This window comes from Streptomyces sp. NPDC002232, assembly GCF_042890295.1.
Taxonomy (GTDB): domain Bacteria; phylum Actinomycetota; class Actinomycetes; order Streptomycetales; family Streptomycetaceae; genus Streptomyces.
The window spans coordinates 1,124,774-1,182,444 of the sequence record NZ_JBIARV010000004.1 but is presented as its reverse complement, the minus strand read 5'-3'; the positions used below and the strand labels follow the sequence as shown (position 1 = coordinate 1,182,444).

Genomic DNA, 57,671 nt, shown 5'->3' with positions numbered 1-57,671 from the left:
CCTCACACCCTGCACCACCTCCGCCAGGCGGGCGTACAGTCTCACCCACGGTCTTCCGCTCTGGTGTGCTGTCGCGGCCGCCCCTTTTGACGCGGCGGGCGGCGGAGCTTTCCGCGCGCCGGCCGCATGCCGGTGGGCACGGATCGAGGTGGAGTCAACCGAGACCTCCCAGTCGATCCCACCGGCGGCATCGGTCTGGGCTTGCAGCTGCTGGAGTAGCCGTTCCAGGTTCCGTCAGCGGACCAGCGCCGGTGGCGCTCGTAGACGGTTTTCCACGGCCCGTAGCGTTCAGGCAGGTCACGCCCCTGCACCCCCGTTCGCACCCGGTGCAGGATGCCGTTGAGCACCTGACGATGATCGCGCCACCGGCCGCCGCGGCTGTTGCCCGTGGGCAGAAGCGGCTCCAAACGTCGTGGCTCCGCCTCTGTCAGATCCCCGGACCAGTCACGCAAGAGCCAACGAACCAGTAGACGATATGGGTACGGTCAGCACCTGCGATGCCACCACGCCAACTCCGGGTCTTTCATCGGCTCGTGATGCGTTCGCTCGAGGAGCACCGCGTCCAGACGCTCGACCTGCACCCGAAGTTCGCCGGCGGCGCTTGGCGGAAGCATGAACAGAGCAGCTTGCAGCTTGTCCCGGGCCCAACCCTCACCGCAGCAGAGGCAGGTGAACTCTGCCTCCCATCGTCTCCACCTGCGCCGCGTGCCGTAGACGCGCACGGACCACAAGCTCAGCGCCATCGCCACGATGCCCGGCGACAATCGCTCCCGTTCGAGCACACGGACAGCTGCATCGCCGCTCCCGACAGACCTGGGACATCGCGATACCGCACCCACGGTCTACCCCAGCCGCGTTCCCGCAGTCGAAGTGAAACTGGTGTTCTACGAGGCACGGCCCCTTCGGAGATGAGTCACGGGCCATAGGGGGTGTCCGTAAAGTCATGGCAGCCAGGCCGCCGGCAGGCGTGGTGACCATGGCTTGGTAGTGGCGGGCTGACCGGGGCCGTGCTCCGGCCGACTCGCGCCGTTTGTCACTGATGGTTGCTAGTCAGCGCTCGTCCCGTGCCGACTGCGGAAGCACCCAGGGGCATCCCAGCCCCTGATTCAGAACCCCGCCCGAACCTGCCGGTGGGTGCACCCGGACCCGGTCCGGGCGCACCCATCCGTGCATGTACTGCCCCCGTGGCGCCCGACTACGCCGACGCTACGAACCCTGCGCCGGGGCGAACCCGCTCCCTTGCTCGGCGAACACCCTGATCGCGGCGCCCATGAACTCCACCAGCCCCGGGTGATAGGAATCGTGGAAGGTCCTCATGGCCTCGTCCTCGGCGTAGAACAGCGACATGCCGACGTAGGCCTGCCTGGAGGGGATGTAGAACCGGCAGACGATGTCGAAGTGCCTGCCCACAAGCTCCTGGACCTGCTGGTCCCCGGGCAGGGGGCCGCCGCCGAGGAGAGTTGTTATCTCCCGGTACAGGACGTCCCAGTCATGGTGGACCCGCTCCCTGTCCACATTCTTCCAGTCGTCGGTTTCGGCAAGGCTCTTCGCCTGTTCCTCGGCCAATGCCCGGCGACACTCATCCTCGTAACTGTTTCCCACGCCACCACTCCCCATCGTTTCCTCACCTCTCCGGTAGACCCCTGGGAGGCCGCCCGGCACATGACATCGACCGGTCGCCGATGATCAACCGCAAAACTCGCCTGAAACATGACACGAAGTCACCTATCCGGCAATTCGTTTCTTCCGGCCTCTCCAGCGCCCCTCATCGATCAACCGGCAGCGGAAGCTCAGCTCGAACAGCGGGCGGCCGGAACGGGGCGCTCAGCGGCTCGACCCGGATTCCCGCGAACCTCGTGGACGACGCGAGTGGCCGCACACTGCCCGTCTGCGGAGGTATACGAGATCGGAAGAGTTTTCCCTCCCGCACCCGATCAGTCGGCCGCGACCGTGCGCGGACCTCAGGGCACATGGTGACCTGCGCTGGTGACGACGAGTGAGACGTTCTGCCCACCGAAGCCGAAGGAGTTGCTGAGTACAGCCTCTTGGGGCAAGTCTCGTCGGTCTGTGACGACATCGAGGTCGATGTCGGGATCGACACCGGCCGTGGTGAGGTTGCGGGTCGGCGGGATGACACCGTGTTTCGCGCTGAGGACGGCGATGATCGCTTCGATTGCGCCGGCAGCGCCAAAGAGATGGCCGAGCGCCGCCTTGGGGGCGGTCACGGCGGCGCGGCCGAAGACTGCCCCGATCGCGTGTGCCTCGGCGATGTCGCCGACCGGGGTCCCGGTGGCGTGGGCGTTGATGTGGCTGATCTGCTCGGGAGCCAAGCCGGCTTGCGCGAGGGCCTTCCGCATGGCGGAGATCTGACCGGAGCCGTCGGCAGCGGGTGCCGTGATGTGGTGGGCGTCGGCGGCGATGCCGGCGCCCGCGAGTGTTGCGTGGACGCGTGCGCCTCGGGCGCTGGCGTGCTCGGCGCTTTCGAGCACCACGACGGCCGCGCCTTCGCTGAGGATGAAACCGCTTCGGTCCGCAGCGAACGGCCGGGAGGCTGAGGCGGGTTCGGCCGCGTGTCGCGACAACGCTTGCGCCTGGGTGAAGCCGGCGACGGTGATCGGGATGATCGCGGCCTCGGTCCCACCCGCGATGACTACGTCCGCCTCGCCGGAGCGGATGAGCCTGGCCCCCAGCGCGATCGCCTCTGCGCCGGAGGAGCATGCCGAGACGGGTGTGTAGACGCCGGCCCGCGCGCCGTATTCGATACTGATCAGCGCTGCCGCTGCGTTGGGCATGAGCATCGGGACCGTGCGTGGCGAGACGCGGCGTATGCCGGTCGCCTCCAGGACGTCGTCTTGCTCGAGCAGCGTGCCGACGCCACCGATGCCCGTGCCGATCGCTGATGCGAGCCGGTCCGGATCCACCGTGGGGGCGCCGGCATCGGACCAGGCTTCAGCCGCCGCGGCGAGGGCCGCCTGTTGCGAGCGGTCGAGCCGTCTGGCCTGCACCGGCGGCAGCAGTGTGGCGGGGTCCATCGCCATGATGCCCGCGGCGATGTCGGGAAGGCCGGTGCCCTCGTGGCCTGGCAGGGCGCCGCCGCGGATGCCGGACTCGCCGGCGAGCAGGGCGTCCCAGGTGGACCGTACATCTCCCCCGAGTGGCGTGATCGCGCCGAGTCCGGTCACGACGACTTCAGTCTGATGCATGCGCCAGGTCCTTTCTTGTATGCGATACAAGCGAATGAAGCATTGTTGTATCACATACAATTAGGGTGTGGAGAAGAAGCGAACCGAAGCACCATCACCGTCGACCAGGTCCCGGGACCGCGGGCGCGCGACGAGGCGCCGCCTGATCGAGGCGACTGCACGGCTCTGCCGCGAGCGGCCCGGCGCCGAGCTCAGCGTCGCGGAAATCGCCGACGCGGCAGACGCCTTCCCCAACCAAGTCACCTACTACTTCGGCTCCAAGGACGCCCTGCTCGTGCACGCCGCCTTCCTCGGCCTGCTGCACGATGCCCGACGCATCGAGCGCATCGGCCGCCAAGCCCCCGACGCGGCGGCCTTCCGACGCAACACCGCCCGCGCAGTGCTGGCAATGCCCTCGCTCCCCTCGGTCGCGCGAGCACTCGCCGCCGGAATCTCCAAACCAGAACTCGCCCCCGTGGTCGACCGGCACCTCCAGCTGCTGTTCCGGCAATCCGAACGCTTCGTAAGCCAGATCCTCGACAGTCGCGGCTGGCAGACCCGTCGACCACTCGGCGTGGAGACCAGAACGTTCTGGAGCACCGCCCTCGGCGCAGTGCTCCTCGTCCGCGCCGGCGCACACGGCACCGTCACCGACCTCGATCTCGCCGGAGCACTCACCATCCACGAGCAACCCGAGCACGGCTGAACACCGCCCCCGGCCGCAATCACGGACTCGTCGGAGGGTGTCCCAGGTACGGGGCGCCCTTGGTCTCCAGGCACGGCTGCGCCCCGGCGCGGCAGGTGAGCCGTGCCGGAGCAGACAGCTGCTGAATCAGCTCCGTAGCTCCTACCGGTACACGACGAGGTAGGAGTAGAGCCAGGTCACGGGCAGGCACCTGTAGCCACGTGCGTAGCCGTAGGCCACGTAGAGCTGGCCGTAGGCGGGGCACTGCCAGACGTACATCGCTCCGACGTTGATCACCTGGGTGGTCCGGTACTGTGTGGCCTGAACGGACGCGGGCGCCGACACGGCTTCGGTGACGCCGGCCATGCCAAGCGTCATGGTCGCCACAAGCGCCATCACACCGGCGGCCTTACCGAAACTTCGTCTCATCTGGTCTCCTCCAATCTCGAAACGTCTTCCCGTCGAGGTCAAACGTCGCGACGGCCTACCAGGTGGGTCCGGAGTGGGGGCGCTCCTCCGCGCGCCGACGGGCCTCCTCCTCCGCGAACCGGGCCTGGCGGTCGGCCTCCTGCTTGGCCTGGAACTCCGCGTGCTCCTGCTCGGAGCGCCTGCGGGCCTCCTCGATGATGCGCAGCTCGTCGTCGCTCAGCGGCATGATGTCGTCCTCTCTGCCGTGATGGCCTTTCGGCCCCGATGCCTTGAGTTTTCGCTGGTCGGGGATTGTTGCGCAGCCCGGATCCCGCAACGAAACAATCCCGCCTGGGCAGTGCCCGTCGACGCGAAACCCTCTTGCCCGCCCTGCCCAGCGCCGCTTGAGTGCGTGAGCGGCACGTCGAAGCGCGGGGTGGCGCGCTGCAGGAGACGGGAGGCGGGGCGTGGGGCGTCAGGAGAAACCACTCGACCCAGAGCAGGGGCCGGTGGCGCGACTAGCTCACGAACTACGCCAGCTACGCCGGGAGGCGGGTGGGCCCACGTACGCCGCGTTGGCTCGCCGGGCCGGGTACTCGGTGGCGACGCTTTCACGGGCGGCCGGGGGCGAGCAATTGCCCTCCTTGCCCGTCGTGCGGGCCTATGCGACCGCCTGCGGCGCGGACCCCGAGGAGTGGGAGCGCCGCTGGCACGCCGTGTCCGAGAAACTAGCGGAAGCGAAACAGGCGGACGGCGCTCCCTATCGAGGCCTGGCGCGGTTCGAGCCTGGTGATGACGAAATCTTCTTCGGGCGGGACGCGCTGAGCACCGAGCTGCTTGCCCTGACCCGGAATCGTCGTGTGGTCGCCGTGATCGGCCCTTCTGGCAGCGGCAAGTCGTCCCTGCTGCGCGCAGGCCTGATCCCCCGCCTAACGCGCGCATTCCAGTCTGAGGAGCCCGATGCAGAGGCACGTCCGGCGGCCGTCCGCGTCCTGACCCCCGGATCGCATCCGCTCGGGCGTCACCGGTCCGCTTTCATTCCCTCGGTCGGCGACGGTGACACCTGGGTCATCGTCGACCAGTTCGAAGAGCTCTTCACTCTATGCTTCGATCCGGTCGAGCGAAATGAGTTCATCGCCGCAATCCTCTCTGCTCGGGGACCAGACAGCCGCCTCCGCATCGTCCTGGGGGTCCGCGCGGATTTCTCCAGCCGCTGTCTTGAGCACCCCGGGCTCGCCGTGGTTATCCGGAGCGCGAGTCTGACCGTGACCCGCATGAACGCCGATGAGCTGCGTGATGCCATCGTCAAACCAGCACGGCTTCACGGTCTGGTCGTCGAGCGTGAGTTGACTTCCCGGCTCATCGCCGATGTGGCGGAGAGCACCGTCGCACTACCGCTGCTGTCACATGCTCTCCTGGAAACGTGGAATCGACGGCGCAGCCGCACGCTCACCCTGGACTCCTACGAACACGCCGGCGGTCTGCAAGGAGCGATCGCGCAGAGCGCCGAGACTCTCTACGCCCGGCTCGACACCGTCCAGGCAGACATCGCACGAAGAATCATGCTGCGACTGATCACCCCGGGAGTCGACGGCGCCCCCGATACGCGTCGCTCCACCGCCCGAGGAGAACTCGAAGCCCTGAGCGGAGGCCGGGAGGCAGACAAGGTCCTGGAATCGCTGACCCGTTCCCGGCTGATCACACTGGACGGCGCCACCGTCACCCTGACCCACGAAGCCCTGATAAACGCTTGGCCGCGGCTGAACGGCTGGATCGGGCAGAATCGCGAAAAGCTGGGCTATCAGAGATGGCTGACCGAGGCCGCCACCGCATGGGACGCAGTCGGGCGGGAGCCCGGCGTACGCATCTCACCCGTTCGCCTCTCCCAATACGTCGCACTCTTCTCACGTACCGACCGCGACGAACTCACCCCCCTCGAATCGGACTTTCTCGCCGCAGGCATGGCCACGCACCGCCGCACCGTCCGGAACCGCCGTGCGACACACGCCATGAGCTACCTTCTGGTAGCCATGACGCTGCTCACTGCGGCCATGATGTGGAGACAACGACGGCTCCTCCAAGAACCACGGAAGTGACCACCTTGCCTGGACGACTTCTATCTCTACTCCTGCCTCCCGCAGGATGCGAGCCGGGTCGTGCAGCGCGATGTGCAGGGCGATCGTGGGATGGAAGCAGGGGAGTTCTACTTAGCAGAAATCGACGGTGTGCCCGTGAGCGGTCCACTCTCCGCAGTCGTCACCATCGCAACGTCAGGCCAACCGGGGGCACTCGCGCGATGAGTCCTTGCGCATCGCCCGGATCGGTCGAGCGAGGTTGGGACGAGCCGTGGTACCGCGTTCGCACCGACGCCTTCAAAGCATCGTTCCTGCCTAGCCCGGATGAGGACCTGGACTCGGTGTGCAACGTCGACGTCTTCGTGGACCCGACGGACGGCTTCCGTTGGACCGGGACCGTGTTCACGGTCGCGGAGGTCGAACGTTTGATGGGGACCTGGGCAGGAAGCGGCGAGGCTCTCGGCGGCCGCTATTTCTGAGTCTCGGACGGCCTGATCGTCAGGGATCCCGGCATCGACAGCATGATCCACGTGATCGCCGGACTGATCGAGAGCGATGCGTTCACCGCGATCTTCCAGCGACTCGAAGACGATGTGCCTCGCAAGTCGCGTACATGTACGCGAGGGCGAAGATCCACCCAACCGGGTGCCCGGAACGGGGCTGCCGGGAACGACGAAAACCCCCGCCGTCACGGCGGGGTTTCGGGCGGTCGGCGTCGGGTGCGGGGGCGGGCCCGAGCTGCGGCGGACGCCCCATCCGGGGCCGGAGCCACGCTGGCGGCTCAAGGACCCTGAGTTGACCGTCACTTCCCCGGCCGTCTTGACCTTGCGGAGACCTGGCGGGCGCTTAGCGTGAAAGCGGCCGACGGACCTGCCGCTCCGGCGCACCGACGGAACGGCGCCGGGCCTGCGCGCTCAGGTACTCGACGTCGTTGCGTCGCGGTCGCAAGTTGAGGTGGACCCGGTCCCCCAGCCCGCCGTCCTGCACCTGCCCGTCGGGTGTGGCGGTCTGCCGGTCTGGCGGGCCGTGCCCGTTGAGCATGCCGACGAGGGCCGGGTCCCGGCACTGAACGTCCCAGCCGACCTCGATGACGCCCCCCGGGCCGCCATGGCACTGCACGTCCAGCGGCTGGTGTTCGCCTACCGGCCGCGGAGCGTGCGTCTGCACGTCGCCCGTCCGGCCACCCAGGCCTCGCTCAGCGTCCTCGCCCGGGGCCACCGGCTGTGCGGAGGCCCTCGGCACCCCGCTGACGCTCACCGCCGACCCGTGGCGTCCCCGCATGGCGACGGCTGGGGCAAGGCATGAGACGGCCGGTGTGGAGCGCGAGGGCGGTGCAGCCGCGTGACGGGCGACGACTGCGAGGTGCTGTTCACGCAGGTGCCCGGCGGGCAGGTGTACAGCGCTCCGGGCGGAGCCGGCGTGGACCGGCAGACCACGGGGCCCGACGGGACCGCGCCCCTCCAGGCCACCGGAGAGTCGACACCGAAAGCGTCACCTGTCTGCGCCAGGCCCTCTCGGACGCGATCGCCGGCGGCGCCACCTGCGTGCGGGCCGACTGGCCTCGATCACGTTCGGCGACGTCACCCTGGTCGACAGTCTCCTGCACGCCCAGGAGGGCCCCGTCCGACTGGTCTTGGCCGGTCCCCTGCCGCCCCACGTGCGCCACCTTCTGGAGCTCACCGGCACCACGGGCCTGTTTCACGTCGAGGCTGAAGCGGGAAGGGTTCACCGCGCGGGCGGGCAGGAGCGGGTGTACCACTCGTGCGGGGACTCGCTGCCGTCCCAGCCAGGAACTGCGCGGGCCGGCTCGATGGCGAACGCGCCGTCCGATACGCCGGGGTGAACGGCTTCGAGGTGCCGGCGAACAGCGGCGTGGACAGGCTCCAGTGAGGCGTCCAGGGCGGCGGCCGGGCCGGAGGCCCAGCACACGCGGCACGGACCTGGAGGAAAGCGGCGTCATCGAGCGTGGTCCTGCACGGCTGATCAACGACCATCCGGCGGGGTGGTCTCGACGGACCGGCCGTGACGCCCTCGGGACTCAGGCGGCCGGGTCCAGCTCCTGCCTCGGAGCAACCGTGCCGGCGGGCAGGAGCAGAGTATCCGCGCCGGTCAGCGTCAGCACCCTCATCGGTGCTTCTCCCACACCCGTGAGTTCGAGCCGGTTGCCGTCAGCGATCAGGCGGCGGCGCAGGGCCAGAAGAAGGTTGAGTCCGGAGGAATCCATGAAGGTCACCCCGGTCATGTCGAGTCGCAGCGACGATCCGTCGGCCAGGGCGAGGCATGTGGCGTCTTCCAGTGCGGGGCAGGACGTGAGATCCAGCTCTCCGGCCACGGTGATGACCGTGCACTGGGAGTCTTCGTGGGTGGTGAGGTTGAGATCGCTCATGGTTCGCCCCTCTCTTCAGGGGTCGAGCCCAACGCACCCCGATGGGGGGTGCCAGGAGCGTGACGTGGGGTCACGCACAGACCAGTAAGACCACCCGAACCGCATCCCGACCCTCCGCAGAGAGCCTGCGCGGGCGGTTCGGGGTCTCCTACCAGACCAGGCTGGTGTCCTGCGACCCTCCCACACCAACCCGCACAAGGCCAGACTGCTTTGAGCCCTCGGGCATCAGAGCGGCGAGCGGCCCGTGCGGAACGATGCATGCCCCCTGTCGATGACCGCCGTGATCATAGAGCGCACGCGCCGGCGGGGGCCGCACCGTTCACCGTCGTTCAGCCGCTCAGGCACGTGGAGTGCGCCAGGCGGGATCCGGCAGGCTTCTCCGTCGGGCCGAGGGCCTCGGCGAGGCGGGACAGCGGGACTGCGTCGCCCTGATGTACCCGGCGGCGATCGGCGCGAGTCCGGCGACGATCGCCCCCCAGGCTCTCGGCCGCCCTCAGCACCACGACCGGCTCTCATCGTCGGCCAACGGCGTCCAGGCGTTCACGCAAGGTCAGCAGCAGACCTGCGACGTCGTCCGGCGCGGGAGCGCGCGCGGCGACGCCGTCCGTGCGCGCCTCCCACTCCTCCTCCCCCGCGCAGACGTCGTACACATCGCTGCCGACGCTTCGGACCTCTTCCCAGTCAAGCGGGACGGTGCACTCGCCGCGCCACCCGCACGCACACCGGGCGCGGCTCGGCGCCGTCCGCCAGGAGTACCCCGGCCTCGCCCTCGTGCGTCCTCGAAGCCCTGACGCCGCCAACTCATGCAGCATCCCCTCGACGTCTGCGGAGGCGGCGCCCCTTCGGGGCCGCCTCTCCACGGTGGGACAGCGGAGCGGGCCTCAGCAGCGGAGTCGGCATATTCGATCAGCGCATTGGGAGCACGCGCGCCGCCGCGCGCCCCCGACCAGACCTGTGCTCGGTCGCACGTCGGGGTGGTGCCGGATGGCAGTCAGTCCACGCGTATCGCGAGCATGCACGCGTCGTCGTCCGGGCCGGCCTGCTCGGGGTCCGCCAGGAGCATGTCGATCAGCTCGCGGGGTGCCAGTTCGGAGGAATGGCCCATGGCGATCGCGAGACGCTCGATGCCCTTCGTCACGTCCTCGCCCCGGTGCTCCACCATGCCGTCCGTGTACAGCAGGAGTGTGTCGCCCTGTCTGAGCGGAGTGCGGGAGGTGTCGTACCCGTAGCCGGGAAGGGCGCCGAGCAGCGGGCCCCGCTGCCCCGCGTCGAGAGGCTCCGCCAGGCCGTCGCGCAGCAGGAGCGGCGCCGGGTGCCCGGCGTCCGCCCAGTGCAGGGTGCGGTCCTCGTCGATGTGACCGGCGACCACCGTGGCGGTCTGCCCGGCGGGATCGCTGCAGACGAGTTCGTTCAGCCAGGTCGTGATCTCCCCGGCGGTCGCGCCGGTCTGGGCCAGCCCGGCCAGGGCGTGGCGCTGCTGCGCCATGCGCGCCACCGCGTCGAGTCCGTGCCCGGCGGCGTCACCGATGGCGACCAGCACCCGGCCGTCGGGGAGCAGCCTGCACTTGTACCAGTCGCCTCCGACGGCGGCGTCGGGCTCGGCAGGCCGGTAGGAGGCGGCCACGGTGAGCCCGACGGCGGCCAAGGCCTCCGAGAGCGTCGGCAACAGGGCCTCGCGAAGGGCGTCCGCGACGCGGCGTTCGGCCTGGGCCTCGCGGCGGAGCCGATCCGACTCGCGCTCCGTCTCCGCCAGCCGCCGTCGGCTCCGCATCTGCGGCGTGAGGTCCCGGGCGACCAGGTTCACGGCCCAGGCGCGGCCGTCGGTGCCGGCGACGGGGCGACCGAGGAGGTCAAGGGTGCGGACCTCGCCCAGGACCAGGAACCGGATGCGGGTCCAGGCGGGTTCCTCGCCGGCCAGGACCGAGGTGATGAACTCGGAGAACGCGGTGAGGTCGTCCGCGACCAGGGCGTCGCAGAGCTGCTCCAGCGGCCAGGGCATGCCGATCTCCGCGTGGAAGATCCGGCTGAGCCCCTCCGACCAGGTCACCTTGCCGGAGAGGAGGTCCCAGTTGCCCCAACCGAGCGAGGCCAGGTACTGCGCGTCGATCGTCAGCAGCTCGGTCTGGCTCCGTACGGGCCGCCAGGTGGCGAGCAGCTGCTCCCCGCAGAGCGCGGCCGAGTAGAGCAAGGGGGTCCGGTGCAGCCTGCCGAGCCGCTGCTCGGTGTAGTCGACCACGCGGCCCTCCAGCGTGCCGCCGTTCTCGACGAGGTCGGCGAGCGCGGACAGGAGGCCGCTCTGTGCCGCTCCGGGGCGGGCCTCCAGGAATCGCTGCCCCACCTGGCGGTCCGGAGCCTCCAGCCATTCGGCGGACCGCGTCCGGTTGCCCGCGACGATGCGGAAATCTCGTACGGCCCCGCTGTCGTCGAGGAGCGGCTCCAGCAGGGCGGCCGATGCGGGGATGGCGTCGAGCGCGGAGCACAGGCCGGTGGCGTCCCGGTCGTGCGTGCCGCACAGGCAGGGAGCGGTGCTCTCGGCGACCGGGACCTCGGCCAGGGCGTGTACCGGGGCGGTGACGTCCGTGCCCGGCGGGGCGGGCACGGGCCGCTCCGCGGTCCGGCGCACCACGGCGCGCAGGGAGGTGACCTCCCGCCCGATCATGGTCTTGAGGTCGTCGACGTTGTGGGGCAGCGGAACACTCATGATCGCCTCCCTCACCGGGGTGGGGGCCCCGGTCGCGGGCTCGGCCGTCGCGCCCGCGTGCCACGGTGCGCCGCTGCCCGCTGCGGGTCGGTTCATGCGGGGACGTACTCGTCGGGCAGCCTCCCGGCAGCTCGGCGCCCGCGTCCCGGGGCAGGCCGGGGCGGCGAGTGCGAGGCGGAGGGAGCCCACGCCACGCGCGCATGCGCGTGTGAGATCGTGCACCGCTGCGCGGCTTGAACCAGAGATGCCGGATACGTCGGTGACGTGCCGAACCGCTTCCGGTGGCGCCGGGAGGCGGGCCGAGTGGTGCGCCGCGGCGGGTCGCGTGAAAGGCTGCCTGCGCGGCCTCGGTCTCCCTCCGCTTGTGCGGAACCGCGGCGCATCGAGGCGGATGTCCGCTGCGTACGACTTCAAACACCTCTGCGGGCTCGCGGAGGCCGGGCAAGGAGCAGCCCGCAGGCGCCGTGGCGGGTCAGTGGCCGAGCGCGTTCTTCAGCTGCTGCTTGGTCATCGTCGATCGGCCGTCGATACCGCGCTCCTTCGCTTCCTCGTACAGCTCGTCCTTCGTACGTTCGGCGGAACCGCCTGACTTCTGTCCGCCGCGCTGGGAGGCGGACTTCCCTTGAGTCGAGCTGCGACTGGAGGTCTTCGTCTCGCCGGACCGGGCCCGTTCCTTGTTCACGGTCCGGGAGGCCATCTCCTCCGCCCTGCCCTCTGACATGCCTCGCTTCTCGCCGGACTCCTTGATGTGCTCGTACTGCCGCTCGCGCTTCGGGCTGGATCCTCGGGGCATGGCGAAACCCTTTCTCGACGGTGTCGTAGGGCTATCGTGCGTGGGGCCGCGGTACCCCGCATCCGCACCGGCGCTCGGCTCGTGCCCCGGTGGAGCCGCATGCTGACTGCGCCATCGGGCAGCAGTCTTGCCCGGCACGGTAGCGGCGTCGGGCGGCCGGGGAGCCGCTCAGCAAGAGCGCCACGTCGTGCGGTCGCCCTCGTCTGCCCGCTGTCTGTTCCTCAACCCGACTGACCTCTCACCTCTCTCGGAGGCCTTGCCAGAGCCCGGCGGGGCCCCGCTCGCATCAGCGCCTCGCCTCATATCTGAACAGGAGTTCGGGCTCGGAAGCCTAGGGGGTGGGCGCCCTGGCGGTGAGCAGCGGGAGGGGGCGGTCCGGCGTCAGGGGGAGGGCTCGGATGCGGACGCCGCATGCGTGGTGGACGGCGTTGGCGATCGCCGCCGCCGTACCGACGATGCCGACCTCTCCGATGCCAGGTCCAGTGCCCGGGCCAAGGCGGCCGTGACAGCGGCGGCGTGTATCGGCAGGTGTTGTTCGGCCCAGGTTCCGGCGAGGCTGTGGAAGTCCCGCAAGTCCGCCTGGGCACCGGTGACGAGCGCGCGCACCTGGTCCACAGGCAGGTCGATCACCGGGCTGCCGGCCTTCGCGTGGGCGTCGAGAGTCAGCCGGACGGTGTCACCGGCACGTTCGGCCGCTGAAGACGGGTCGTGACCGAAGTATCAGCAGCCGGTGCCGTCGAGCGCCTCGAACCCCTCGCGCTGCCAGCCCATCGCACATCCCCTCCTCGCAGGTGGAGGCGGCGCCCCTTCGAGCCCACCGAGCCCACGATGGGACAGTGCAGCAGCCCCTCGCAGCAGAGTCGGCATATTCCAAAAGCACATTGGGAGCGTGCGAGACACCGCGCGCCCCGACGAGACCTGCGCTCGGTCACACGTCGGGGTGGTGGCGGACGTACGGTCCAGACGCCCTGCCGATGAGCGGGTTGGGCTGCCTCTGGGGCGACTCGTGATCTGGCCAGGCAGGGTCAGGTCCAGGACACTGTGACCGAATGCGGTGACCTCGGCGCCGCGCAGGGCGGGGTCGTTCTCCACCTCGAACCGCACGGCGTCCGTCAGCTGGAAGACAGTTCGTCGACCACGGACTCAGGACTCCTTGACCTTGACCAGTATCAAGGTGATCGGCCCGTCCACATCCGGCTGTAGGTACACCTTCTGCGAACTCACCGTCCAGAGCTGGATGTCGCTCATCCCGTCGGGTTCGGGTTCCAGATATGCAAAGTTCGAGGGGGCGGGATCCCAGGTGCCGCCGAAGTCGTCGAGGGGGGCGGCGCCCCCGTCGATCTCCACATCGCCCTGGGAGAAGCCGACGGCGGAGAACCGACCGCCCGCGTCCAAGCGGATCTCCGCACCCGTGTCGTCATTGCGGTACACCCCGGGCAGGTGATCTGGATCGACATGAACCGGACCCAGACCTATACACCCCGATACGAGAACCGTCACCAGGGCGACAAGCCCAGCGGCGAAGCCACCCTTCCGCATCCCTCGTGCCCTCTTCATGTCGACCTGCGTGTCCACGCACTTCTCCCCCGGATTCGGCAGCGGGTTCGCCGCCCCACAACCCATTTGAACACGCTCAAAAAACCCGTGGGTACTTGGCCCCCGGTACGGCGAGCGGGACGGCACGCTCGCCTCGCCGCACGCACGCACACCGGCCCCGCAGCGCCGTCGCACCGGCACATCGAGCCGTCGCACACCCACCAGTCGCTCGACTCGTGGACGTAGGAGCAGCTACCCAGGTCGGCCCTGTTCTCGTCCAGCTACGACGAACGACCATGAAGCGCTGGGTGAAGCTCAGGCCGGGGTCGTCGCAAGGGGCGACGGTACAGCGGTTGGTGGTAGCGCCGGTCCCGCTTCGAGGTCGGCTCATCGGGCTTCCTCCATCTTGGCGTCCCGTCGACTGGGCCGAGAACCACCACGACATCGCGCTGGTCGATCAGGACGGCACCCAACTCGCGAAGCTGAGGATCAGTGACGACAGCGCCGGCTTCAACGCCTTGCTGGAGCTGCTGACCCGCCACGGCGACAGTCCGCAGGAGCCCATACCGGTGGCGATCGAGATTCCGCGCGGCCTGCGGGCCACCGGGCGGAGGGTCTACGCGATCAATCAGCTGGCCGCCGCGCGTTACCGGGACCGCAGCAGCGTCGCCCGTGCCAAGTCGGACGCGGCCGACGCCCGTGTCCTGGCCAACATCCTCCGCACCGACATGGCCACCCACCGGCCGCTGCCCTCTGACAGCGAACTCGTCCAGGCCGTCGCCGTCCTGGCCCGCGCTCATCAGGACGCGGTCTGGGACAAGACCCAGATGGTCAACAGACTCCGCTCCCACCTGCGCGAGTACTACCCGGCCGCTCTCCAGGCGTTTCACGGCTCCGGCACGCTGGGCCTCGACTCCAAGCACGCCCGCGCGGTCCTGGCCGCAGCACCTACCCCTGCGGCAGCGGCCCGGCTCACCCGCAGCCAACTGCGTGCTCTGCTCAATCGCGCCGGCCGGCTACGGCGAGGGACCGACGCCGAGATCGAACAGCTCCGGGAGATCTTCCACAGGGAGTGCTGCACCAGCTGCCGCAGGTCGAGCAGGCCATGGGCAAGCAAGCCCAGGCCCTGATCCAGCAGCTCGAAGCCACCTGCCGAAGCGTCGACGACCTCGCGACGGCCACCGAGGATGCGTTTCTCTCCCACCCCGACTCAGAGATCATCACCAGCTTCCCAGGCCTGTCGGTGATGTCCGGAGCCCGCGTCCTCGCCGAAGTCGGTGACGACCGGGAGAGATTCGCCGACGCCCGGGCCTTGAAGGCATACGCAGGCGCCGCCCCGGTGACCCGGGCCTCAGGGCCGCAGCCGCGTCGTGGTCGCCAGGGCCGTCAAGAATTAGAGGCTGGCTTCCGCCTGCTACATGTGGGCCTTCGCAGCCCTTCGCTCGCACGATCCCCGCAAGCACTACGACAGCCGACGTTCCACCGGCGAACGCCACACCGCCGCCCTGCGGAACCTGTTCAACAAGCTCCTCGGCTGCCTCTACCACTGCCTGCAGAACCGCACGCTCTACGACTCCGAACGGGCCTTCGCTGCAACTGTCGCGCTCGCTGCCTAGAGCTTCGGGCCCACGGAGATGTCGACTGTGGCCGCGTTCCAGCCGGGTTCGTCGACGGCGACACGGAGCCGCCGCCTGCCCGCTTCACCGATGAGGCTCACGAAGCGCGTCACACCCATGACATCACCGATGACCAGGCGTCCGTCAGCCAATGAGACCGGCCCCTCGAAGACGGTCGTGAAGGAAGGATCCGGCCCTGGCCCCTCGTCGAGCGGCTCGGTGAAGAGCCGGACCTTGATGAGTTGCACCTGAGCCTGAACCCGGACCGCCACATGAGTGTCGCACCCGACCGCGGCCTCGCCTTCCAGCTCCAACACTGGCAGCCAGTCGGTCGACCCCAGCGCCAGAACTGGATGATTCACCCGAAACTCAACGCCGGCGACCTGCATGTTCGGTCCTCTCTGGTGTCCGCCTTATGACGCGCGGCGATGTTATCGGGCGGCTCCGACATGCCAGGCGGATTACCTCCGACCGCTGGGACTGGACGTGACGCCGCCACCCATCGAATTGACCCCCAGCGACATGAGATGTCTTCGTGGCCAGCCCGCCGCGGGACCGGCCGGTGGCATGGCCGTCCGGCTCGCCGGCTGGGGCCCCTTTTTGCGAGCTCCAGCCGCGTGCTGATGGGCTCGCACGATCGTGGAGTCCACCGAGACGACCCAGTTCAGCTCCTCGTCGGCTTCCGCCTGTGCCACAAGCACGGTGAACACCCGCTCCCACGTGCCATCGGCGGACCACATCCGCAGCCGGTTGCAGACGCCGCGCCAGTTGCCGTTCTTCTCCGGCAGCTGCACCCACTGTGCCCCGGTCTGAAACTTCCAGGCGATGGCGTCGATCACCTCTCGGTGGTCCCGCCACCGGCCACCCCGCTTCGGTGTCCGGTCCGGAAGCAGCGGCTCGATCCGCGCCCACTGCGCGTCAGTCAACGGCACACCCGGACAACGAGCAGACGATCCGGAGGGAGCGACTACACGCAGCTGGTGCCATCGGCCTTGCCGACACCTGTCCACCAGGACACCACCCGCGCAGCTATCGCTTCCGGCTCTGACGGAAGAGGGGTGAGACCGAAGTGATCTTCCAGCTCATGCCGCAGGAACTCACCGACCTCCGCCTGGTCGCTGCCGCCCCGAAGCCGCTGCAGAAGAGGGGCGAGCATGCAGTCGTACTCGTCCTGCACATCGTCAGCGACGCCGATCGGATCCCACTCATTGAGCAGATGCCGAAGGCCGTTCTCGGTGCTGTCGGTTCCAGATCGCATCGCTCCAGAGTGCCACCTGAGAACCGCCGCCATCACTCACCCCCACCTTGATCCAAACGAAACTGCCTAGGCGGTGAGCAGCGGGAGGAGGCGGTCCGGCGTCAGGGGGAGCGCTCGGATGCGGGCGCCGCATGCGTGGTGGACGGCGTTGGCGATCGCCGCCGCCGTACCGACGATGCCGATCTCTCCGATGCCCTTGCTGCCCATCGGGTTGAGGTGAGGATCGTGCTCGTCCACCCAGTGTGCCTCGATGTCCGGCACGTCGGCGCAGACAGGGACGTGGTAGGAGGCCAGGTCGTGTTCGCGGAAGTCGCCGAAGGCGAGGTCCATGGTGCTGTGTTCGGTGAGCGCCATCCCGAGCCCCATCGTCATGCCGCCGATGAACTGGGAACGGGCGGTGCGCGGGTTGAGGACCTGGCCCACGGCATAGACGCCGAGGAGCCGGGTCACCCGGACCTCGCCGGTGATGGTGTCGACGCGGGCCTCCGCGAAATGGGCGCCGAAGGCGTGGCGCGCGTACGGGGACGTCCGCCCCGCTTCCTCATCCGTGTCCGCCGCGACCGTGAGGCCCTCGGGCGGCAGCGGACGACCGGGGTCGGCGGCCAGGGTCGCTCGCAGCGCGGCACAGGCCTTGTGTACGGCCCAGCCCCAGGACGCGGTCCCGGAGGAGCCGCCGGCGACGGAGGCGTCGGGCAGTCGGCTGTTGCCGAGTTCGATGTCCACAGAGTCGAGCGGGGTGCCGAGGGCGTCGGCGGCGATCTGGGTGAGGACGGTCCGCGCGCCGGTGCCGATGTCGGTGGCGTTGACGCGGATGACGAAGCGCCCGTCCGGGGCGGCGTGGGCGGAGGCGCGGGACGGGCTCAGGAGTACGGGGTAGGTGGCGGCCGCGACCCCCGTTCCGGTCAGCACGTTCCCCTCCCGCCGGACGCCGGGGCGCGGGTCCCGGTCCGCCCAGCGGAACCGGCGTGCGCCGTCCCTCAGGCAGGCGGCGAGGCCCCGGCTGCTGAACGGTTTGCCGCTGTCGGGCTCGCTGTCGGGTTCGTTGCGCAGCCGGAGCTTCACCGGGTCGACGCCGGTCGCCTCGGCGAGTTCGTCCATGGCCGCTTCGAGGGCGTACATCCCGGATGCCTCGCCGGGGGCGCGCATCCACGACGGGGTGGGCACGTCCAGGGCGACCACCCGGTGGGTGGTACGGCTGTGGGGAGAGGTGTACATGGTGCGGGCCGGGACGGCGGCCTGCTCCACGAACTCCTTCACCGTGGACGTCTGGGTGACCACGTCGTGGGCGAGGGCCGCGATCGTTCCGTCGGCGGCGGCGCCGATGCGGACGCGCTGGATGGTGGGCGCGCGGTGCCCCACGGCGGCGGGCAGGTGGCGGCGGGGCAGGACGAGCCGGACGGGCCGGCCGGTGTACCGGGCGGCCATCGCCGCGAGGACGACCGGCGGCCTGGGGGTGCCCTTGGAACCAAAGCCGCCGCCCACGTAGGCGGAGACGACGGTGACCTTCTGCCGGGGCAGCTGGAACAGGCGGGAAAGGACGTCCCGTACGGTCGTCGCGCCCTGGCTGGAGTCGTACACAGTCAGGCCGTCGTCGTCCCACCAGGCTGTGGAGGCGTGGGGCTCCATCGGATGGTTGTGCAGCGCGCCCATGGTGTAGGTGGCGTCGATGCGGACCGGGGACGCGGCGAAGGTGGTGTCGAAGTCACCGCGCTCGCGGACGGCCGGATGGCCGCCGTTGGCCTTTTCGGGCGTGTACAGACGCGGGTGGTCGGCGGTCAGCCGGACATCGTGCTCGCTCGGCGCATAATCGATCCGCAGTGCGTCAGCGCCGGCGCGGGCGTTCTCGGGCGTGTCCGCGACCACGACGGCGACGTACCAGCCCCGGTGGGGGACCCGGTCCTCCTGGAGCAGCGCGAGCGTCGGGTCGTCGGCGTCGCCGAGGCGCGGGGCGTTCTCGTGGGTCAGGACGGCGTGCACGCCGGGGCGCTGCAGGATCTCGTCGGCGTGGACGGCGGTGACCTGCCCGCGGGCGACTGCGGCGGGCACCGGGCAGGCGTGGAGGCAGCCGGCCGGTGTCCGGTCGACGGCATAGCGGGCCTCGCCCGTCACTTTCTGGCGGGCGTCACGCCTGACGGGCCCCGCAGGCTGCGCGGTCGGGGACTCATTGCGGGTCATGATGTGGTGCCTCCTCCTGTCGGCGTACGGCCTGGGTGTGCGCGGTGGACGTTCGGCGGGCAGGCGAGGCCGGGCAGGGCGTCAGGCGGGGTGGCCGAGGGGGCGGGCGTGTGGCGGTGGTCACGGGGCGGCCGCGGCGGCGCGGGACGCGAGGTCACCCAGCAGGCTCACAGCGAGGTTGCGGGCCAGCCGCACCTTGAAGCCGTTGTCGCGGAGGGGCTCGGCGGCGGCGAGTTCTGCGTCGGCTGCCCGCTGGAAGGTGTCGGTGGTGGCCGGCGCGCCTCGTAGTACCTCCTCGGCCGCGCGCGCCCGCCAGGGCTTGTGGGCGAGACCGCCGAAAGCGAGGGCGGCGTACCCCACCTGCCCGTCCTCCACCGTGAGGACGAGGGCTGCGGAGACGAGTGCGAAGGCGTAGGAGGTGCGGTCGCGGGCTTTGCGGTAGGTGCTGAGCGCGCCGGCCGGTGGCGCGGGGAGCGTCACGCCCGTGATGAGTTCGCCGGGCGCGGCGACGGTGTCCAGGTCCGGGCGGTCGTCGGGCAGCCGGTGGAACGCTTCGACGGGCACCGTCCGTTCGCCGTCTGCCCCGCGCAGCCGGACCTCCGCGTCGAGGGCGGCGAGGGCGACGGCCATGTCCGAGGGGTGTGTGGCGACACAGTGGGTGGAGTGGCCGAGGACCGCGAGGTCCCGGTGGATGCCCTCACGGGCGGGGCAGCCGGAACCGGGCAGACGCTTGTTGCACGGCGTGGATGTGTCCTGGAAGTAGGGGCAGCGGGTGCGCTGAAGGAGATTGCCTCCGGTGGTGGCCGCATTGCGGAGCTGGGGCGAGGCGCCTGCCAGGAGGGCCTGGGACAAGACGGGGTAGCGCGTGCGCACGTCGGGGTGGGCGGCGACGTCGCTGTTGCGCGCGGTCGCCCCGATCAGCAGTCCGCCGTCGGGGGTCTGCGCGACGCCGTCGAGGGGCAAGGCGCCGAGGTCGACGAGCAGCGGGGGGTCGGTGACGCCCAGTTTCATCAGGTCCACGAGGTTGGTACCGCCCGCCAGGAATCGGGCGTCGGGGTGGGCCGCGAGGTACGCGATGGCCTCTTCGGTGCGTTCAGGGCGCACGTATGCGAAGGGCTTCACCGTGCGGCCTCCTCGATCGCGGCCACGATGTTCGGGTAGGCGCCGCAGCGGCAGATGTTTCCGCTCATGCGTTCCCGGATCTCGTCCGGCGTAAGGGCGACCGGCTCGCCCGGCCGTTGTGCCACCGGGGTCACGTGCGATGGTTCGCCGCGTGCCGCCTCGTCCAACAGGGCGACGGCGGAGCAGATCTGGCCCGGTGTGCAGTAGCCGCACTGCAGGGCGTCCCGGGCGACGAACGCTTCCTGGACCGGATGGAGGCGTTCGCCGTCTGTGAAGCCCTCGACGGTGGTGACGGAGCGGCCCGCGCACATGACGGCGAACATGAGACAGCTGTTCACGCGTCGGTCGTCGAGGAGGACGGTGCAGGCGCCGCACTGCCCGTGGTCGCAGCCCTTTTTGGTGCCTGTGAGGTCGAGGTGGTCCCGCAGCGCGTCCAGCAGGGTCGTGCGGTGGTCCAGGGTGAGCGAGCGGTCCGTTCCGTTGATGCGCAGCGCCACGGTGGACGTGTGCTCCGGCAGGTTCTGGTCCACCGGTCTTCCTCCTCAGCACGGGGTCTTTGCCGACGCGCGCCCGAGCGTCCGCCGCGCGGTACGGGCCCGACCGGCCGGGTCGCTGCTCGGCACGCCCGCAGGCCTGTCCGGACGCGGTCGTGTCCGTCGGAGTGTCAGTCCGTACGCGCCTGCGTCGACGCTATGCGACGACCGCCCTTCCCGCCTCCGGCGAACCGAGCGCTTGCCCCTGAAGCGTTTCGCAGCCGGTCACATTCGGTCACGTCGGGACGTACTAGGATGGTGCGCTCTGCACAGTCGGTGTGGCGCGCGTGCCGGGTCAGGTAAGGGGTGTTCCTCCGGTCGCGTTGAGGACCTCCCCTGTGATGTAGGAGGCCTGCTCAGCGGCGAGAGAGGCGAAGGCCGGTGCCATCTCGGCCGGCTGGGCGGGGCGGCCCAGCGGCGACTGCTCGCCGAATTTCGTCGGATCGGGCATCGTCGCCGGGATCAGCGGAGCCAGGCCCCGACGCCTCAGCGAAGTTCTGGCGCGATCGAACACCATCCCTCCTCACTCGGATTCGTGCATCCGAGCAGTGCCGGCATGCCCACGGCTCGGGTGATCGATGATCCCTCGACCGCTGGTCCAGTAGTTGCAGTTCGGCGCGATCCTCCAGCCCGGGGTGAGCCCCGGCCGCCGGGAGCGGCGAAGCCGGCTGCATCGAGATTGCGGGGAGAGGCGGAGTGACGGCCGACTGCTCAGTGCCGGCGGCTGTTGTGGACGATCGGCATGGTGCTGCTCGGTGGCTCGCGCGTACCGGCCGTTCCCGCTCGTTCGCCGGCTTGCGGGAAGGTCGGCGGCCGTATGTCGTAACGGGTGATGGGTGCAGCCATGAGAAGTCCGCTTGTGGGAGCTCTGCCGACTCCTGGGGGGCGTGGGCGTCGCCGGGTCGGGGAATCCGCTGGCGACAGCCGCGCCGCTTTGGGAGAGGTTTCATGGACTCAGGCAGGAAGACACCCGACCACCGGGTGAGGGCACACGAACGCCTCCCGCGCCACGAACGCCGCGGCGAGCCCCGGCTGCCCGCGGTCCTCGCCACACTGACCGCGATCCTGCTCTACCTCGCGTTGCCGGAACGGCTCCTGTTCGTACCCCGCTTCATCCTGCCGGCGCTGGAGGTGCTGCTACTCATCCCGCTGATCGCGATCAACCCGCGTCGCATGACCCGGCAGAACCGCTTCTCCCGGATCGTGTCGCTGACCCTGGTCGCCCTGATCGGCATCAGCAACCTGGTCTCGCTCGGCCTGCTCGTGCACGCCCTCGTCACCGCCAGAGCCCAGCAGGGCGGCCCCCTGCTGCTCGCCGCGCTCCAGGTCTGGGCCACCGGCATCATCGTATTCGGCCTGGCTTTCTGGGAGCTCGACCGAGGAGGCCCCGTGGTCCGCACCCAGGCCGAACGCTCCGAACTGCCACTGGCGGACTTCCGGTTCTCCCAGGACGAGAACGTCGACACCATCGAGGAGGTCGCCGACGGGTCCTCCCACACCAGCGACTGGGTCCCCACTCTCATGGACTACCTGTACGTCTCGGTCACCAACTCCACCGCCTTCAGCCCCACCGACACCATGCCGCTCTCCACCCGGGCCAAAGCCCTGATGGCCGTCGAGAGCATCGCCGCCCTCATCACCTCCCTCCTCGTCATCGCCCACGCGGTCGGCGCCCTCGACAAGTAACACGACACAACGGCCCAGCCCACGAGTAGGGGGCGCCTACCGAGCGACGGCGGCACCCGGGCGGCTTCGCGACCGGCGCAGTGGCCCCGCACCGACATCGGACGGAGCCTCCTCCCCTGGCCTGCACCGAGACTCGGACACGCTCAACGTCACCGGCATCGAGGTCGCCCTGGAGAGGGCTTGAGCGAGCCGGGCCACTCGTGTCCGAGCAGGTCCCGGACCACGTCCCGGGGAACCCCACCCTGATCCACTCCGTCGCCGCGGTGGCACGGAGCATGTGCGGCCGGGTAACGATGTCGGGCGCCCGGCACCGTCGGCGCAGACCCGGGCCGGCTGCGGGCATGGCCCATGGCCCATTCCCGGATTTTCCTGCTCAGCCGCTCTGAGTTGCCGACGCCTTCCCGCCTTGCCATGGTTTTGGGGTGGGGGCAGATCGCTGACTCGGGGTACGGGAGCCGGTCTGATGAACAACAACCGCAGCGACGACCAGGCCCGGCACGACCGGCCCTGGAGCAGACCGGGGCGGGGCAGGTACGCCCTCACCCGCCTCTCCGGCATGCTGCGGCCGGACATCTCCGTGTACCGCCCGGAACCCGGCAAGGTGCACGTCGAGAACGACCTCCCCGTCGTCACCCGCGACGGGACCGTGCTGCGCGTCAACGTCCACCGGCCCCCGGACGCCGCCCCCGTACCGGTGATCCTCTTCGCGCACCCGTACGGGAAGGACGACCTGCCCGCGCTCACGGCCTCCGGCCGTCCCAAGCTGTCGTTCCGCTACCGGATCATGCGCCAGACCGGCCCCCTGGTCTTCTCCTCCCTCACGACCTGGGAAGGACCTGACCCGGTGTGGTGGGTCGGACAGGGCTACGCCGTGGTGAACTGCGACCTACGAGGAGCGGGCACCTCGCAGGGCACCGGAGCGCTGCTGTCGGCCCAGGAGGGCCAAGACGTCCACGACCTGATCGAGTGGGCCGGAGCCCAGCCGTGGAGCAGCGGCGCGGTGGGGATGCTGGGGGTGTCCTACCTCGCGCTCACCCAGTGGCGGGCCGCGTCCACCCGGCCGCCGTCGTTGAAGGCGATCGCGCCGTGGGAAGGGTTCACCGACGCGTACCGGGGGCTGGCACGCCCCGGCGGCGTCCAGGAGAACGGATTCCTCAGAATCTGGGACCTCGGCCTGAAGAAAGTTCGGCAGGCCTACTCGTTCCGCCGGGAGAGCGCCCGCCGGCCGGTCATCGACGACTGGTACCGGTCCCTGGATCCCGACCTGTCCGCGATCGAGGTCCCCACGCTGGTCTGCGGCAGCTTCTCCGACAACAACCTCCACAGCCGCGGATCGTTCAACGGCTTCGAACGGATCGGCTCCACCGAGCGGCACCTCTACACCCACCGCGGCGGCAAATGGGCCGTCTTCTACGACCAAGAGGCTCGGACGGCCCAGCTACGTTTCTTCGAACGCCATCTGAAGGGGCGGGACGTGGCGGCGCTGCCCCGCGTGCGGCTGGAGATCCGCGACCGCGCCGACCACGTCGTGGAGGTGCGCGAGGAGCAGTCCTGGCCGTTGGAGCGTACTGAGTGGACGCCCCGGTACCTCACCGACCGCGGCCTTGCCGCCGCCCCGCCCACCGCGCCGGGATCATTCACGTTCGGCGTCCGGCGAAGCGGTGTCCGCTTCGGCTGGACCCTCACGAGGGACACCGAACTCACCGGCCCCATGGCGCTGCGCCTGTACGTCGAACTCCACGACACCGATGACATGGACCTCGTCGTGGGCGTCGAGAAGTGGAGCGGAGGCAGGTTCGTCCCCTTCGAAGGGTCCTACGGCTACGGCCGCGACCGCGTCGCCACCGGATGGCAGAACCTCGCGCTGCGCGCACTCGACACCGACCGCTCCCGCCCCTTCGAGCCCGTACCCGCCTGCCTGGTACGCGAGCCCGTCACCGCCGGAGACATCGTCCCCGTCGACATCGCGCTCGGAGCCTCTTCGACCCTCTTCCGCGCGGGAGACCAGCTCCGGCTCGTCGTGGCCGGCCGGTGGGTCCGCACGCAACCCGTTCACCGGACAGTTCCCCGCCTCCTACCGGACCCGCACCCAGGGCCGCTGCACCCTGTACTGGGGCCCCGACCAGCCCGCCCACCTCCTCCTTCCTCACATCCCGGCTGCGGAGGCCTGATGGCGCCCGGCCGAACCACCCGCGCGCCGCAGGGCGCCCCACCGCCGTCCGCAATCAGGCTGCATCAGGCCGCTGAACAGCCAACCCAGCCAAGCCCGTTCGAACGGTCCGACACTTCTCGTCCTACCGGGTCGTGCCCGCCCGCCTCTCCTCCGCGTCCGGCGTCGTGGGGGTGAAGGTCCACAGGCGGTGGTCCCAGCCGATGTCCTTGACGCCGAGGAGCGTCAGGCCCGCGCGCTCCGCCAGGGTCGTGAGGTGTGCCTCGTCGCGGACGCCGGAGCCGAACGCGCACTTGAGGCGCAGGTGGTGCAGGAGTGCCTCCGTGTCCTCCGGATCGTGGGTCGCGACCTGTTCCACCAGGAGCAGCGTGCCGTCGGGTGCCAGGGCGGAGGCTGCCTCGGCCAGGGTGTGTTCCGCGTCCTCGTCGGCCTGCCATTCCAGCTCGCGCGACATCAGGAGCGTGCGCGTGCCGGCCGGTACGGGGCCGGAGCCGGGGATCAGGTCGATCCTGGGCAGCAGGTCCTCGTCGATGATCGCCGTACGCAGGACACGCAGCACCGAGGGCAGCGCGATGATCCGCGCCCGCAGCCTCGGGAACTCCTTCACCAGGGTCTCCACGACCGTGGCCGCCCCGTGGCCCGTCGCGGTCAGTTCGGTCACGGCCGCCCAGTCGTGCGCGCGGAGCACCCCGGGGGCGATCCAGCGGGCCTCGTCCTCGATCGCGGCGCGGGCCGTGTCGGCGAGCCTGGACTCCCTCGCCATCTCCTCGGTCAGCGTGCGGCCGGCGTGCGTACGGTAGCCCGCCCGTCCCGTGCGGACGGTGTGCAGGAGTCCCGAGAGGGAGGCGTCGAGCGCGGCCTCGGCGCCCTCGAGGTGGTACTCGTCCGCCGAATGGTCGTCCTCCACCAGCTCCTCGCTGATACGGGTGAGGCTGTAGTGGCCCTCACCGTCGGTGGCCAGCAGCTCGATGCCCACGAGGTAGTCCAGCAGGACCGTGAGCGTGACGGGATCGGCGCCGGCGCTGCGCGCCAGCTCCGCCGCATGCCGGACGCCACGGTCGACCAGGTCGAAGACCCCGAGGGTCACGGCCGTCCGGATGGCGTACGGAGGGGCCAGATCGGTCAGGGCGTGCAGGCGCTCGTGGGCGTCGTCCTCGTCCTCCTCCACCACGGCGGAGACGTTGCCGGTCCGCACTTCCTCGGCGGGGACGGGGGGCGCCGTGCGGCGCCAGTACCCCGTGATGTGGGTCTGCTCGCGGGGCACCTGCCGCTCGTTGACGAGCAGACGGCGGATCCCCTTGAGAATGACGGCCTCGCCCGCGACCCACGCGAAGACGGTACCGGGCAGCCATTCGGCAGCCCGGACGGCCCGCTCCAGAAGGTCGGTGCTGCCGGCCGGGGCGCCGTTCCGGGAGAGCCAGACGATCTCGGCGTCCGCGTCGGTCGGCAGCTCCTGGCGGTGGCAGTCCTCTCCGATCTCGACGAAGACACGCGCCTTTGTACCCTTGGGCATCTCCGCCAGCCAGCGGCCGATCGCGGGCAGCGCGGTCTCGTCACCGACCACCAGGATCCAGTCGGCGCCCGCGGGGTGGCTGTGGGACATCTTCGGGCCCGCGATCCACGCGCTGTCACCCGGCACCACGTTCTCGGCCCACGTCGAGGCGACACCGCCGTCGTGGCGCACGAAGTCGAAGTCGATCTCACCGCCCTCCGGGTCGTACCGAACCGGCGTGTAGTCCTTCGCCACCGGCCGCTCGTCCTCGGGCCAGTCCAGACTGCTCACCTGCTGCCGGGGCAGGACGAGGCGCCCGCTCTCGTCCGCGAGGAAGAACTTCACGTGGTCGTCGAAGCCCTCCGTGCGCAGGGCCGGCAGCTCCAGGCCGTCTTTGACGAAAGCGCCGAGCTGCGGGCCGCCGAGGGTCAGGCGGCGCATGCCGGAAGTGACGTTCTGCGCGCGGAGCACGGTCAGCTCGCGCAGCACGATGGGGAAGGTGACGACCGAACGGGGGCTGCGGGTGGGCATGAGGGGTGCTCCTTCGTGCGCGGTGCCGGGAGGGGGGAGGGCGGGCCCGCGCGGGGCGGACGGGAGGGTGGGCCTGATGAGCCGGGTGGGATGGGTAGCGGGGGGACGGTGGGTTCGGTGGGCCCGTGGGCGGGACCGGCCCCGGTGGGCGGGACCGGCGGTCCGTACGCGCGGTTCTGTCGTGCGTACGGACCGCTCAGCTTCGCCCGCCCCGCCCGTGCGGGTGTGTTCGGTGCTTCCCCGCGGGAGCGGGCGTCATTTGCCGGCGACGGCCTCGGCCAGGAGGGGCGTCAGCTTTTCCACGACCCAGGGGGCGCTGAGGGCGTCCGGGTAGGCGACCGCCGAGGAGAGGGTGTTCTCCGAGGGGATGACCGTGTAGTGCTTGCCCTTGACGACCTGGAGGGACTGGAAGAGCTTGTTGCTCTCCAGCTCCTTGGCGCCCAGCAGGCCGTTGTCGCCGAAGGGGTACGTCATGAGCAGGACGTCGGCCTCCAGCTCGTCGAGGTTCTCCAGGCTGACAGCGTTCTTGTCGGCCTTGTAGTTCTTCGCCTTGTCCGTCTTGCGGAAGCCGAGCTGTTCGAAGACGCCCGGGTCCTGGTCGGCGTAGGACATGAAGGTGATCTGCTCGGGGTGGACGACCGCGTACGTGTACGACTTGCCCTTGAACTCGGGGTGGGCGGCGGCCGCGTCGGCGGTCGCCTTCTCGTTGGCGGTGATGACCTTCTGCGCCTCGGCGCTCATACCGAGCGCCTTGGCGGCGGTCTTCAGGCGCTCCTGCCAGGTGAGGGTGTCGGCCTGTGCCTTGTCGGTGAAGGTGACGACCGGGGCGATCGGCGCGAGCTTGGCGTAGTCGGTGTCCATCGACCAGGTGTTCATGCCGAGGATGACGTCCGGCGCCTCGGCGGCGATGGCCTCGTAGTCGGTGCCGTCGGTGTCGTCGTACTGCTTGAGCTTGCCGGCGCCGAGCTTGGTGAGAGCGCGCTGCTTGTACTCGGGGACGGGGCCGCCGTCCTCGGCGTCGGGGGTGATGACCGGGACGATGCCGAGGGCGAGGGCGATGTCGGTGTCGCCGTCGGAGACGGTGGCGACCTTGAGCGGCTTCTTCTCGACCTTCGTCGTGCCCCACGCGTTGGGGAGGCTGACCGGGAAGACGGCGTCGGCGGACGCGCCCGCGGCGGGCTTGTCACCACCGGTCTTGGCCTCGTCCTTGCCGCCGCAGCCGGCGAGGAGGGCGGCGCACGCGACGGCGGCGAGGAGGGTGCGGGCGGCGGAGGGCCGTGCGAGCGGTCTTGCGGGGCGGTTCATGAGTGGGTCTCCTGCGAGTGGTGATGGCGGCCGAGGGGGAAGATCTGTGGCCTGGCGGTGACGGGATGGGGGGCGACGACGCACCTGAGGCCGAAGACCTCGGCCACGGTCCGTTCGTCGAGGACCTCTTCGGGCGTGCCCTGCCGGATGACGCGTCCGTCGCGCAGGGCGACGATCGTCGAGGCGTACAGGGCCGCCTGGTTGAGGTCGTGGGAGACGAGCACGATGGTCTTGCCCATCCGTTCGTTGAGGTCCGCGAGGAGGTCCATGACCTCGATCTGGTGGGCGACGTCCAGGTAGGTGGTGGGCTCGTCGAGCAGCAGGGTCGGGGTGTCCTGGGCGAGGGCGAGGGCGATCCAGACCCGTTGGCGCTGTCCGCCGGAGAGCTCGTCGACGGGGCGGTCGACGAGTTCGGCGGTGCCGGTCGCCCGGAGCGCCTCGGCGATGAGCACGTCCTCGCGGGCGTCGCGGCGCCGCCCGAAGCGGTGGTGGGGGTGCCGCCCGCGCCAGACCAGGTCGCCGACCGTGATGCTCTCCGGGGCGACCGGTGACTGCGGAAGGACGCCGAGTCTGCGCGCGACCTCCCGGGTCGGCAGGCGGTGGATGTCGGCGCCTTCGAGGAGGACCGATCCCGCGGCCAGGGGCAGCAGGCGGGCAATGGCTTTGAGGAGGGTGGACTTGCCGCAGGCGTTCGGGCCGACGAGGACGGTGATGCGGCCCTTCTCGATCCGCAGGGACAGGTCCTCGATGACCGGCGCCCTGCCGTATCCGGCGCTGATGCCGCGGGCTTCCAGCTGGTGGGGCGCGGTCGCGGGCCGACTCCCGGTCTGTGGTGTCACTGCGTGGGTCACGAGGCTCCCTGCCTGCGTCGAAGAATCAGCCAGACGAAGTAGGGGGCGCCGAGCAGCGCGGTGAGGACACCCGTGGGCACCGGACTGATCAGCGGTGCGTGCTGGGCCAGGACGTCGGCGCCGAGGACCATGACGGCTCCGACGGCGGGGGCGACGAGGGTGGAGCGTCCGGTGCCGACCAGGCGTACGGCGATCGGGCCGCTGACCAGGGAGACGAAGCCGATCGGGCCGACCACGCTGGTGGCGAGGGCCGCGGCGGCCGCGCCCAGGAGCAGGACCCCGATGCGGGAGGCCGTCACCCGGGCGCCGAGAGCGGCGGCGAAGCCGTCGCCGAGGGTGAGGACGGCGAGGGAACGGCCGAGGAACAGCGCGGCCGTCGCGCAGGCGCCGAAGCCGACGGCGAGGGTGGTGACGCCGTCCCAGTCCGCGGCGCTGGTGCTGCCGACCGTCCACCGCATGGCGATGGCGATGCTCTGCTGGTCCGCCACGGTGAACAGGTAGTTGGTGTAGGCGGTGCAGACCGCGCTGAGACCGATGCCGACGAGGACGAGGCGGTACGTGTCCACCCCGCCGCGCCAGCTCAGCAGGTGCACGGCGGCGACCAGGACGAACGAGCCGAGGACGGCGGCGGCCGGGACGCCGAGGGTGAACGCGGCGGGCGCGTACAGGAGCGCGGTCGCGGCGCCGGCGCCCGCGCCGGCGGAGATGCCGACGATGTCGGGGGTGGCGAGCGGGTTGCGGATCAGCCGTTGGTACAGCGAACCGGCGAGCCCGAAGAGAGCTCCGGCGAGCAGCGCGGAGAGCGCCCTCGGCATCCGCAGCCGGAAGATCATGTAGTCGGCCAGTCCGTCACGCAGGCCGAACGCGGCGGGCAGGACGTCGGCCGGATCGATCCGGCCGATCCCGCCGAGCAGGACGGAGGCCGTGGTCAGCCCGAGCACGGCGACGGCGAGAGCCGAGGCGGTGAGGAGGGTGCGGCGGTCGCGGGACCGGCGGCCGGCCCGCAGACGGGCGACGACGGCGCGGGTGTCCGGCGCGTCCGGCCGGGCCGGACGGGTGTCGAGTGCGGTCATCACATCCGCACCAGGTCGCGGCGGCGCGCCAGCCACACGAAGAACGGGGTGCCCACGACAGCGGTCATCAGACCGACCTGGACCTCCCCGTGGTCCAGGACCAGCCGGCCCGCCGTGTCCGAGACGGTGAGCAGGACGGCGCCCGCCGCCATGGACACGGGCAACGACCAGCGGTGGTCAGGACCGACGAGAAGTCGCGCGACATGCGCGGCCACCAGTCCCACGAAGGCGACCGGACCTACGGCCGCGGTGGCGGCGGCGCACAGCAGGACGGCGACCGCCGCGGCGGTGAGCCGGGCGCGCTCGACGCGGACGCCGAGGGCGCGGGCGGTCTCGTCGCCGAGCCCGAGGATGTTCAGGGTGCGGCCCAGGGGCAGGGCGAGGAGCAGTCCGACGATCACGAAGGGCATGACCTGGCTGAGTACCTCCGCGCGGCCCGTGAGCTGCCCGACCGACCAGAAGCGGAGGTGGGCGTAGACCTCCTTGTCACGGACGACGAGGAGGGTGATGAGGGAGGACATGACGGCGGCGAGGGCCACACCCGCGAGGACGAGGCCGACGGCGGAGCTCCCCGCGTCGGTACGGGTGCCCACCAGATAGACGACGGCGGCGGCGGCCGTCGAGCCGAGCAGCGCGAGCCAGAAGTAGCCGGCCGGATCCGTGACGCCGAGGAACACGATGCCGAGGACGACGAACATCGACGCGCCCTGCTCGACACCCAGGATCCCCGGGTCCGCGAGGGGGTTGGCGGTGAGGGCCTGCATCACCAGGCCGGCGGCGCCCAGCGCCCCACCCACGGCGAGGCCGAGGAAGGTCCTGGGAATCCGCTCGGTCCACAGCACGTGAGTGTCGAACGCCTGCTCCCCCGGGTGGAGAAGGATGCGGACGACGTCCATGGGCGCGATGTCCCGGGCGCCGAGCCCGATGCCCGCGACCAGGGTGACGACCAGCGCCGCGACGGCGAGTACGGCCACGGCCGTTCCCCGTGCGGTGCGGGTGTGGAACCGTGGTGTGTCCAGGGGCGGTTCCGGCACCGGTGCGGTCGCCACCGGTGGAGTCGCTTGCGTCATCATTTGTCCTTGTTCTCCCAACCCGTACAGCAACTTAGGTTACCCTTGCCTAACCTTCGGGGATCCAACCCGGAGGTCGACCGATCACATCGAGGGGTCAGGGTCCGACCGGCCCTCGATCCGCCGGGGGGGTGGCCTCATGGCCGACGGCACGACGCGCACCGCGAACGAGGACCTGATCACGGCGACCGGGCATCCGGAGCACGTGCACGACTTCCATCAGCTGCTCTACGCGCCCCTGGGACGGATCACCGTCACCACGCCGGACGGCGCGCACGAGCTCACCTCGCCCCAGGCCCTGTGGATCCCGGCCGGCATCCCGCACAGCGCCCGCTTCGACCCCGAATCCCTCGTCCTGGCCGAGCCGTTCGAGGCCGCGGAGCACCGCCTGCCGTTCACCCGGGCCACTCCGGTCCGCCTCGACGACACCACCCGTCGGCACCTGCTCGCCCGGTATCGCGGCGCCGGTGGCGAGGCCGAGGACGCCGCCCTGTTCACCGCGCTGACCTGCGCTCCGGCCCGCCGGGACGCGCGGCTGCCGCTGCCCCAGCCGACCAGCGAGGCGGCGCGCGCGGTCGCCGTGGGCCTGTTGCGCAGACCCGACGACCAGCGCACCGCGGAGGAGTGGGCGGAGAGCCTGTACGTCAGCTCGACGAGCCTGCGCCGGACCTTCCGCACGGAGACCGGAATCTCCTTCTCCGAGTGGCGGACGAGGGCCCGCCTCAACCGCTCGCTCGAACCGCTCGGCCGTGGGCACCAGGTCGGGACGGTCGCCGCCAGGGTCGGATTCACGAGCACGAACGGCTACATACTGGCGTTCCGGCGGCACTTCGGGTGCACGCCCGGCGCCTGGGCCAAGGAGGTCACGGGGCCTTCGCCGAGGACGAGCACGCCGGGCCCGGGACTCGCTCCGGCACCGGAACAGGCCCCCCGAAGGCGACTTGACAGTCCTCGCACCCTGGGTGATTTTAGGTAAGCCTTACCTAAGAGCCCGGCTCTCGGGCGTCCCACCGAACCCCCTGCCCCTCCGCTCCCCCACGGGGTGCCGCACGCGGAGGGCGGCTCCGGCGCGAGGAGACACGATGACGACGAACCCCTTCGAGGACGACGACGCCCGGTATTACGTGCTCGTCAACTCCGAGAACCAGCACTCGCTCTGGCCGGCATTCGCCGCGATTCCGGACGGCTGGACCGTGGCGCACGGCGAGGACTCCCGGCAAGGGTGTGCCGCCTACACCGAGGAGCACTGGACGGACCTGCGCCCGGCCAGCCTGATCGCTCGCGGCTGACCCGCCCGCCCCGGCCCGGTCCAGCGGGCCGGGCGCAACCCCCCACCCCCGAATCGCCGGGCCGGGCGCACCCCGAACCGCCGGGCCGGGCGCACCCCCGGCCCGGCCCTCGACAAGCCCGGCCCTCGATCGGCCCGGCCCGCCGGCGACGGCGCCCCCGGAGTCACGGCGTGCCGCGGCCCCCGATCGCCGGACTTCCCCGCACCCCGACGCGAGAGCCACTCCGCGCCCGCCCAGGCCCCCCACGACCTGCACGCCTGCCACACGGCGGGTCGATTCGGCGTACAAACACGCGCCCAGGGGGCGCCTAGCGACCCGGACTTCCGGCGCGGCGACCTGCCACACCCACACACACCGCTCCCCCGACCCGCGTCTCGACGGACACCCCCGCGGGACGAGGGCCGGCGCTTGACTGAACGATATTTAGTTAGGTAAGCCTTACCTCACTAAATTGATCTACGACCAGAAGAAGAGGACCCCTCCATGGCCGACACGGCCGGACAGCAGACCTTCGCGCTGGAGCGGCTCGCCCGCGACGTCGCCGACGTGCTCTACGTCGAGGCCGAGGAGGTCGACCCGGACGAGAGCCTGCTCGACCAGGGCCTCGACTCGATCCGGCTGATGAGCCTGGTGGAGAAGTGGCGCGCCGAGGGCGCCGAGGCCGGTTTCGTCGACCTGGCCGAGCGCCCCACCCTCCGCGCCTGGGCCGCCCTCCTCGCGCAGCCCTCGGGAGCGTCCCGTGCGCGTGGGTGAACTCCTCGTCGACATCGGCCCGTTGCGGACCAGCCGGGACTTCCGGGCGATCTTCGTCGCCCGGATCGTGTCCCTGTTCGGTCTGGGCATGGCCACCGTCGCCCTGTCCAAGCAGGTCTACGACCTGACGGGGTCCACCTTCGGTGTCGCCGCCTCCAGCATGATCATGAGCGTCACCGTCCTGGTGGGCTCCCTGTGGGGCGGCTGGGCCGCCGACCGCATGGACCGGCGGAAGCTGATCCTGTGGGCCCGCGCCTCCGCCGCCCTCGCCTTCGCCGGCCTCGCGGTCAACGCCTTCACGCCCGAACCCCAGCTGTGGGCGGTCTACCTGTGCGTCGCGTGGGACGGACTCGCCACCGGAGTGAGCGTCACCGCCCTCATGGCCGTCGCCCCCACCCTGGTCCGCCCCGACCAACTCCCCGCCGCCGGCGCGCTGATCTCCCTGACCGGCGAGATCGGCTCGGTCGCCGCCCCGTTCCTGGGCGGCGTGCTGCTCGCCCTGTCCGGCCCCGGCCCCGTCTTCGCCTTCACCGCCGTCACCACCGCCGTCACCACCCTGCTGCTGCTCCGGCTGCGTCCGCTGCCTCCGGTGGCGGAGGACGACGAGGACGGCGCCGAGGACTCCGGATCGCCGCTCGCGGCCTTCCGGTTCGCCGTGCGGCATCGCGTGGTCGGCGCCCTGCTCGCCCTCGGCGGGATCAACGCCCTCTTCAACATGCCGGTGGTGCTCTTCCCCGAGATGGTCGACAAGCGGTTCGGCGGCGGCGAGGTCATGCTCGGCCTGCTCTACACCGCCCCGGCCGTCGGCGCCATCCTCGTCTCCGCCACCAGCGGCTGGATCACACGCGCCGCCCGCCCCGGACGCCTGCTGCTCACCGCCGCGTTCACGGGTGGCCTGTCCATCATCGGTTTCGGGCTCAGCGGCAGCGCCGCCGTCGCCTTCGCCATGCTCGCGGTGGGCGGTGCCGCCGGCACGGTCTACGAGATCCTCGAGTACGCCCTCGTCCAGCACCACACCCCGGACCGGCTGCGCGGCCGGATGGTCAGCGTCCTCACCGCGCAGGGCACCACCGGCGACGTGGTCGGCGACGTCGAGGTCGCCCTCGTGGCGAAGTGGTTCAGCCCGGTCGGCGCCGCCGTCGTGAACGGCGTGGTGTGCGCGGCCGCCGCCGTGGTCGTGGCCGTCACCGTGCCCGGCCTGCGCCGCGCGACCCTCCCCCGCGAGGAGGAGGAGTCCGGCGGCGAAGGGCCGCCCGTCGACGACCTCGTCACGGTGACGCCCGCCGGTGCGGGCCCGACCACCGCCAAGCTGCGGGCTGCCGAGGGCAGTTCCCCGGCCACCGCCCAACAGCTGACCGCCGACGGCGGTTCCCCGACCGGCGGCTGACACCGACCGGGCCGGGCGCCGCCGGTGCCACCGTCCCGGCACCGCCGCGGCGCCCGCCCTCCCCCACCCCCCTCTCCGTCCCGTCCCGCCGCCGGCTCCGAGCCGCCGCGGGTGACCCACTGGAGCAAGATCCATGACCGAGCGCGCTCTGCGACGCCTCGCCCTGACCGGGGCCCAGACCGGAGTCTGGTACGGCCAGCGGCTCGACCCCGACTCGCCGGTGTACAACGTCGGGCAGTACGTCGCCGTCGCCGGCGCGCTCGACCCGGACCTCTTCGCGACGGCCCTGCGCCGGGTCGTCGGGGAGTGCGAGGCACTCACCGTCCGCTTCGAGGAGGACGCGGACGGACAGCCGTGCCAGATCCTCGCGGACGCGCCACCGAGCGGTCCCGTCGTCGAGGTCGTGGACCACCTCGGGGCTCCGGACCCGGAAGCCGCGGCGCTCGCCGCGATGCGCGCGGACATGGCGACGCCCGCCGACCCGGCCGACGCCCCGCTGTTCGGCTTCGCGCTGCACCGGGTGGCCCCGGACCGGACGCTCTGGTACCAGCGCGTCCACCACATCGCGCTCGACGCCTACGGCTTCTCGCTCCTGTCCCGGCGCACCGCCGAGGTCTACTCGGCGCTCGCCCGCGGCGAGGAGCCCGCGCCCTCGCCATTCGGTCCGCTGTCCGCCGTCGTCGACGAGGAGGCCGCCTACCGGGACGACGAGCGGCACGCCGCCGACCGTGCCTACTGGCGGGACCGGCTCGCCGGTCGCGGGGACCACGAGCCGCTGGCCGGCGCGTCGTTCCCGGCGGCTCCCGGCTTCCTGCGCGCCGAGGGCGTGCTCGGGCCCGAGGCCACCGCGGGGGTGCTGCATCTCGCCCGCGCCGCGAAGGCCACCTGGGCGGACGTCGTGACGGCCGCCTTCGCCGCATTCCTGTACCGCTCGACCGGCGACCGCGACGTCCTGCTGTCCCTGCCCGCGATGGCCCGTCTGGGCTCGGCCTCCCTCTCCGTCCCGGCGATGGTGGTCAACGTGCTGCCGCTGCGGGTCGCGGTCCGCCCGGACCTCCCGCTGGCCGAGCTGGTCGCCGAGGTTGCCGCCGCCGTCGGTGACCTGCGCCGCCACCAGCGCTACCGCGCCGAGGACATCCGCCGCGACCTCGGCCTCGTCGGACGCGACCGGGGCCCGCTCGGCCCGATGGTGAACGTCAAGGCCTTCGACAACGCCCTCGACTTCGCCGGTGCGCCCGGCACCGTGCACAACGTGGCCGCGGGACCCGTCGACGACCTCACGCTGGCCGTCCGGCACGACGCGGCCGCCCGCCGGATCGCCTTCGAACTCGACGCCAACCCGCGTGCCTACGACGCCGACGGCCTGAACGCCCGCTGCGCCGAATTCGTCCGCTTCCTCACCGAGGCCGCGACCGCGGGACCCCGTACCCCGGTGGGCCGTCCCGACCTCCTCGACGCCACCGTCCTGCGCTCGCTCGCGGAGCAGGCCGCCTCGACCGCCCGCGAGGTGGCGCCCGGCACCGTCGTGGAGGCCTTCGCCGAGCGGGCACGGCAGCACCCCGAGGCCGTCGCGCTCGTCGCGGGCACCCAGGAGCTCACGTACGCGGAGCTCGACGCCCGCGTCGACCGGCTGGCCCGGCTGCTCGCCGCGCGTGGCGTCGGCCCCGAGCGGTTCGTCGGCATCGCCCTGCCGCGCGGCGCCGATCTGGTCGTCGCCCTGCTCGCCGTGCTGAGAGCGGGCGGCGCCTACCTGCCGCTCGACCTCGAATACCCGGCCGAGCGGCTGGAGTTCATGGTCCGGGACGCGCGGCCGGTGTGCGTCCTCACCACGCTCGCCGCCGCGCCCGACGCCCCCGACGTGCCCGGCACCGAGACCCTCGTCCTGGACTCCCCCGACGCCCTGTCCGCGCTCGCGGACCTGGCCGGCGAGCCCGCCGGGGCGCTTCCGGTCCCGGACGGCGACCACCCCGCGTACGTCATCCACACCTCGGGCTCCACCGGCCGCCCCAAGGGCGTGGTGATCCCGCACTCCGCTCTCGCCAACTTCCTGCGCATGCAGGCCCACGAGCTCGCCATGGAGCCCGGTGACGGACTCGTCGCGGTCACCACCGTCTCCTTCGACATCGCCGCCCTGGAGATCCACGTCCCGCTGATCAGCGGCGCGACGGTCGTCCTCGCGGGCCGCGACACGGTCCGCGACCCGGCGGCCCTCGCCGCCCTGATCGAGACGCACCGGCCCGCCGTGATGCAGGCGACGCCGTCGCTGTGGCACGCCCTCCTGGAGGAGGGTGCTCCGCGCGCCCTCGCCTCCACCCGGGTCCTCGTCGGCGGCGAGGCGCTGCCCGCCGCCCTCGCCGAGCGCCTCGCCCGCACGGCCGCGTCGGTCACCAATGTGTACGGGCCGACCGAGGTGACCGTCTGGGCCACCTCCTCCGCCCTCTCCCCCGGGCACACCGGCACCCCGGACATCGGCCTGCCGTTCTGGAACACCCGCGCCCACGTCCTCGACTCCGCGCTGCGCCCGGTGCCGCACGGCCGGCCCGGAGAGCTGTACCTGGCCGGCGCCCAGCTGGCGCGCGGCTACCTCGGCCGCCCGGCGCTCACCTCCGAGCGGTTCACGGCCGACCCGTACGGCCCGCCCGGCTCCCGCATGTACCGCACGGGCGACCTGGTGCGCCGCCGCCCCGACGGTGTCCTCGACTTCCTCGGCCGCGCCGACGACCAGGTGAAGGTGCGCGGCTTCCGCATCGAACTCGGCGAGATCGAGACCGCCCTGACGGACCGGGAGGAGGTCGACCGGGCCGTGGCCGTGGTCCGCGAGGACGTGCCCGGCTCCCCGCTGCTGATCGGCTACGTGACCGGCACGGCCGGCGCCTCCCCGGACGCGGCGGAGCTGCGCGCGGCGGTGGGCGACCGGCTGCCCGCGCACATGGTGCCGTCGGCCGTGGTGGTCCTGGACACCTTCCCGCTGACGGCCAACGGCAAGGTGGACCGGCGCGCGCTGCCCGCGCCCGACCTGGCCGGGTCCGCCTCGGCCGGCGGCCGGACGCCTCGGGACGCCCGCGAGGAGATCGTCACCGGGGTGTACGCCGACGTCCTGGAGCTGGCCTCGGCCGGCCCCGACGACGACTTCTTCGACCTCGGCGGCCACTCACTGCTCGCCGCCCGCCTCGCGGCCCGGCTGCGCACCGCGCTCGGCACCGAGTGCGGCGTGCGGGACGTGTTCGAGGCGCGTACGCCCGCGGCGCTGGCCGAGCGGCTCGCCGCCCGCGCCGAGACGGTCGCCCGTCCGGCGCTGACCGCCAAGCGCCGGCCCGAGCGCCTTCCGCTGTCGGACGCGCAGCGCCGCCTCTGGTTCCTGCACCAGCTCGAAGGCCCCGCCGCCACGTACAACATCCCGTTCGTGGCCCGGTTCGGCACGCTCCTCGACCCGGAGGCCCTCGACGCGGCCCTCGGAGACGTCGTGGCCCGGCACGAGACGCTGCGCACGGTCTTCGCCGAGCACGACGGCGAGCCGTACCAGCGGATCCTGTCCCTGGCCGGTGCCGGAGTGCGGCTGCGCGTGGAAGAGACCGCACCGCAGGGCGTGGACACGGCGGTGGAGAGGGCCCTCGGTCACCTCTTCGACCTGTCGGCGGAGGCCCCGGTGCGGGTCACCCTGGTCCGTGACACCGGGCGCGGCGCCGACGCCCTGGTGGTGCTGCTGCACCACATCGCGAGCGACGAGTGGTCGATGGGGCCGTTCCTGTACGGTCTCGAACGCGCCTACGCGGCCCGGCTCCTGGGCGAGGAGCCGGAGTTCACCCCGCTGCCGGTGCAGTACGCCGACTTCGCGCTCTGGCAGCGCGAGGCGCTCGGCGACCCGGCGGACCCGGAGTCCCCGGCCGCCCGGCAGACCGCGTACTGGCGCGAGGCGCTCGCCGGGCTTCCGGCCGAGGCGACGCCGCCCGCCGACCGGGCCCGGCCCGCCGAGCCCGACCACTCGGGCGGCATGGTGCACCGCGAGGTTCCCGCCGTGCTCGCCTCCGGTGTCCGGCGGCTGGCACGCGAGTCCGGCACCAGCGTCTTCATGGTCGTCCACGCGGCCGTCGCCGCCCTCCTCCACCGGCTCGGCGCGGGCGACGACATCCCGCTCGGCAGCCCGGTCGCGGGCCGGCCCGACCCGGCCCTGGACGGTCTCGTCGGCTTCTTCGTGAACACAGTGGTGCTGCGCGCCGACCTGTCGGGCGACCCGACGTTCGCCGCCCTCCTGGAGCGGGTGCGGGGCACGGACCTGGCGGCGCTCGACCACGCGGACCTGCCGTTCGACGCCGTGGTGGAGGCCGTCCACCCGGAGCGCTCGCTCACCCGGCACCCGCTCTTCCAGGCCATGGTGTCGCACAGCACCGTCACCCAGGACGTGCGCGCCCTGTTCGGCCTGGAGGCGTCCGTGGACCGCACGGACCCGGGCGTCACCAAGTTCGACCTCGACGTCACCTTCTCCGACAGCGCCCACGGCGACGCGCTCGACCTGGAGGTCTTCTACGCGTCCGCCCTCTACGACCGGGACACCGCCGAGGCCCTCGCCGGGCGGCTGCTTCGCCTCCTGGAGCAGGCCGTCGCGGCGCCGGGGACCCCCGTCTCCGCGTACGAGCTGCGGTCCGAGGAGGAGCGGGCGCTCCTGGAGCGGTGGAACGACACCGCCGTCGACCACCCGGACGCCACCGTCGTGGAGATCCTCGCCGGGCGCGCCGAGCGGACGCCCGACGCGGTCGCCCTGGTCTGCGGCGAGCTGCGGCTCACCTTCGCCGAGCTCGACGACCGCGTCACCCGGCTCGCGGTGCTGCTCGCCGGGGAGGGCGTCGGCCCGGACGCCGTCGTGGCGCTCGCCGTGCCCCGCTCGGCCGAGTCCGTCGTCGCCGCCTTCGCCGTCCTCCGGGCGGGCGGTGCCTACCTCCCGCTCGACCTGGACCACCCGGAGGAGCGCCTGGCGTACCTGCTGGGCGACGCGGCGCCCGTCTGCGTGGTCACCACGCGGGCCGTGGACGGACGGGTTCCGGACGCCGCCGGCGCGTCCCGGATCGTCCTGGACGACCCCTCGGTACGGGACCGGCTGGCCGCCGCCGAGGGCCCGGCGCCCCGGGCGCCCCGCCCGGACGACCTGGCGTACGTCATCTACACCTCGGGCTCCACGGGCCGCCCGAAGGGCGTCGGCCTGCACCACGCCGGCCTCGCCAACCTCTACCGGGACCATGAGCGCGAGCTCTACCGGCCGGTGGCGGAGCGGCTCGGGCGGCGCGTGCGGGCCCTGCACACCGCCTCGTTCTCCTTCGACTCCTCCTGGGAGCAGCTGCTGTGGCTGGTCGCCGGGCACGAGCTGCACGTCCTGGACGAGTACGGGCGGCGCGACGCGGACGCGGTGGTCGCCCACGTGCGGGAGGCGCGGATCGACGCGCTCGACGTCACCCCGTCGTACGGCCGGCACCTGCTCGACGCGGGCCTGTTCAGGGGCGACCACCGGCCGCCGCTGTTCCTGCTCGGCGGGGAGGCCGTGCCGCCGGCGCTCTGGACGGAGCTGCGCGCGGTCCCGGACGTGGAGACGGTCAACTACTACGGTCCCACCGAGTTCACGGTGGACGCCCTGGTCGCGCGGGTATCCGACGCCGTGACGCCGGTGGTGGGCCGCCCGCTCGACAACACGCGGGCGCACGTCCTGGACGCACGGCTGCGGCCGGTGCCGCCCGGCGTGCCCGGTGAGCTGTACCTCGCGGGCGTCCAGAACGCCCGCGGCTACCTGGGCCGCCCGGTGCTGACGTCGGAGCGGTTCGTCGCCGACCCGTACGGCCCCGCCGGCTCGCGCATGTACCGTACGGGCGACCTGGCGCGGCGCCGCTCCGACGGTCTGATCGAGTTCCTGGGCCGCGCCGACGACCAGGTGAAGATCCGCGGCTTCCGTGTCGAACTCGGTGAGATCGAAGCCGAGCTGACGGCCTGCGAGGGCGTGGTGTCGGCGGCCGTCCTGGTCCGCGAGGACGTCCCCGGCGTGCCGCGTCTGGTGGCGTACGTGACCGGCGGCGCCGATCCGGACGCGGTGCGCCGGGCGGTGGCCGGGCGCCTTCCGGAGTACATGGTCCCGGCGGCGGTCGTCGGCCTCGACGTCCTGCCGGTGAACGTGAACGGCAAGCTGGACCGGCACGCGCTGCCCGCGCCCGCCGTGACGGCCGCCGCGCCGTCCCGCGCCCCGCGCGGCGCGGCGGAGGAGCGGCTCGCCGCGGCCTTCGGCGAGGTCCTGGGTCTGGCGTCGATCGGTGCCGAGGACGACTTCTTCGCGCTCGGCGGCCACTCCCTGCTCGCGACGCGCCTGGTGGCGCGGGTGCGGGCGGCGGGTCGCGCCTGCTCGGTGCGGGACGTGTTCGAGGCGCGGACGGTCGCGGGCCTGGCGGCCCGGCTGGCGGAGCGGGCCGCCTCCGAGCGCCCCGCGCTCGCCCCGGTCGCCGAACGCCCCGAGCGCCTGCCGCTCTCGTACGCGCAGCGGCGCCTCTGGTTCCAGTACGACATGGACGGCGCGAGCTCGACGTACACCGTCCCGCTGGCCCTGCGGCTGCGGGAGCGGCCGGACGTGACGGCGCTGCGTGCCGCGTTCGGCGACCTGGTGGCGCGGCACGAGGTGCTGCGGACCGTGTGCGCGGAGGCGGACGGCGAGCCGTACCAGCGGATCCTGGCGCCGGGCGAGGCCGAGGTGCCGTTCGCCGTCCGCGCGGTGGCGTCGGATGCGCTCGCGGACGCGGTGGAGGCGACGGTGGCGGAGCCGCTGGGCCTGGAGGACGGACTCCCGTTGCGGGTCACGCTGTTCGACGCGGCCGACGAGGAGCATGTGCTCGTGGTGCTGCTGCACCACATCGCGACCGACGAGTGGTCCACCGGACCGTTCCTGGCCGACCTGGACGCCGCCTACACCGCGCGGGTCGCCGGCCGGACCCCAGACTTCTCCGCGCTACCCGTCCAGTACGCCGACTACGCCCTGTGGCAGCGGGCGCTCCTGGGCGACCCGGCGGACGCGTCCTCCCTGGCCGCGCGCCAGTCCGCCTTCTGGCGCGAGGCCCTCGCGGGTCTGCCGGAGGAGCTGGCGCTGCCGACGGACCGGCCGCGGCCCGCGGTCCCGACCCACCGGGGCGACACGGCCACGGCCGCGCTCCCGGCCGGACTCGTGGCCCGCCTCGACCGGCTGGCGGCGGACTCCGGCGCGACGATGTTCATGGTGGTGCACGCGGCGGTCGCGGCCCTGCTGCACCGGCTCGGTGCCGGGGACGACATCCCGCTGGGGACCCCGGTCGCGGGGCGCGGCGACAGCGTCCTCGACGGGCTCGTGGGCTTCTTCGTGAACACGGCCGTCCTGCGGACCGACCTGTCCGGCGACCCGTCGTTCACCGAACTGCTCGGCCGGGCCCGCGCGGCGGGGCTCTCGGCCCTCGACCACGCCGACCTGCCCTTCGACGCGGTCGTGGAGGCGGTCGCGCCGGTCCGCTCGCTCGCCCGTCACCCGCTGTTCCAGACGATGGTGGCGTACGAGGGCGGCGGCCCGGACCTGTCGCGGCTGCTCGGCACGGATGCCGGGGAGTTCCCGGTGCGGGGCGGCGCGGCCAAGTTCGACCTGGAGATCCTTTTCCGGCGCACGCCGGAGGGCGGCCCCGACGGTGCGGGAATGACCTGTGGGGTGCGGTACGCGACCGACCTGTTCGAGCGTTCCGGTGCCGAGCGTCTGACGGAGCGGCTGGTCCGTCTCCTGGAGGCCGTGGCGGACGCGCCCGACGCCCCGGTGTCCTCGGCCGCGCTGATGGGCCCGGAGGAGCGGCGGCTGATCCTGGAGGAGTGGAACGCGACCGAGCGGGTCGTGGACGGTCCGCGCACGCTGGCGGACCTGGTGGCGGCGGGCGCGGCGACGGCGGACGGCCCGGCGCTCTTCTTCGAGGACGCGGAGCTCTCCCGTCCCGACTTCGAGACCCGCGTGAACCGCCTCGCCCGGCTCCTCGTCGACCGGGGCGTGGGCCCCGAGTCGGTCGTCGGCGTCGCCCTGCCTCGCTCCCTCGACCTGCTGATCGCCCTGCACGCCGTCGTCCGCGCCGGAGGCGCCTACCTGCCGCTCGACCTCACCCTGCCCGCCGACCGCCTCACCCACATGACGGACACGGCACGTCCGGTGTGTGTCGTGACCGACCTCCCGTCGCTCGGCGCGCTCCCGGCCGGGGTGGACGCCGAGCCGGTGGTCATGGACGCGCCCGAGGTGCGTGCGGAGCTGGAGGGCCTGGCCGGCACCGTGGTCACGGACGCGGACCGGTCGGCGCCGCTGCTGCCGCGCCACCCGGCGTACGTCCTCTTCACCTCCGGGTCCACCGGCCGTCCCAAGGGGGTGGTCGTGGAGCACGAGGCCATCGTGAACCGCCTGGCCTGGATGGAGGGCACGTACCGGCTGACCTCGGCCGACCGGGTGCTGCAGAAGACGCCGACGACGTTCGACGTGTCCGTCTGGGAGCTGTTCTGGCCGCTCGCCCAGGGTGTGCCGCTGGTCATCGCCCGGCCCGAGGGCCATCGCGACCCGGAGTACCTCGCGGAGCTGGTCCGCGAACGGAACGTCAGCGTGCTGCACTTCGTGCCGTCGATGCTCCAGGCCTTCCTGGACTCGGTGGACGTGGCGCGGTGCCCGAGTCTGCGGCTGGTGGTGTGCAGCGGCGAGGCCCTGCCCACGGAACTCGTCGACCGCTTCCACGCGTCCACCGTCGGGCCGACCGTGCGCCTGGAGAACCTGTACGGGCCCACCGAGGCCGCCGTCGACGTCACCGCCGCCACCGCACGCTCCGGCGCCACCACCGCCTCCGCCTCCATCGGCTCGCCCGTCTGGAACACCCGTCTCCACGTCCTCGACTCGCGCCTCCAGCCCGTTCCCGTCGGCATCCCCGGCGAGCTCCACCTCGCCGGAGTCCAGCTCGCCCGCGGCTACCTCGACCGGCCCGACCTGACGGCGGAACGATTCGTCGCAGACCCCTACGGGCCTCCTGGCACCCGCATGTACCGCACCGGCGACCTCGTCGTGCGCCACCCCGGCGGACAGCTCCAGTACCTCGGCCGCACCGACGACCAGGTCAAACTCCGCGGCCTGCGCATCGAACTCGGCGAGATCGACGCCGTACTCGCCGGGGCGCCGGGGGTGAACCGCGCCGTGACCGTGGTCCGCGCGGACCGGCCCGGCGTGCAGCGGCTCGTGGGGTACCTCGTCGGCGCCGGTGACGGGCCGGTCCTGCTGGACGCGGTGCGCGCCCACGCGGCCTCCCGGCTGCCGGAGTACATGGTCCCGGGCGTGTTCCTGGAGATCCCGGCCGTTCCCCTCTCCCCCAACGGCAAGCTCGACCGCCGTGCCCTGCCCGTCCCGCCGGACACCGTCGCCGGGACGACGCGGGCGCCGAGGGACGCGCGGGAGGAGATCCTGCTCGGGATCTTCACGGCCCTGCTCGGTCTGGAGACGGCCGGTGTCGAGGACGACTTCTTCGACCTGGGCGGGCACTCCCTGCTCGCGACGCGTCTGGTGGCCCGGATGCGGGCCGCGCTGGGCGTGGAGTGCTCGGTCCGGGACGTGTTCGAGGCGCGGACGGTCGCGGGTCTCGCGGCCCGGCTGGCGCGGCGGACCGCCTCCGGGCGGCCCGCCCTGGCGCCGGCCGGCGAGCGTCCCGAGCGCCTGCCGCTCTCGTACGCCCAGCGGCGCCTGTGGCTCTTCGACAGCGTCCGGGGGCCGGGGACCGCGTACAACGTGCCCTTCGCGGTCCGTCTCGACGGACCCGTGGACGCGTCGGCCGTGCGCGTGGCGGTGGAGGACGTGGTGGCGCGGCACGAGGTGCTGCGGACCGTGTTCGCGGAGGTGGACGGCGAGCCGTACCAGCGGATCCTGACTCCGGACGAGGCGCGGGTGCCGTTCGAGGCGCGCCGTGTCCCCTCCGACGCGCTCGCCGCCGAGGCGGAGGCCGCCTGCCGGTACGTGTTCGACCTGGCCCGGGAGATCCCGGTGCGGGTCTCGCTGTTCAGCGCGTCCGACCAGGAGCATGTGCTCGTGGTGCTGCTGCACCACATCGCGACCGACGAGGGGTCCACGGGCCCGCTCCTGGCCGATCTGGACACGGCCTACGCGGCCCGCGCCGCCGGCCGGGCGCCCGGGTTTCCCGTGCTCCCCGTCCAGTACGCCGACTACGCGCTCTGGCAGCGCGACCTCCTGGGCGACCCGGCGGAGCCGGACTCGACGGCGGCGCGCCAGGCCGCGTACTGGCGGGAGGCACTGGCCGGGATCCCGGAGGAACTCGGCCTGTTGACCGACACCCCGCGTCCGGCCTCGCCGACCCACGGCGGCGATGTGGTCCCGTTCGAGCTCTCCGCCGCCACGGGCGCCGGACTCGCCCGGATCGCCCGTGACCGGGGCGCGACCCTGTTCATGGTGGTGCACGCGGCGGTCGCGGCCCTGCTGCACCGGCTCGGCGCCGGGGACGACATCCCCCTCGGCGCTCCGGTGTCGGGGCGCGGTGACGAGCAGCTGGACGGCCTGGTGGGCTTCTTCCTGAACACGCTGGTGCTGCGCGCGGACGTGTCGGGCGAGCCGACCTTCGCGGAGCTCGTCGGCCGCGTGCGCGACGCCGGGCTCGCCGGCTTCGCGCACGGTGACCTGCCGCTGGAGGCGGTGGCGGACGCCGTGGGCGCGGCGCGCTCCCAGGCCCGCAGTCCGCTCTTCCAGGCGATGGTCACGTACCACTCGGTGTCCACGGAGTTCGCCTCGCTGTTCGGGGTCGCCGCCCGTGAACTGCCGGTGGAGATCGGCGGGTCGAAGGTCGACCTGGAGTTCGCCTTCGGCGGCTCGGCCGTCGACGGGCGGATCGAGGGCGGTCTGCGGTACGCGACCGATCTCTTCGGCCGGCCGGGGGCCGAGCGGCTCGTGGAGCGGCTGGTCCGGCTCCTGGACGGGGTGGCGGCCGACCCGGACGCCCCGGTGTCCGCCCTCGACCTGTGGGCCGGGGGCGAGCGGCGCGCTCTGGAGGAGTGGAACGCGACCGAGCGGGTCGTGGACGGTCCGCGCACCCTCGCGGACCTGGTGGCGGCGGGTGCGGCGACGGCGGACGGACCGGCGCTCGTCTTCGAGGACGCGGAGCTCTCCCGTCCCGACTTCGAGACCCGCGTGAACCGCCTCGCGCGGCTGCTGATCCGGCGGGGCGTGGGGCCGGAGTCGGTCGTCGCCGTCGCCCTGCCCCGCTCCCTCGACCTGCTGATCGCCCTGCACGCCGTCGTCCGCGCCGGAGGCGCCTACCTGCCGCTCGACCTCACCCTGCCCGCCGACCGGCTCACCCACATGTGCGAGACGGCCGGGCCCGTCGCGGTCCTCACCGACACGGCCTCGGCGCCGGACCTGCCGGCGGGGCTCGCCGCGGAGCGGATCGTGCTCGACGCGCCGGCCGTGGCCGCGGAGTGGGCGGGCGCGGACGCGCGGGCGGTGACGGACGAGGACCGGGTGGCGCCGTTGTCGCCGCGCCACCCGGCGTACGTCCTCTTCACCTCAGGCTCCACCGGCCGCCCCAAGGGGGTCGTCGTCGAGCACGAGGCCATCGTCAACCGTCTCCAGTGGATGCAGGGGGCGTACGGGCTGACGCCGGCCGACCGGGTGTTGCAGAAGACGCCGACGACGTTCGACGTCTCCGTCTGGGAGCTGTTCTGGCCGCTCGCCCAGGGCGCGCCGCTGGTCGTCGCCCGGCCGGACGGGCACAAGGACCCGGAGTACCTGGCCGAGGTGATCCGTGCCCGGCGGGTCAGCGTCCTGCACTTCGTGCCGTCGATGCTGGACGCGTTCGTCGCGGAGGCGGAGATCGCGCACTGCCCGAGCCTGCGGCTGGTGGTGTGCAGCGGCGAGGCCCTGCCCACGGAACTCGTCGACCGCTTCCACGCCTCCGCCGGGGGCCGCCCGGTCGCCCTGGAGAACCTGTACGGGCCGACCGAGGCCGCCGTCGACGTCACCGCGGCCGCCGCCCGGCCGGGCGCCACCACCGCCTCGGCCTCCATCGGTTCCCCGGTCTGGAACACCCGCGTCCACGTCCTCGACGCCCGTCTCCGGCCCGTACCCGTCGGTGTCCCCGGCGAGCTCCACCTCGCCGGGGTCCAGCTCGCCCGCGGCTATCTGGGCCGCCCCGATCTGACGGCGGACCGGTTCGTCGCCGATCCTTACGGGCCCGCCGGCACCCGCATGTACCGCACCGGCGACCTCGTCGTGCGGCATCCCGACGGACGGCTCCAGTACCTCGGCCGGACCGACGACCAGGTCAAGCTGCGCGGCCTGCGCATCGAACTCGGTGAGATCGACGCCGTGCTCAGCGGGGCGCCGGGGGTGGCCCGCGCCGTGACGGTGGTCCGCGAGGACCGGCCGGGTGTGCGCAGGCTCGTCGCCTACGCCGTCCCGGCGGGCGACGGGCCGGTGGACCCGGACGCGCTGCGGGCGCACGCGGCGGCGCTCCTCCCGGAGTACATGGTCCCGGCCGTGTTCCTGGAGATCCCGGCCGTGCCGCTCTCCCCCAACGGCAAGCTCGACCGGCGCGCCCTTCCGGCGCCGCCGGAGGCGCGGCCCGCGCCGGGCCCGGCGGCGGTCGCCCCGGTGGCCGTCGCCGAGACGCCGGGCGGGCTGCTCGCGCGGCTGATGGCGGAGGTCCTCGGGCTGCCCGCGGTGGGTCCCGACGACAACTTCTTCGAGCTGGGCGGCGACAGCATCGTCTCCATCCGGTACGTCAGCCAGGCCCGGAAGGCCGGGTTCACGGTGACGGCCCGGCAGGTCTTCCAGCACCCGACGCCGGCCGGTCTGGCCGCCGTCGCCGCGCCCGCCGCCCCGGCGGGCGGTGCTCCGGAGCGCGCGGCCGAGCAGGCCACGGGTCCGCTGGTCCTGCCGCCGGTGGCGCACTGGTTCGCGGAGCGCGGCGGTGCCCATCGCCGCTTCTGCCAGGCCCGTCTGGTGGTGCTGCCCGCCGGGGCGCGGCACGCGGACCTGGAGACGGCGCTCCAGGCGGTGCTGGACGTCCACGACGGGCTGCGGCAGGTGCTGACCGTGACGCGGCCCGGCGTGTGGAGCGCCGAGGTCGACCCGGTGGGCTCCCTGACGGCCGCCTCGGTGCTGCGGACGGTGGACGCCGCCGGGCTCGACGCGGAGGGGCTGCGGGGCCTGGTGTCCCGGGAGTCGGACCGTGCCGCGGGCGAGCTCGACCCGGAGGCCGGCCGGACCGTGCGGGCCGTCCGCTTCGACGCCGGGCCCGGTGAGCCGGGACGGCTGCTGCTCGTCGCCCACCATCTGGTGGTGGACGAGGTGTCCTGGCAGATCCTGCTGCCGGACCTGCGGGCCGCGTGCGAGGCCGCGGCCGAGGGGAGGGCTCCCGCCCTGGAGGCGGTGCCGACGGCGCTGCGGACCTGGACGGCGGGGCTGCTCGCCGAGGCGCAGAGCGGGCGCCGGACCGCCGAGCTGGACCGCTGGCTCGCCGAGTCCGCCACGGGTGGGCGGCTCCTGACGGACCGTGCGCTGGATCCGGCGCGGGACACGGTGGCGACCGCCCGGCGGCTCACCGTGCGGCTCTCCGCCGAGCGGACCGCCCCGCTCCTGACGGCCGTGCCGCAGACCTTCCACGGCACGGTCAACGACACGCTGCTCACCGCGCTCGCGCTCGCCGTGGGCGACTGGGCGGCCCGGCACGGGACGCCCGTGGCCGGCGTGACCGTCGAGCTGGAGGGGCACGGCCGGGAGCAGGACCTCGTCCCGGGCGCCGACCTCACCCGTACCGTCGGCTGGCTGACCGGCGTCTACCCGCTGCGGCTCACCGCGGACTCCTACGACGCGCGGGCGGTCGTGGGCGGGACACAGGATCCCGGGGCGGCCCTGAAGGAGGTCAAGGAACGGATCCGCGGGGTCCCGGACGGCGGTCTGGGGGCGGGTCTGCTGCGGTACGCCAACGCCGCCACGGCCGGGCTGTTCGACCCTGCGGACCGTCCGGAGATCCTCTGGAACTACCTGGGCCGGCAGACCGCCGCCCGGCAGACCGCCTGGGGTCCCGCCGCCGAGGCCGACGCGCTCGCCGTGGGCCCGGAGCCGGGCGCGCCGCTCGCCTACCCCCTCCAGGTGGACGCGGAGGTCGAGCAGGGGCCGGACGGGCCCGAACTGGTCGCCTCCTTCCTGTGGGCGGGCGACGCGCTGTCCCAGGACACGGTCGCGGCGCTCGCGGACGGCTGGACCGCCGCGCTCGACGCGTTCGCCGCCTGGGCGGCGGGCGGGACGTCCGCCGGGCACACCCCGTCCGACCTCGACCTGCTCGACCTCGACCAGAACCAGATCACCATGCTCGAAGAAATGTGGAGGGCCCAGCAGTGACGCAGGCTCGTATCGAGGACATGCTGCCGCTGTCCCCCCTTCAGCAGGGCATGCTGTTCCACTCCGTCTACGATGACGGGGCGGCCGACGTGTACACCGTGCAGGTGTCGGTGGGGCTCGCGGGCCCCGTCGACGCCGACCGTCTGGAGCGGGCGGGTGCGGCGCTGCTGCGCCGGCACCCGAACCTGCGGGCCGGGTTCTGGCACGAGGGGGTGCCGCAGCCGGTGCAGTTCGTGCCGGCCGAGGTCTCCTTCGCCCTGGAGCGGGTCGACCTGACGGAGACGGGCGCGCGGGGCACGTCGGTGGACGACCGGCTCGCCGCACTGCGCAGGGCCGAGCTGGCCCGTCGTTTCGCGCTGCACCGGCCGCCGCTGCTGCGCCTCGTGCTCGCCCGCACGGGTGCGGAGGAGCACCGTCTGGTGATCACGGTGCATCACATCCTGGTGGACGGCTGGTCGATGCCGCTGCTGGTGGGTGATCTGCTCGCCCTGTACGCGGCGGACGGGGACCCTTCGGGGCTGCCGCCGGTGCGCCCGTACCGTGCCTACCTGAAGTGGCTGAAGGAGCAGGACGTCCCGGCCGCCGAGGCCGCCTGGCGCGGCGCGCTCGCCGGGGTGGAGGAGGCGACGCTCGTCGCCGAGACGGATCCGGGGCGCGCCCCGGTGCGGCCGGGCGTGCGGGGCCTGGAGCTGTCGGTGGAGGCCACCGCCCGGCTGAAGACGGCCGCCCGCCGTCTGGGCACCACGCCGAGCACCCTGGTCCAGTGCGCGTGGGGGCTTCTCGTCGGTGGTCTGACGGGCCGCCGTGACGTGCTCTTCGGTCTGACGGTGTCGGGCCGTCCGGACGAGATACCCGGCGTCGAGTCGATGCTCGGCCTGTTCATCACGACGGTGCCGGTGCGGCTCTCGGTCCGTCCCGAGGAGACCGTCGAGGGGCTGCTGCGCCGCTTCCGCGACGAGCAGAACGCCCTCCTGGCCCATCACCACCTGGGGCTGCGGCTGATCCGGAAGCAGAGCGACGCGGGCGAACTGTTCGACACCCTCGTCGTCATCGAGAACTACCCGGTGGACCCGGCGGCGCGCGAGACCGTCGCCGCCGGGGTGCGGGTGACCGGTGTGGAGGCGGAGGACGCCACGCACTACCCGCTGACTCTGGCGGTGTCCCTGGACGAGCGGGCGCTGTTGCGCCTGGAGTACCGCCCGGACGTGTTCGACGACCGGCGGGCCGGTCTGATCGCGGACCGTCTGGCGCACGTCCTGGACCGGATCGCGGAGGAGCCCGGCACGCGGATCGGCGCGCTGCCGCTGCTGCCGGAGGGCGAGGCGGCGCGGGTGCGCGGGAGCTGGCCGGGGGCGGTGCGGGACGTTCCGGCGGGGACGGTCGTGGACGTGTTCGCGGAGCGGGCGGCCCGTACGCCCGACGCGGTCGCCGTGGTGTGCGGCGCGGAGTCGCTCACCTTCGCCGAGGTCGACGCGCGGTCGGCGCGGCTGGCGTCGCTGCTCGCCGGCCGGGGCGCGGGTCCCGAGTCGGTGGTGGCGCTGGCCGTGCCGCGCTCGGCGGAGACGGTGGTGGCGATCCTCGCGGTCCTGAGATGCGGCGCGGCGTACCTGCCGCTCGATCTCGACTATCCGGCGGAGCGGCTGGGTCTGATGATCGACGACGCGCGTCCCGTGTGCGTGGTGACGACCGCGCGTGGCCTGGGGCTGCTGCCGGCGGCCGGCGACGGCCCGGAGCGGCTCGTCCTGGACGCGCCGGAGACGGTGGCCGCCCTCGCCTCGGCGCCGGCGGTGTGCGCCGCGCCGGAGGTGTCGGACGGGCGTCCGGCGTACGTCATCTACACGTCCGGTTCGACCGGGCGGCCCAAGGGCGTCGTCCTCACCCACGGCGGTCTGTCCAATCTGTACGCGAACCACGTCGCGGACGTCTTCGGCCCGGTCGTCGAGGCGACGGGTGGCCGGCGCCTGCGGGCCCTGCACACGGCGTCGTTCAGCTTCGACACCTCCTGGGAGCAGCTGTTCTGGCTGATCGCCGGGCACGAGCTGCACGTCCTGGACGAGGTGGGCCGCCGGGACGCCGAGTTCGTCGTCTCGTACGTGCGGGAGCACCGGATCGAGACGATGGACGTCACGCCGACCTACGCCCTGGGGCTGCTCGACCAGGGCCTGCTGGATGCGGCGGCGCACCGTCCGGCGCTGCTGCTCCTCGGCGGCGAGGCGGTGCCGGAGGCGCTGTGGTCGGCGGTGCGGGCGGCGACCGGCGTGATGTCGGTGAACCTGTACGGCCCGACCGAGTACACGGTGGACGCGCTGGCGGCGGACCTGTCGGTCGCGGCGACCCCGGTGGTGGGCCGGCCGATCGGCAACACGCGCGCGTACGTGCTCGACGCGGCGCTGCGGCCGGTGCCCGCCGGGGCGACCGGTGAGCTGTATCTCGCGGGTCACGGCATCGCGCGCGGCTATCTGGGCCGGTTCGCGCTGACGGCCGAGCGGTTCGTGGCCGATCCGCACGGCGCGCCGGGGTCGCGGATGTACCGGACGGGCGATCTGGCGCGGCTGCGCGGGGACGGGGAGCTGGAGTACCTGGGGCGGGCCGACGACCAGGTGAAGGTCCGGGGCTTCCGGATCGAGCTCGGCGAGGTCGAGTCCGCGCTCGCGGCGGTCGACGGGGTCGGCGCGGCGGCGGTGGTGGTCCGCGAGGACACGCCGGGGGTGAAGCGGCTCGTCGGGTACGTGACGGGCGCGGCCGACCCGGCGGCGGTCCGCGCGGGGCTGGCCGCGCGCCTGCCGGACCACATGGTCCCGGCGGCGGTCGTGGTGCTGGAGGCGCTGCCGTTCACGGTGAACGGCAAGCTGGACCGGGCGGCGCTGCCCGCGCCGGTGTTCGGCGGCTCCGGGGCGTCGCGGGCGCCGGCCGGGGAGCGTGAGGAGGCCCTGTGCCGGGTCTTCACCGAGGTGCTGGGGCTGGCGTCGGTCGGGGTGGACGACGACTTCTTCGCGCTGGGCGGCGACAGCATCGTGTCCATCCAGCTGGTGACCCGGGCCCGCAAGGAGGGCCTGGTCCTGACGCCGCGCGACGTGTTCGAGCGGCGGACGGTCGCGGCGCTGGCGCTGGCGGCCCGGTCGCCGGAGGAGAAGGCGGCGTCGGTGACGGCGGTCGACGCGGACGCTCCGCTGGTGGAGCTGGACGAGGCCGGGCGGGCGGTCCTGGCGGAGGTCTTCCCGGGCGCCGAGGAGGTGCTGCCGCTGGCCCCGCTCCAGGAGGGCCTGTACTTCCACGCGCAGTACGACGACCGGGCGCTCGACGTGTACCTGATGCAGAACTTCGTGGAGCTGCGGCACGCCGTGGACACGGCGGCGCTGCGCACCGCGTTCGACGCGATGCTGCGCCGCCATCCGAACCTGCGCGCGGCGTTCTGGCACCAGGGTCTGACGCGCCCCGTGCAGGTGGTGCCCGCCGCCTGGGAGCTGCCGTGGGAGGTCCGTGACCTGACGGGTCTCGACCGGGCGGCGCAGGACGAGGCGCAGCGGGAGTTCTCGCTGGTGGACGCGGCGACGCGGTTCGACCTGTCGGCGCCGCCGCTGATGCGGGTGACGCTGCTGAAGTACGCCGAGGACCGGTGGATGCTGTGCGTGACGCAGCACCACATCCTGACGGACGGCTGGTCGGAGTCGCTGTTCTTCGAGGAGCTGTTCGCGCTGTACGGGGCGGGCGGGCGCGAGGAGGTGCTGCCCGCCGTCACGCCCTACCGGGAGTATCTGCGCCGGCTGGCGGGCACCGACCAGGAGGCGGCGCGGGCCGCCTGGCGCGATCATCTGTCCGGGCTCGACCAGGCGACGCTGGTGGCGCCGGCCGATCCGGCGCGGCAGGCGGTGACCGCCGAGGTGGTGGATCTCGCGCTGGGTGCGGAACTGAGCGACCGGCTGCGCTCGTTCGCGCGGGGCTGCGGCGTCACCCTGAACACGGTGCTGTCGACGGCGTGGGCGCTGTCGCTGTCCGGGATGACCGGGCGGAACGACGTGGTGTTCGGGGCGACGGTCTCGGGGCGTCCGGCGGACGTGCCCGGGGTCGACCAGATGATCGGCATGTTCATGAACACGCTGCCGTTCCGGGTGACCCCGCGGCCCGCGGAGACCCTGCGGGACCTGCTGGTGCGGACCCAGGGCGAGCACGCGGAGCTGCTGCCGCACCACTACCTGGGGCTCGGTCCGATCCAGCAGACCACGGGGATCGGGCAGCTCTTCGACACGCTGTACGTGTTCCGGAACACGCCGCTGGACGACGCGGCGCGCGCGGAGGCGGTGGAGCGGCACCAGGTCGGGTGGACGCACAGCGTCGACGGCACGCACTATCCGCTGACGCTGGCGGTGACGCCGGATCGCTCGCTCGAACTGAGCCTGGCGTACCGGCCGGACCTGTACGACCGGCCGGGCGCCGAGCGCCTCGCTCAGCGGCTGCGGCTGCTCCTGGAGCAGTTCGCGGCGGGCGGGGCGACACCGGTGGGCCGGCTGCGGACGCTGGAGGACGGGGAGCGGGCGGCGGTGCTGGCGCTCGGCGCCGACCCGGGGCACGAGGTCCCGGACGTGCCGCTCGTGGAGCTGTTCGCCCGGCAGGCCGAGCGGACCCCGGAGGCGACGGCGCTCGTCTTCGAGGACGAGCGGCTGACGTACGCGGAGCTGGACGGTCGGGCCAACCGGCTGGCCCGGGCGCTGATCGCGCGCGGCGCCGGTCCGGAGCGGACGGTGGCGCTCGGGCTGCCGCGCTCGGCGGACTTCGTGGTGGCGCTGTTCGCCGTGCTCAAGGCGGGGGCGGCGTATCTGCCGCTGGACCTGGACCATCCGGTGGAGCGGCTGGCCGCGATGGTCGAGGACGCGCTGCCGGTGTGCCTGGTCACGGTGGACGCGGTGCGGGGCCGGGTGCCGGTCGTGGGCGGGGTGCCGCCGCTCGCCCTGGACGACGCGGCGACGGTCGCCGAGCTGGCGGGGCTGTCCGGTGGTCCGGTCGAGGAGGGGGAGCTGAGCGGGCCGCGCGACGGCCGCCACCCGGCGTACCTGATCTACACCTCGGGCTCGACGGGCCGTCCGAAGGGGGTGGTGGTGCCGGGGTCGGGTCTGGTGAACATGCTGCTGAACCACCGGGAGCGGATCTTCGATCCGGCGGTGAAGCTGGCGGGCGGACGGCGTCTGCGGGTCGCCCACACGGTGTCGTTCGCGTTCGACATGTCGTGGGAGGAGTTCTTCTGGCTGGTCGACGGGCACGAGGTGCACGTCATCGGCGAGGAGCTGCGGCTCGACCCGGCGGCCCTGACGGCGCACTACGACCGGGTCGGCATCGACGTCGTCAACGTCACCCCGTCGTACGGGCAGCAGCTGGTGGAGGCGGGTCTGCTCGACGCGGATCGGCACCGTCCGGTGCTGGTGCTGCTCGGCGGCGAGGCCGTACCGGACTCCCTGTGGACGCTGCTGCGGGAGACCGAGGGGACGATGGGCTACAACCTGTACGGGCCCACCGAGTACACGATCAACGCGCTCGGCGCCGACGTGGACGGCAGCGACTCGTCCTGCGTGGGCCGGCCCATCCACAACACCCGGGCGTACGTGCTGGACAGCGCGCTGCGGCCGGTGCCGGTCGGCGTGCCGGGCGAGCTGTACCTCGCGGGCGCCGGTCTGGCCCGGGGCTACTTCGCGCGGGCGGCGCTGACGGCGGAGCGGTTCGTGGCCGACCCGTTCGGCGAGCCGGGCACGCCGATGTACCGCACGGGCGACCTGGTGCGCCGTCGCGAGGACGGGCAGATCGACTACCTGGGCCGCACCGACCACCAGGTGAAGATCCGGGGCTTCCGGATCGAGCTGGGCGAGATCGAGTCCGCGCTCGCCGCCGATCCGGGGGTGGCGGCCGCGGCGGTGGACGTGCGCGCCGGGGCGAACGGCGTGCGCAGGCTCGTCGCGTACACCGTGCCCGCCGGGGACGCGTCCGCGACGGACCCGGAGGCGGAGGCCGCGCGGCTGCGGGCGCAGCTGTCGGCGACGCTGCCGGAGTTCATGGTGCCGTCGGCGTTCGTCGGACTGGACGCCCTGCCGCTGACCGTGAACGGCAAGGTGGACCGGGCCGCGCTGCCGGCCCCGGATCTCGCGGACCACGGCGGCGGCCGGCCGCCGAAGGACGCCCGTGAGGAGCTGCTCTGCGGGATCTTCGCGGACGTGCTCGGACTGGAGCGGGTCGGCGTGGACGACAACTTCTTCGAGCTGGGCGGGCATTCGCTGCTCGCGATGGGACTCGTGAGCCGCATCCGCGAACAGCTGGGCGTGGCGGTGCAGGTGGGGACGGTCATGTCGGCGCCGACGGTGGCGGACGTGGCGGTCCGGATCGGTTCGGACGCGCGCCGGGACGCGCTGCGGGTGCTGCTGCCGCTGCGCGAACGGGGCACGAAGGCACCGCTGTTCTGCTTCCACCCGGCCTCCGGGTTCAGCTGGCAGTACACGGGCCTGCTGCGCCACCTCGACCCGGACCGGCCGCTGTACGGCGTGCAGTCGCCGGGGCTCGCGGGTGAGCTGCCGGGCGTCGCCGACGTGTCGGGGCTCGCCGAGCTGTACCTCGCGGCGGTCCGGGAGGTGCAGCCGGAGGGGCCGTACCACTTCGTGGGCTACTCCTTCGGCGGGACGGTGGCGCACACGCTGGCCTCGATGCTCCAGGAGCGGGGCGAGGAGGTCGCCTTCCTCGCGCTGCTCGACGCCTATCCGCCGGAGCGGGACGACTGGTCGTACCTGGAGGCGCCGGACTGGCGTGAGCGCCTGGAGCGGGAGGAGAACGGCTTCCTGCTGTCGGTGGCGGGGCTCGGCGGCGAGACGTCGGAGTCGGCTCAGGAGGGGGCCGCGGCGGGCACGGGGGCCAAGGCGTCCGGGCACGAGGAGCCGATCCGGGAGGAGGCCGTGGCGGGCACGGGCGCCGAAGCGTCCGGGCGCGAGGGGCTCACCCGGGAGGAGGCCGTGGCGGCGATCCGGGACAGTCAGGGGCTGCTCGCCGGCTTCGACGAGGACCTGCTGCGGTCGATCGTGGACACCAACGTGCACTGCGTACGGCTCCTCTCGCGCAGCCGCACGCGCCGCTTCGACGGGCAGGTGCTGTTCTTCACGGCCTCCCGTACGACCGCGCCGGAGGACGCCCCGGCGACGGTGTGGCCCGCGTACGTGTCGGGCGGTCTCGTCGAGCACGTCCTGGACCTGGGCCACGACGAACTGATGACGCCTCAGGCCTTGGCGGAGATCGGGCCGGTCCTGGACGCGGCGCTGCGGGCGATCCCCGAAGCGCGTCCCGAGGACTCCCGTCACGCCACACCGTGACAATCAAACTTAGGATAGGCTTACCTAACTCAAGGGGAAATGTGATGGACACCGACGAGAACCACGGAGCCGCGCCGCGCGGCGAGTTCGCCGGTCGCGTGGCTCTGGTCACCGGCGCGGCCCAGGGCATCGGCGAGGCGGTGGTCCGCGCCCTCTCCGCCCAGGGGGCCACCGTCGCCGCGACGGACCGCGACGCCCTCGGGCTGAAGCGGACCGTCGCCCGGCTGGCGGAGGAGACGGGCGCGGACGCGGCGGCCGGACCGGTCGTCCCGTACGCGCTCGACGTCACCGAGCCGGACGACGTGACGGAGACCGTCACGCGGATCACCCGCGAACTCGGCCCCGTGGACGTCCTGGTGAACGTGGCCGGGGTGCTCCGCACCGGCCCGGCCGTCGAGACGACCGACCGCGACTGGGGGGACGTCTTCGCCGTCAACACGACCGGGGTGTTCCACCTGTCCCGCGCCGTCGTGGCCGGCATGGCCGCCCGCGGCTCCGGCTCGGTCGTGACCGTCGCCTCCAACGCCGCGGGCATCCCCCGCGCGGGCATGAGCGTGTACGCGGCGTCGAAGGCGGCCGCCGTGGCGTTCACCAAGTGTCTGGGCCTGGAGGTGGCCGCCCGGGGCGTGCGCTGCAACGCGGTCTGCCCCGGCTCCACCGACACTCCGATGCAGCGCTCGCTGTGGGACGGCGAGGACGTGCCCGGCCGTGTCCTCGACGGCGACCTCACCACCCACCGCACGGGCATCCCCCTGCGGCGGATCGCCCGGCCGGAGGACATCGCGGAGGCGGTCGTCTTCCTCGCCTCCGACCGGGCGCGCCACATCACTATGCAGGACCTCTACGTCGACGGCGGCGCCACCCTGCGCTGACGTCGGGCGACACCTCCCGACGTCGCCACCGGCACCCGCCGCACACCCCCCGCACACCCATCCAAGGAGCCCTCTCGTGTCGACGGTCCCCCAGCTCACCGCGGCCCCGTCCGCCCTCCGCACACCCACCGCCCCGAGCTCCGACGCCGGGCCCACGCCCTCCTCCGTGGGCGCCGCCACCGGGCTGCTCGACGCCTTCCGCGCGGGCGACCGGTTCCTCGCCACGCCCACCCGGACCCTCCTCGCCCACGGCGTCCTGGCCGAGGTCCCGCACGGCCCGGAACCTCTGGCCCGCCGGGTCTCGGCGACGCTCGCCGACGCCCGGGCGGCGCGTCACCCCGCGCCCGTCGTGATGGGCGCCGTCCCCTTCGACCAGACCGCCCCGGCCGCGCTGGTCGTCCCCGAGACGGTCCGCACCAGACCCGCGCTCGCCTCCGACCCGCTCGTCGCCCTCCCGGCCGACGCCCCTCGCTCGCGCGCCTGGACGGTCCGGCCCCACCCGGCGCCGGACGTCTACGCGGAGGGCGTCGCCAAGGCCGTCGACCGCATGTGGCAGGGCGAGTTCAGCAAGGTGGTGCTCGCCCGCACCCTGGACATCACGGGACCCGACGAACTGGACCTCCCCGCGATGCTCCGCAGGCTCGCCCGCCGCGACCCGCACGGCTACAGCTTCGCGCTCCCCACCCACGCCGGCCGCACCCTGCTCGGAGCCAGCCCCGAGCTCCTGGTCTCCCGGCACGGCGACCGGCTGGTCTCCAACCCGCTGGCCGGATCCATACCCCGGAGCGACGACCTCGCGGAGGACGTGCGCCGAGCGGTGACCCTCCTGGAGTCCGCCAAGGACCTGCACGAGCACGCGGTCGTCGTGGACGCCGTGCACCAGACCATGGCGCCGTACTGCTCCGCCCTCGACGTCCCGGCCCGCCCCTCGCTGATCCGCACCGCCACCATGTGGCACCTCTCCACCACGGTCACCGGGACGCTCGC

31 protein-coding genes and 4 pseudogenes (2 of these 35 running past the window's edge) are annotated in these 57,671 nt (G+C 72.7%); 14 read left to right on the top strand and 21 right to left on the bottom strand.

The features are described 5' to 3' along the window. The 3 genes and pseudogenes from ACFYXU_RS23165 to ACFYXU_RS23155 form a co-directional block, all read right to left on the bottom strand. Positions 1-452, bottom strand: a pseudogene (locus ACFYXU_RS23165) (IS5 family transposase) (it extends 480 nt beyond the left edge of the window). A gap of 754 nt (positions 453-1,206) precedes the next feature. Next, positions 1,207-1,602 carry a TipAS antibiotic-recognition domain-containing protein gene (locus tag ACFYXU_RS23160; protein WP_384561204.1) on the bottom strand — a complete coding sequence of 132 codons (396 nt, stop codon included), beginning with the start codon at positions 1,600-1,602 and terminating at the stop codon, positions 1,207-1,209. 359 nt (positions 1,603-1,961) lie between these two features. Further along, the gene (locus tag ACFYXU_RS23155; RefSeq protein WP_389459633.1) at positions 1,962-3,203 is read right to left on the bottom strand and encodes a beta-ketoacyl-[acyl-carrier-protein] synthase family protein; all 1,242 of its coding nucleotides are present in this window, start codon (positions 3,201-3,203) and stop codon (positions 1,962-1,964) included. Between the two features lie 67 nt (positions 3,204-3,270). On the opposite strand from ACFYXU_RS23155, the gene ACFYXU_RS23150 reads away from it, so the two are divergent. Further along, positions 3,271-3,888 carry a TetR/AcrR family transcriptional regulator C-terminal domain-containing protein gene (locus tag ACFYXU_RS23150; RefSeq protein ID WP_376517367.1) on the top strand — a complete coding sequence of 206 codons (618 nt, stop codon included), beginning with the start codon at positions 3,271-3,273 and terminating at the stop codon, positions 3,886-3,888. 141 nt (positions 3,889-4,029) lie between these two features. Here ACFYXU_RS23150 and ACFYXU_RS23145 read toward each other — a convergent pair whose 3' ends face one another. Together ACFYXU_RS23145 and ACFYXU_RS23140 are read right to left on the bottom strand one after the other, a co-directional pair. After that, positions 4,030-4,296 (bottom strand): hypothetical protein, encoded by a 267-nt coding sequence (locus ACFYXU_RS23145; RefSeq protein WP_389459630.1) that lies wholly within the window; start codon positions 4,294-4,296, stop codon positions 4,030-4,032. Between the two features lie 55 nt (positions 4,297-4,351). Next, entirely contained in the window at positions 4,352-4,522 is a 171-nt protein-coding gene (locus ACFYXU_RS23140; protein WP_361399060.1) for a hypothetical protein, read from the bottom strand. 220 nt (positions 4,523-4,742) lie between these two features. On the opposite strand from ACFYXU_RS23140, the gene ACFYXU_RS23135 reads away from it, so the two are divergent. Together ACFYXU_RS23135 and ACFYXU_RS23130 are read left to right on the top strand one after the other, a co-directional pair. Continuing rightward, positions 4,743-6,371 (top strand): helix-turn-helix domain-containing protein, encoded by a 1,629-nt coding sequence (locus ACFYXU_RS23135; protein ID WP_384824542.1) that lies wholly within the window; start codon positions 4,743-4,745, stop codon positions 6,369-6,371. Positions 6,372-6,571: 200 nt separating this feature from the next. Then, positions 6,572-6,943, top strand: a pseudogene (locus ACFYXU_RS23130) (hypothetical protein); the annotation flags it as partial. A gap of 1,445 nt (positions 6,944-8,388) precedes the next feature. On the opposite strand, the gene ACFYXU_RS23125 reads toward ACFYXU_RS23130, so the two are convergent. The 4 genes from ACFYXU_RS23125 to ACFYXU_RS23110 all read right to left on the bottom strand — a co-directional run bounded on the left by ACFYXU_RS23125 (position 8,389) and on the right by ACFYXU_RS23110 (position 13,805). Next, positions 8,389-8,736, bottom strand: a complete 348-nt coding sequence (locus ACFYXU_RS23125) for an STAS domain-containing protein (protein ID WP_384561219.1) — start codon at positions 8,734-8,736, stop codon at positions 8,389-8,391. A gap of 991 nt (positions 8,737-9,727) precedes the next feature. Next, on the bottom strand, positions 9,728-11,437 hold the full coding sequence (locus ACFYXU_RS23120) for a PP2C family protein-serine/threonine phosphatase (RefSeq protein ID WP_389459625.1): 1,710 nt from the start codon (positions 11,435-11,437) through the stop codon (positions 9,728-9,730). Between the two features lie 472 nt (positions 11,438-11,909). Then, positions 11,910-12,230 (bottom strand): plasmid stabilization protein, encoded by a 321-nt coding sequence (locus tag ACFYXU_RS23115; protein WP_389459623.1) that lies wholly within the window; start codon positions 12,228-12,230, stop codon positions 11,910-11,912. 1,143 nt (positions 12,231-13,373) lie between these two features. Further along, positions 13,374-13,805 (bottom strand): hypothetical protein, encoded by a 432-nt coding sequence (locus ACFYXU_RS23110; RefSeq protein ID WP_389459620.1) that lies wholly within the window; start codon positions 13,803-13,805, stop codon positions 13,374-13,376. A 350-nt stretch (positions 13,806-14,155) separates the two neighbouring features. Between ACFYXU_RS23110 and ACFYXU_RS23105 the strand changes: the two are divergent. After that, positions 14,156-15,382 (top strand): annotated as a pseudogene (locus ACFYXU_RS23105) (IS110 family transposase). Here the strand turns inward: ACFYXU_RS23105 and ACFYXU_RS23100 are convergent. The 7 genes and pseudogenes from ACFYXU_RS23100 to ACFYXU_RS23070 form a co-directional block, all read right to left on the bottom strand. After that, positions 15,379-15,771, bottom strand: coding sequence for a hypothetical protein (locus ACFYXU_RS23100; RefSeq protein WP_389459617.1), 393 nt, complete (start codon positions 15,769-15,771; stop codon positions 15,379-15,381). The pseudogene ACFYXU_RS23105 and the gene ACFYXU_RS23100 overlap by 4 nt on opposite strands. Positions 15,772-15,843: 72 nt before the next feature. Further along, positions 15,844-16,314: an IS5 family transposase gene (locus ACFYXU_RS23095; RefSeq protein ID WP_389459615.1), complete on the bottom strand. Its 471-nt coding sequence runs from the start codon at positions 16,312-16,314 to the stop codon at positions 15,844-15,846. 35 nt (positions 16,315-16,349) lie between these two features. Further along, a complete protein-coding gene (locus ACFYXU_RS23090; protein WP_389459612.1) occupies positions 16,350-16,640 on the bottom strand; it encodes a hypothetical protein in 291 nt (96 codons plus the stop codon). Positions 16,641-16,706: 66 nt separating this feature from the next. Then, positions 16,707-18,815, bottom strand: a complete 2,109-nt coding sequence (locus tag ACFYXU_RS23085) for a xanthine dehydrogenase family protein molybdopterin-binding subunit (RefSeq protein WP_389459610.1) — start codon at positions 18,813-18,815, stop codon at positions 16,707-16,709. A gap of 120 nt (positions 18,816-18,935) precedes the next feature. Continuing rightward, a complete protein-coding gene (locus ACFYXU_RS23080; RefSeq protein ID WP_389459608.1) occupies positions 18,936-19,937 on the bottom strand; it encodes an FAD binding domain-containing protein in 1,002 nt (333 codons plus the stop codon). Then, the gene (locus tag ACFYXU_RS23075) at positions 19,934-20,467 is read right to left on the bottom strand and encodes a 2Fe-2S iron-sulfur cluster-binding protein (protein ID WP_384561244.1); all 534 of its coding nucleotides are present in this window, start codon (positions 20,465-20,467) and stop codon (positions 19,934-19,936) included. The genes ACFYXU_RS23080 and ACFYXU_RS23075 overlap by 4 nt, the downstream gene beginning before the upstream one ends. Before the next feature lie 298 nt (positions 20,468-20,765). Continuing rightward, positions 20,766-20,939, bottom strand: a pseudogene (locus ACFYXU_RS23070) (SDR family oxidoreductase); the annotation flags it as partial. A 479-nt stretch (positions 20,940-21,418) separates the two neighbouring features. Here ACFYXU_RS23070 and ACFYXU_RS23065 point away from each other — a divergent pair. Together ACFYXU_RS23065 and ACFYXU_RS23060 are read left to right on the top strand one after the other, a co-directional pair. Further along, entirely contained in the window at positions 21,419-22,156 is a 738-nt protein-coding gene (locus tag ACFYXU_RS23065) for a hypothetical protein (protein ID WP_389459605.1), read from the top strand. 463 nt (positions 22,157-22,619) lie between these two features. Continuing rightward, positions 22,620-24,503: a CocE/NonD family hydrolase gene (locus ACFYXU_RS23060; RefSeq protein ID WP_389459602.1), complete on the top strand. Its 1,884-nt coding sequence runs from the start codon at positions 22,620-22,622 to the stop codon at positions 24,501-24,503. Here ACFYXU_RS23060 and ACFYXU_RS23055 read toward each other — a convergent pair. The 5 genes from ACFYXU_RS23055 to ACFYXU_RS23035 all read right to left on the bottom strand — a co-directional run bounded on the left by ACFYXU_RS23055 (position 24,451) and on the right by ACFYXU_RS23035 (position 30,552). Further along, positions 24,451-26,349 (bottom strand): SIP domain-containing protein, encoded by a 1,899-nt coding sequence (locus ACFYXU_RS23055; protein WP_389459599.1) that lies wholly within the window; start codon positions 26,347-26,349, stop codon positions 24,451-24,453. The two genes, ACFYXU_RS23060 and ACFYXU_RS23055, sit on opposite strands and share 53 nt — an antisense overlap. Before the next feature lie 255 nt (positions 26,350-26,604). Then, complete coding sequence (locus ACFYXU_RS23050) at positions 26,605-27,654, bottom strand: ABC transporter substrate-binding protein (protein ID WP_389459597.1); 1,050 nt, start codon at positions 27,652-27,654, stop codon at positions 26,605-26,607. Beyond that, complete coding sequence (locus tag ACFYXU_RS23045; RefSeq protein WP_389459595.1) at positions 27,651-28,505, bottom strand: ABC transporter ATP-binding protein; 855 nt, start codon at positions 28,503-28,505, stop codon at positions 27,651-27,653. The genes ACFYXU_RS23050 and ACFYXU_RS23045 overlap by 4 nt, the downstream gene beginning before the upstream one ends. Next, positions 28,502-29,578: a FecCD family ABC transporter permease gene (locus ACFYXU_RS23040; RefSeq protein ID WP_389459593.1), complete on the bottom strand. Its 1,077-nt coding sequence runs from the start codon at positions 29,576-29,578 to the stop codon at positions 28,502-28,504. The genes ACFYXU_RS23045 and ACFYXU_RS23040 overlap by 4 nt, the downstream gene beginning before the upstream one ends. Beyond that, positions 29,578-30,552 (bottom strand): FecCD family ABC transporter permease, encoded by a 975-nt coding sequence (locus ACFYXU_RS23035; protein WP_389407012.1) that lies wholly within the window; start codon positions 30,550-30,552, stop codon positions 29,578-29,580. The genes ACFYXU_RS23040 and ACFYXU_RS23035 overlap by 1 nt, the downstream gene beginning before the upstream one ends. A 235-nt stretch (positions 30,553-30,787) precedes the next feature. Between ACFYXU_RS23035 and ACFYXU_RS23030 the strand changes: the two genes are divergently transcribed. The 8 genes from ACFYXU_RS23030 to dhbC all read left to right on the top strand — a co-directional run. Then, on the top strand, positions 30,788-31,624 hold the full coding sequence (locus tag ACFYXU_RS23030; protein WP_389459592.1) for an AraC family transcriptional regulator: 837 nt from the start codon (positions 30,788-30,790) through the stop codon (positions 31,622-31,624). Between the two features lie 106 nt (positions 31,625-31,730). After that, positions 31,731-31,937: an MbtH family protein gene (locus ACFYXU_RS23025; RefSeq protein ID WP_376510153.1), complete on the top strand. Its 207-nt coding sequence runs from the start codon at positions 31,731-31,733 to the stop codon at positions 31,935-31,937. A 483-nt stretch (positions 31,938-32,420) separates the two neighbouring features. After that, positions 32,421-32,690, top strand: coding sequence for a phosphopantetheine-binding protein (locus tag ACFYXU_RS23020; protein ID WP_361399149.1), 270 nt, complete (start codon positions 32,421-32,423; stop codon positions 32,688-32,690). Beyond that, complete coding sequence (entS, locus tag ACFYXU_RS23015; protein WP_389459589.1) at positions 32,677-34,077, top strand: enterobactin transporter EntS; 1,401 nt, start codon at positions 32,677-32,679, stop codon at positions 34,075-34,077. Before ACFYXU_RS23020 ends, entS begins: the two co-directional genes overlap by 14 nt. A gap of 133 nt (positions 34,078-34,210) precedes the next feature. Beyond that, a complete protein-coding gene (locus ACFYXU_RS23010) occupies positions 34,211-48,475 on the top strand; it encodes an amino acid adenylation domain-containing protein (RefSeq protein ID WP_389459587.1) in 14,265 nt (4,754 codons plus the stop codon). Between the two features lie 20 nt (positions 48,476-48,495). After that, positions 48,496-55,812: an amino acid adenylation domain-containing protein gene (locus ACFYXU_RS23005; RefSeq protein ID WP_389407053.1), complete on the top strand. Its 7,317-nt coding sequence runs from the start codon at positions 48,496-48,498 to the stop codon at positions 55,810-55,812. Between the two features lie 44 nt (positions 55,813-55,856). Beyond that, positions 55,857-56,684, top strand: a complete 828-nt coding sequence (locus ACFYXU_RS23000; RefSeq protein WP_389407008.1) for a 2,3-dihydro-2,3-dihydroxybenzoate dehydrogenase — start codon at positions 55,857-55,859, stop codon at positions 56,682-56,684. A 166-nt stretch (positions 56,685-56,850) separates the two neighbouring features. After that, a protein-coding gene (gene dhbC, locus ACFYXU_RS22995; RefSeq protein ID WP_389407052.1) for an isochorismate synthase DhbC crosses the window boundary here: on the top strand, positions 56,851-57,671 show its 5' portion. The gene runs 325 nt beyond the window's last position; 821 of the gene's 1,146 nt are visible here — the first part of the coding sequence; it begins with the start codon at positions 56,851-56,853; its stop codon lies off the right edge, out of view.

Bases quoted from the DNA above. Each gene is read 5' to 3' on its own strand.
- ACFYXU_RS23155 (WP_389459633.1), bottom strand. From the start codon at position 3,203: ATGCATCAGACTGAAGTCGTCGTGACCGGACTCGGCGCGATCACGCCA.
- ACFYXU_RS23145 (WP_389459630.1), bottom strand. From the start codon at position 4,296: ATGAGACGAAGTTTCGGTAAGGCCGCCGGTGTGATGGCGCTTGTGGCG.
- ACFYXU_RS23140 (WP_361399060.1), bottom strand. From the start codon at position 4,522: ATGCCGCTGAGCGACGACGAGCTGCGCATCATCGAGGAGGCCCGCAGG.
- ACFYXU_RS23125 (WP_384561219.1), bottom strand. From the start codon at position 8,736: ATGAGCGATCTCAACCTCACCACCCACGAAGACTCCCAGTGCACGGTC.
- ACFYXU_RS23120 (WP_389459625.1), bottom strand. From the start codon at position 11,437: ATGAGTGTTCCGCTGCCCCACAACGTCGACGACCTCAAGACCATGATC.
- ACFYXU_RS23115 (WP_389459623.1), bottom strand. From the start codon at position 12,230: ATGCCCCGAGGATCCAGCCCGAAGCGCGAGCGGCAGTACGAGCACATC.
- ACFYXU_RS23100 (WP_389459617.1), bottom strand. From the start codon at position 15,771: ATGCAGGTCGCCGGCGTTGAGTTTCGGGTGAATCATCCAGTTCTGGCG.
- ACFYXU_RS23090 (WP_389459612.1), bottom strand. From the start codon at position 16,640: ATGCGATCTGGAACCGACAGCACCGAGAACGGCCTTCGGCATCTGCTC.
- ACFYXU_RS23085 (WP_389459610.1), bottom strand. From the start codon at position 18,815: ATGACCCGCAATGAGTCCCCGACCGCGCAGCCTGCGGGGCCCGTCAGG.
- ACFYXU_RS23065 (WP_389459605.1), top strand. From the start codon at position 21,419: ATGGACTCAGGCAGGAAGACACCCGACCACCGGGTGAGGGCACACGAA.
- ACFYXU_RS23060 (WP_389459602.1), top strand. From the start codon at position 22,620: ATGAACAACAACCGCAGCGACGACCAGGCCCGGCACGACCGGCCCTGG.
- ACFYXU_RS23055 (WP_389459599.1), bottom strand. From the start codon at position 26,349: ATGCCCACCCGCAGCCCCCGTTCGGTCGTCACCTTCCCCATCGTGCTG.
- ACFYXU_RS23050 (WP_389459597.1), bottom strand. From the start codon at position 27,654: ATGAACCGCCCCGCAAGACCGCTCGCACGGCCCTCCGCCGCCCGCACC.
- ACFYXU_RS23040 (WP_389459593.1), bottom strand. From the start codon at position 29,578: ATGACCGCACTCGACACCCGTCCGGCCCGGCCGGACGCGCCGGACACC.
- ACFYXU_RS23030 (WP_389459592.1), top strand. From the start codon at position 30,788: ATGGCCGACGGCACGACGCGCACCGCGAACGAGGACCTGATCACGGCG.
- ACFYXU_RS23025 (WP_376510153.1), top strand. From the start codon at position 31,731: ATGACGACGAACCCCTTCGAGGACGACGACGCCCGGTATTACGTGCTC.
- ACFYXU_RS23020 (WP_361399149.1), top strand. From the start codon at position 32,421: ATGGCCGACACGGCCGGACAGCAGACCTTCGCGCTGGAGCGGCTCGCC.
- ACFYXU_RS23010 (WP_389459587.1), top strand. From the start codon at position 34,211: ATGACCGAGCGCGCTCTGCGACGCCTCGCCCTGACCGGGGCCCAGACC.
- ACFYXU_RS23005 (WP_389407053.1), top strand. From the start codon at position 48,496: ATGCTGCCGCTGTCCCCCCTTCAGCAGGGCATGCTGTTCCACTCCGTC.
- ACFYXU_RS23000 (WP_389407008.1), top strand. From the start codon at position 55,857: ATGGACACCGACGAGAACCACGGAGCCGCGCCGCGCGGCGAGTTCGCC.